This is a genomic window from Caulobacter sp. GW821-FHT05F04 (genome assembly GCF_059419665.1).
Map to the genome: position 1 here is coordinate 169,637 of NZ_JBWKSF010000008.1, position 52,652 is coordinate 222,288.

Consider the following 52,652-nt stretch of genomic DNA (forward strand, 5'->3'; position numbering starts at 1 on the left):
CGAGGAGGCCACGACCCTGCCAGCCTCGGGCGACCCGCAGCAGACGATCTACGAGACCGACTTCTTGCTGACGCCCAGCGGCGAGGGCTACGCGGTGATCTGCCTGTTCGGCGTCGAACACACGATCAATCTGGTGACGCCCTCGGTCGAGGGTTACCGGACCTGGATGAAGGACAACGCCGGACGCAGCCCGCTCTATCCCGACGGGAAATACCCCCAGCGGCGGGGATGGACGAACGACGACGAGGCCGACTTCCGTGACGGCGCCGAACGCGACTAGAAGCGGGCATGATCATCGCCGCCGCGCTCACCGCCATCATCGCCTGCAACGCCCCCGACGTTCACGACGGCGACACCCTGCGCTGTGGTTCCGAGCGCGTGCGCCTGTTCGGCGTCGACGCGCCGGAAGTTAGGCGCGGCAAAACTCCGGCCGAGCCGCTGGCCTATGAAGCGCGGGATGAGCTGATCCGCCTGACGCGCGGTCGCGTCGGCTGTCGCTTTGTCGAGCGCGATCGCTATGGCCGGTTCGTCGGCCGGTGTTGGTCGGACGCCACCCCTGACATTAACGCGGCCCTGATCCGGTCGGGACTGGCGACCGAATACCGGCGCTACAGCAAGGGCGCCTATGCGGCGGCGGAAGATGAGGCGCGGCGCGCCAACCGCGGCGCCTGGCACCGCCCGTAGTCATCCACACGCGACCCACAGGTGCGACGCCAGCGCGCGATGAGTCCGATTGACTCTCTCGGCCTCAAGGGGAACATATAAGGAACATCGGAGCTCCCTATGCCATCCCAACCCGCGATTTCGCGTGCGACGCCGCACGCCTGCGCCTCAGTTCACGTTCCCTTCGAGGCCGACATCGAGACCCTGGCCGAGTGCGTCGCGCCCGACCGTCATCTGCGGACGATCTGCGGCTGCGGCGAGATGGCCGAGTTTGACGCGACAGCCTGGCTCGAGCGCCGGCTGGGCGACTTCTCAATCGTCAATTTCACCGATCGGCTGCGCTGTCCCTGCGGTCGACGCCAGGGCCGCTTCGAGGTCTGGCCTGGACCGGCCGGCTGCTCGGGCCTGAAGACCCGTTTCGCCGCCTCGCTCTACGACTGAGCCATGTCGATCCGGCCCCCTTCTCAGTACGTCGCGCCGGCGGTGTCGCGCAGCGACCGCCGCGTGATGAAGCTGACCCGCGTGCGGGTCGACACCACGGACAAGACCTCCAGGACCCTGCACTTCCTGCATCCCGACGGTACGGGCCGCGGCAATTCGCGGGTCGGCTTCGTCTCGCCTGAGCACGTGCCGGAATTCGAAGGCGAGGAAGGCTGGTTCGAGATGGAGCGCGTCAGGGCCAAGCCCTGGTCGTACTGGCGCGCCATCCGGCGTCTTGACCCGCCGCCCCATGCCTGAGCCGAGCGATGCCGATCGCCGCAAGGCCGCGCGGCTCGATCCGGCCTTCGCCGGCGCGCGGTTGATCGACGCGCTGGAGCGTGGCTGGGAGATCGGCTTTCGCTGTCAGTACTGTGGCGCGGGCAAGACCTGGCGCCGGGACACGATGCTGGGTCGGGCGCGGCGTTATCTCAACTGCACCATGGCCGAGATCCAGGCCCGTCTGCCCTGTCCGCGATGCCCCGGCCGCATGCCGATCATGACGATGTCCGGGGTGATCGATCCGGGCGACGCGGAGGCTCGCCGGTGGGCGACCGTGTCCCTCCTGCTCGACGTCGGCCTGAACCCCACCGACTACGGTTACGGCTGGGCTCCGCCTGGCCGGCAAGCTGGTGGATGAACGCCATGGACCTGCAACCCAGTCTCTTCGACCTGCCGCTGGCCCCGCGCCGACCGATGCCCGACGGCTTCCGCTACCAGCCAGACCTGATCACTCCCGAGGAGGAGCGCGCCCTGGTCCGCCAGTTCGCGGGCCTCGACTTCAAGCCCTATGAGCATCTGGGCTACCTGGGCAACCGGCGCATCGCCGCGTTCGGTTGGCGACGCGGCGACGACGGCGCCATGGTCGAGACCGGCGAAGGCGTTCCGGATTTCCTCACGCCGCTGCTCACCAAGGTCGCGGCGTTCACCGGCCTGTCCGTCGAAAGCTTCCGCCACGCCCTGGTCACCGAATACGCGCCCGGAGCCGGCATCGGCTGGCATCGCGACCGGCCGCCGGCCGTGGCCATCGCCGGGGTCTCGCTACTGTCGCCCTGCACGTTCCGCCTGCGCCGCAAGGTCGCCGACATATGGGACCGCGCCTCGATCATCGCCGCGCCGCGCTCGGCCTACCTGATGAGCGGCCCGGCGCGCAGCGACTGGCAGCACAGCATCCCGGAGGTCGACGTCCTGCGCTACTCGGTGACCTTCCGCACAGTTCGAACTTAGAACGCCATCCGCCACCCACCGACCGCATGCTCGTAGGTCAGCTACATCAGGTGGCAGCCGCTTTGAGCGCCCGCCTCACACTTGCCGGGAGGCTAGAGCAGGATTCCGCGCGCTCACGACCCACACATGCAACCACTTCCGGCGCATGATGCGCCGCGACCCGCATCTTAGCGTCTATCAAAGCGCCATACAGGGCATCGCCAAGAACCGCTTCGCCGAGCCCGCCGCGCACGGCGGGCTCAAAAAGGAGATCTACCGTCGAAGCGACTAAAAGACCCGGAAAGCGAACAGCCGCTAGCGAGGTCGCTTTGCGCTCATCGATGAAGGCTGTGGTGCTAACCCGGTGGGCATGGACGAGTGTCGCCGCCTCGCCGTCGTCGAGGGTTTGGGCAGCATCGCCGGCCACCAGGCTCAGGAACAGATCTGCATCCTGAGGATCGAGGTCGACGACATGCATCAGTCCAAGGTGCAGAAGGGTCGCAACTTCGTCTGCGGCTTGCCTCCCCTTGGCCCGCCCCCGCTCCAACTCAGCAAGCGCTGTTTGGGTGATCTCCAGGGGCCCGCCATAGAGTTTAAGAATCTTGTCCGCGCAGCCGGTGGCAGCGAGATTGATCCACACGCTTGCATCCGCGACGGCCATGCGGGCCTCAGATCAGCGGACGAGAGGGCGCGTCATCGACCTCCTCGTCCTCGAAGGCGTCGATCAGCTCGCGGATCTCGACGCGATCGAGCTGCAGCAAACCGGCTAGCTGACCTTCGCTGAGGAGGTTCTGTCTCCAGGCCTCACGCGCCAACATGCCCAGACGCAACGACACCGGCCGGGCAGCATCGGCCTGGCGCGCGTCGGCACCCCAGGCTTCGCCGAGAACCTGGCGCGCCTGATCGTTGGTGATCCCGCCGTTGTGCTCGAACCAGTCCCAAGTCCCGACTTTGGTTAAGCTTAGTTCTTCCAAGCGACGGACCATGGCTTCGCGAGCTACGCCGAACGCGTGGGCCAAGACAATCACGTGGCGTCGGGTCAACTGAGAACTTCCGGCGGTAACGTCCCGGAACATCGCCATGACTGCGCGGGCGGGAGTCAGGAAGGCTCGGGCGAATGCGTTCGCGTATCGCTCCTCGCGACTCGTTTCGGGCGATCCGTCATAGAGAGCATCGGGTGCTCGTCGAGTAGAGACGAGGTGACCCAGTTCGTGAGCCCCGGTCTGCGCTCGGCGTTCGCGTGGATGGGCCCCGTTTAGGAGAACGCAAGGCCCGGCCGCCTCGTCATAGGCATAGAGGCCCGACACTTTGGCGGGAAGGCGTCGGACGAAAACCCTGACGCCAAGCTGAAGTTCCAGCAAGGAGACGATGTCGTAGACCGGCGCTTGGCCGATCCCCAGCCACTGACGCAGCTCTGCTGCGTCATGCTCGGCTTGCAGGACCACATCACCCGGCATCAACGGTCGCTCCGGCGGATCGTTTCGCGGCCGGCGCACGCCCAAAAGATCTTCAAGTTCCAGTTCAGCCTGCACCAAGGTGGTTAGGAGTGCGACCGCACCCTCTACGCCGTCATCCTGCTCCCCCATTCGGCGAAAGCGCGGTTTGAGGTCGACTTGGACAGCCTCCCGCCTCAGCAGGGCGTTCACTGAAATCCCATAGAGCGAGGCCAGGCGTTGTAGCTCATCCAGCTTGGCGCGACGTTGGCCCTGCTCGATCGCGACCACGGTGGTGCGCGCCACTTCCAGCGCGGCCGCAGCGGCAGCCTGGGTGACCTTCGCCGCCTCCCGAGCGATCCGTAAGCGTTCGCCGACCTCTATTGGGGAAAGTGCTTCGGTCATGCCGGGACGACCGACAGGTCCCGCACGAAGGACTCCGGCGCCAGAGAGTCCAAGAACCGGCGCCATTCGGCGGCGTGACGGGTAAGGAGTGAGCGCAAGCGCCCTTCGATCTCGACTGGATCCTGGTTCAGGACCTCGGCTGTCTCGCGAGCAACGCGACGTACGGCGCGCACCGCGCTCGGCGCGATAGCGAGGTCCGCCATGTGATCCATGTGTAGGATGCCTGCAATAGCGTGCTCCCGCATGGAGTCGGTGATCCCGATGAAGCCCTCCACAGCACCCGCCTCAAAGGTCGAGGCCGACAGGTTTTCCCAGATGTAGGCACCGGCCGGCTCTGCCAATCCGGCGGCGAACATGCTCATGCGCCGAAGCATACACGCCGCGCAGATGCCGCACTGACGACGACGTCCATCGATGGACGCGTGGCGCGACTGTTGCCAGCAGGAGCGAGTATCTGACCAGGACGGTGGGTGGGGCAGCGCCGCCGCTTCCGCCAGGGTCTCGCCCTTAGTGGACCATAGCCGCGGATATTCATAGTGGGCGGTCGAGCCAACCAGTGCTTCGAACAGGCGCTCGACCCTGGTGGTGAATAGCGGGTGGACACGGTAGTCGGGATAGATCTGGCCGCTAACGGCCATCATCGGACCGAAGGAGCCCTGCCCACTCTCGGTAACGATGATCCGGTCCACACCGGCGATCTGCGCCGCCACACCGGTCACCACGGCGAACTTGAAGCCACGAGACCGAGCTGACGATTCCTTACGCTGCGGAACCTGGACCTTGTAGGGCACGAGGGTAAACGCCGCACGGCGGCGCTCACGCTGGGGGTCGTCGACCCCCACCGAGCCCAGACGTACACGAACCAGATCGGCGCGGCCGACAGCCTGAGCGGTGATCGCGTGGACAGCCCGAGAATCTAGACCGTCGCTGTATGGCATGATGGCCTTAGCCTCAGCCGGCAGTTCGAGGCTCGCCTGGCGGATGCCCTGAGCGCTCTGCCGGCGCGCCACGAAACTAAAGGTCCAGGTATCGCCAGTGAGGAAGGTCAGCGCGCCTTCCAATGCCGATTTGACTGCTGTTGACGACCACAGCTGTACATCGTGCACAGCAACGCGGACATCGAAGGTCCGGGACCATGATACAGTCGAGCGCGCCTTGGCGGCGTCACAGTATTCCGCCGCCGCTGCGACGACGAGAAGATCAAAGAGCTCGGGACGCCACTTGGAAAAAAAGTAGGTTTCCAGCCCCTCAGTCGACAGGCGGATAGCGTCGCCTAGCGCGGCGAGTTCGGCCTCGTCACGCACCCGGACTCCCTCGTCGACGACGTCGACGAACATGGTCTCGTCGACCAGGCGGATGGCGAGGGCGGTCAAAAGCTTACTCCTTCATCAAGACCGGACCTGTCAGTTGGGACGGTCAAGTCACGGGCGGAAACTCCCGCGGCCAGGGCAGTCGCGAGGCCCTTCAGGTCCGTCGCCTGAACCGACTCGGTTAGGCGCCCGCGGATGTCCGCCGCCTTACCCTGGGAGGCTTCGCGACGGTAGTGTTCCTCGACTTGCCGCAAGCCGCGATCAGCGCGCTCCGCGATAGTCGCGGCAGCCGCCTCCTCGAACGCAGCTGCACCCCGGTAGCCGTCGCGCAAGACGTCCATCGCATTGTCCGCGAGTAGGGCTTCCATCGGATTTGTCGCCTGGACCCGCAAGCGGGCCACCTCGTGCTTTGCGATCTCGGAAATAAGTACGCCGCGATCGTCGTCCCCGAGAGCGGCGCGCATTTGACGTAGGAATGGTTGCCCGATCTCCCGCCAATCGGCCGCCAACGCGGCCGGCATGGCCTCAGCCACCTCTGCTGCACTATGTGCGGCGTTGCCGGCAACCTTCGCTAGCGCTCGCCATTTCGCGCTCATTTTCAAAGTCTTGTAAGGGCCGTCGCTCATGCAGGCATCCTCCAATGTCAGGATGAATGCTCGATTCTTCCGACAATGTCAAATGAACCGCGTTCGACGCCTGACATTGTCAGACCCATCAACCGGCTGATGGCCTGCTGCGCCTAACGATCGAAGACGAGCCAGACCGGCTGTAATTACCTCCAACAGCTCGGACCTCCGCGTCAGCGATCGTCACCCGAACGGGCCGAGACCGCGAAGCGGGCTCGGCGGCGGCCAGCGCGGCATGCCGCGTCTGGTGCCGTAGAGCGCGATCGCGCGCATTGCGCGCGAGACGCCCTACTTCTCGCTACCGGTCCTTCCGGCGAACAAGCTCTGCTTCGGTCACAGCCAAGGCGGCCGCCAACCGCTCAAGGACACGCAGGCTGATGTTGCGCTTCCCGTTCTCTATGCCGGACAAATAGGTCTGATGGATCTCGGCGACATGGGCGAGTTCGTCCTGCGGGACGCCACGCGCCTCCCGCAAGGCGCGAATATTCGCCCCTACGACCACTCGGAGATCCATGCTCCGACGGCGCATCATCCCGCCGCGATGCGGAATAGACTATAAGTAAAGTGACCACAAAAGCGTCTCGGCCCTTCGCGACCGGGCGTCCGTCAGCGCCGAATTACAAGATCGGTTTCAGGAACCCGAAGGGCTGACGCCAAGCGCTCAAGCACCTTCATGCTAAGATTTCTTTTTCCCGTCTCGACGCCTGAGAGATAGGTGGGGTGGATACCGGCCAAGTGTGCGAGTTCGTCCTGCGGAAGGCCTCTCGCCTCCCGCAGGGTGCGAACGTTCGCTCCCACCACGGCCAGAAAATCCATGGTCGGAAGGCGCACGCTCGGCGCTGGACTGTGAATAGACTATGAGTAAAGTGGAGGAATATCGTCGTGCGTTCGCGACGCTCACGCGGGCACGGCTCGATCCGGATTCCGCCCGCATCATTCGGCTTGGAATGCGGTTTATGTCTCCGCTCGATGGTCAAATCACCGCCCCTGACACCCAGCCCTCGGAAGGCGGGACGCCGCCGCTCGCCGACGCCTATCTGCGCCATCGCGACTGGCTGACGGCGCTCCTGGCGCGCCGCTATCCGCAAGACGCCGACGACATCGCCCAGGACACCTGGCTGCGGGTCCACGACTACCGGCCGCCCCGGCCCGTCCGCAGTCCCAAGTCGCTGCTGGCCCGCATCGCCCTGAACCTGGCGGCCAGCCGCTTCCGCCGGAGCGCGCGCGAGGTCCCCACCGATCCCGACCACAAGACCCTGGCCGACCAGACGATCGACGCCAGCCAGGAGCAGGCGATCCTTTTCGAACAGATGTTGCTCGCCTTACCGCCCAAGTTGCGCGATGTTTTCGCCCTGAACCATGTCAGGGGCCTCACCTATCGGGAAATCGCGCAGCTGCGCGGCATCTCGGTCAAGGCGGTGGAAAAGCGAATGACCCAGGCTATCGCCCGATGCGCCGACATGATCCGGAGCTAGGCGGATCACGTCATGATCGATGACAAGACCCAGGCCAGAAGCGCCCAGCCGGGCGGCGGGGAGCCCCGCAGCGCCGACGACAAGCGCGCGCGCGACGAGGCGGCCGCCTGGTACGCCAAGCTCAGCGCCCAACGGGTCAGCAACGCCGACCTGACGACCTTCTTCGCCTGGCGCGAAGACAGCCTCAATGACGCCGCCTACACCCGCATCGAAGCCCTGACGACGGGCGTGCGGGCCCTGGCCGACGATCCGAGACTCCAGGCCATCGCCGAGACGGCCGCGCGCCGGCCGCGCGGGATCGGCGCGCGGCTGCGAGGCCTCGGCCAAGGCCGCGGCGTCCGGACCCTCGGCGTCGGCGCGGCCCTGGCCGCGGCCGCGGTGATCGGAGCGGTGCTGCTTGGCCAGGCCGGCCAGCAGACCTATCGGACCGAGATCGGCGAGCGGCGGGCCATCAGCCTGGCCGATGGCTCGACGGTCGAACTCAACACCAACAGCCAGGTGCGCGTGCGGCTGTCCAAGGCCCAGCGCAGCCTGATCCTCGACAAGGGCCAGGCGATGTTCGTCGTCGCCCATGACGCGGGGCGTCCCTTCGTCGTCACGGCCGGCGACACGGCGGTGCGGGCCATCGGCACGCGGTTCGAGGTCTATCGGGCCGACGGTGCGGTGCGGGTGACCCTGGCCGAGGGCCGCGTCCAGGTCAGCCAGGCCGGCGCGCAAAACACGGCGCGGCCCGCGCCGGTGATCCTGTCGGCGGGACAGCGGGTCGATGTCGTCCGCGCCGCGCCGGTCAAACCGGTCGCCGTCGACGTGGCGGCGGCCACCGGCTGGACCAGCGGCCGCCTGACCTTCAAGGACGTGCCCCTGGCCGAGGCGGTGGCGGAGGTCAATCGCTACAGCCGTCGCCAGGTGGTGCTGGGTCCCGGGGCGCCGGCGGACCAGCGGGTCAATGGCGAGTTCGACGCCGGCGACACCGAGACCTTCGCCCGGGGGATGGCCGCCTTGCTGGACCTCAAGAGCGTCCCGCGCCCGGACGGCGGCGTCGAACTGACCGCCGAACGCTCCGGCCCCGCTTGACGTCATAAATCTTTCGCATCCCGGTAGGGTGTGACGCCCTCCCAGGAGTCTTACCCCCGCCGCGCCCCGGCGAGAGACCGCCATCGTGGCGGCCCCGTGCGCGCGGCGGGGGGATGTGAACGATGCGCGCTTATCGTCAAAGCCTGTTGGGGCTCAGTTGCCTGACGCTGGCCACCGGGTGGGTCGGACAAGCCCTGGCGGCCCCAAACGCCTCGGGAATGGAGGATGTCCAGGCCAACGCGCCCGCCCGGTCGAGCAAGGCCAGTCAGGCCGCCGATCCCGTGGTCGAGGTGCGCCTGGCCAAGGGACCGCTGGGCGCGGCGCTGTTCGCGCTGGGCCGCCAGACGGGAACCCAGATCCTGTTCACCAGCGAGATGGTGGCCGGCCGCAGCGGGCCGGCGGTCAGCGGACGGATGACGGCCGCGCAGGCCCTGGACCGGCTGCTGGTCGGGGTCGATCTCGAGGTCCAGCGGATGACCGGCAAGGTGTTCGTGTTGCGGGCCCGCGCCCAGCTGATCTCGACGGCCGGACCGGCGCGCGCGCAGGACACCGACGCCGACGCGCCGCCCGTCCCGCCGCTGGTCCAGGCCGCGCCGGAGGACCCGACCCTGCTGTCGGAGATCGTGGTCGGGAGCCATATCCGGGGCGCCAAGGACAGCGCCTCGCCGGTGATCATCCTGGATCGCGAGAGCCTGGACCGGGCCGGCCGCACCAGCGTGGCCGACGCGCTTTCGGCCTTGCCCCAGGCGTTCGGGGGCCTGGGCAACGAGGACGCCAGCTCGACCGGCGCCGACCCGACCGGGACCAATTCCAACAAGGCCACCGGGGTGAACCTGCGGGGCCTGGGCACCGACGCCACCCTGGTGCTGGTCAATGGCCGCCGCCTGGCCGGAACAGGCCTGCGCGGCGACTTCGCCGACGTCTCGTCGATCCCGATGGCGGCGGTCGAGCGCATCGAAGTGCTGCTCGACGGGGCCTCGGCTCTCTACGGCTCGGACGCGGTCGGCGGCGTCGTCAACATCGTGCTGCGCAAGCGCTTCGAAGGCGCCGAGACCCGGGCCCTGGTCGGCGGAACGACCCAGGGCGGAGCCAGCCAGTGGTCGTTTGGCCAGACGGTCGGCCACGACTGGGACAGCGGCAATCTGGTGGTCAGCTACGAGCACAGCGCCCGTGACCGGCTCAAGGGGCGCGACCGGGACTATACCGGCCAGGCCGACCTGCGCGCCCTCGGCGGCACGGACCATCGCCGCTATTACGGCATGCCGGGCACCATCCTGCGCGCCAACGCCGCCGGGGTGCTGGTCCCGGCCTATGCGATCCCCGCCGGTCAGAACGGCACGGGGCTGACGCCGGCCAGCTTCCAGGCCGGCACGGTCAATCTGGAAAACCAGCTGGGCGCCTATGACGTGCTGCCGCGCCAACGCCTCGACAGCCTCTATGTCGCCTTGGCTCAGGATTTGACGGCCGGCGTGTCGCTGTCGGCCGACGCGCGGGCCACGCGCCGCCGGTTCACCAACCGCAGCGTCGCCTCCAGCCCCACCCTGACGGTCAACCGCAACAACCCCTATTTCGTGTCGCCGACCGGCCAGACCTCCGAGCGCATCGCCTATTCGTTCCTCAATGAACTGGGCGGCCAGCGGGTCAACGGCGTGGCCGACACCCTGGGCCTCAGCTTCGGCGGCCAGGCCCGTCTGCCGGGGACCTGGCGGCTGGACGCCTACGGCGCCTATGGCCTGGAGCAGGGCCGCTCGCGCACCGACAATCTCGTCAACACCAGCTACCTGTCCGAGGCCCTGGGGACCACCGCCAACAACGCCGCCACCCCGTTCAGCACGGCGGCCAACGGCTTCTTCAACCCGTTCATCGGCCAGGGCTCCAACCCCAGGACGGTCCTCGACTTCATCAGCGGCGGCTATCTGACGCGCAAGACGCGCGGCGAGACGGCGTCAGTCAATCTCAAGCTCGACGGCGAACTCTTCACCCTGCCGGCCGGGGCGGTCGGCCTGGCGGTCGGCGGCCAGATCCGTCGCGAGGCCCTGAAGACCGGCGGCGTCAGCCTGACCTCGGGCTTTGTCCCGACCGAGGTGGCGCGGCGCGACGTCCACCGCACGATCGATGCTGCGTTCGCCGAAGTGCGTGTGCCGATCTTCGGCGGCGGCTTCGTGCGGCCCGGGCTGCAACGGCTGGAGCTGTCGGCGGCCGTGCGGCGCGAGGACTATGGCGAGATCGCCAGCACCGACCCGAAGGTCGGGGTGATCTGGTCGCCGGCCGCGGGCCTGACGGTCAAGGCCAGCTACGGAACCTCCTTCCGGGCCCCGGCCCTGATCGAGCTGAACGAGCCGCAGATCTATGCGCCGACCACCCTGACCCGGAACGGCCAGGACACCATCGTGATGATCCTCTACGGCGGCAATCTGGACCTGCGCCCCGAGACCGCGACGTCCAAGACCCTGACCCTTGAACTGGCGCCGGCGCGCTGGCCCCGGTTCAAGGCGTCGGTCACGGGCTTCGACACCCGCTTCACCGACCGCATCGGCCAGCCCGGCTTGGACAATCTCTCCACGGTGCTGACCGCGCCGGAATTCGCCCCGTTCGTCAGCCTGGTCTCGCCGGGCAGCAACCCCGCCGATCTCGCCCGCATCCAGGCCCTGATCGACGATCCGCGCTCCCTGGCGCAAGGCATCTTCCCGGCCCAGTCCTACGCGGCGATCATCGATGGGCGCTGGGTCAACACCGGCCAGCTGCGGGTGCGCGGCTTCGACATCTCGGCGCGCTACGCCGCCCAGCTCGGCAAGGATCCGCTGGCGCTCACCGCCGACGTCACCTGGCTCGTCGACTACCAGCGCAAGATCACGCCGCAGGCCCGCGCCGTGCAGCAAGCGGGGGTCGCCGGCCAGCCCGCGGACCTGCGCCTGCGGGCCGCCGCCAGCTGGACCCACGGCGCCCTGACCACCACGGCGGCGCTCAGCCATGTCGGTGATCTGCGCACCGAGACCGGCGGCCGGATCAAGCCGTGGACCACCGCCGATCTCAACCTGACCTACGGCTTCAAGACCGGGCCGATGCGAGGCCTCTCGCTGGCCTTGAACGTCCAGAACCTGCTGGACGACGATCCGCCGTTCTACGACTCCAACCTTGGCGTCGGCTACGACCCGGCCAACGCCGATCCCCTCGGCCGCACGGTGACCCTGCAGCTGACCAAGACCTGGTAGCGGCGCGCCCGCGCCCCTGATCCCAACCCCGTCATCCGGAGTTTTCCCATGCGCCGCCTCGCGCCGCGCCTGCTCGCCTGCGCCCTTTTCGGGACCGGCGCGGCGCAGGCCACGCCGTTCACCGTCGACCAGTTGCTGAACCAGCAGCGGCTGGGAACGGTGAGCATCGACCCCTCCCAGCGCTGGCTGGTCGTCCCGACCACCGCCCCGTACCGGTCGGCGACCTCGTGGGCGCTGGAGTTCGACACGCCGATGACCATCACGCGGTTGTCGGTGGTCGACCTGCGGACCGATGGTCCGCCCCGCCCGTTGCTGGGCGAGGCCGACGGAGGCGCGGGCGATCGCCTCGGCGCCTATGGTTATACGCCGGGGCCCTTCGCGCCGTCGGGGGCGCGGATGGCGGTGATCCGGGCGCGCGGCGCCAGCCTCGAAGTCGGGATCGTCACCCTGGCGACGGGGGCGGTCATGTGGACGGGGCTTTTCCCGACTTCCGACGTCTGGGGTCGCTCCATGCAGTGGGCGGGCGAGGACCGGCTCGTCGTCCTGGCCAAGGACCCGGACGCCCCGGCGATGGGCGCGCTCACCGGCGCCCAGACGCAAGACCGCCTGATCGACAAATGGCGGGAAACGCAAAACGGCCGCCCCGGCGTGACCCTGCTCGGGGCCGGCCGCTATCTTGAGCGCACGCCCTCGGCCGCGCCGGGACGGTTGGTGGCGGTCGACGCGACCACCGGCCAGGGCCGCGTTCTGGCGCAAGGGGCGTTCATCGACCTGGAGGTAGCGCCGGGCGGGCGACGGGCGGCCATGCTCGTCGAGGCCGAGACCCTGCATCCGGATCCCTCGCGCCCGGCCTACACCACCGATCCTTACCGGCGCCGGCGGGTCGTGGTGGTCGATCTGACCAGCGGCGCGACCTGGTCGCCGTGCCCGACCTGCGAGGTCGCCACCGATCTCCTGGCCTGGTCGCCGAGCGGCCTGCAACTGCTCGTCTTCGCCAAGCCCGACGCGAGCGACTGGACGGCGGCGCGCTACTGGCGCCTGAACGCCGCGGCCCAGCGCGCGCAGCCCCTGGAGAATCCGGCCGCCCAGACCAGCGCCGCGACCACGCGCTACGGCTCTCGCGTGCCGCGCGCCGACTGGATGGGCGAGGATCCGCTGATCCTGGCGCGGGCGCCGGGCGCGTCGGCGGGACAGACCGACTGGCTGCGCTGGACGGCGGAGGGCCCCCGTCCCCTGACCCTGGGCCTGCCGCCGGGTCCGCGCACGCTGGAAGCGACGTCCTCGAACGCCATCATCGTCTCCCAGGCCGGCAAGCTCTGGCGGATCGACGGTCAGGGCCGGGCCAAGCTGCTGGGAAGCGGCGCCAGCATTCCTGGTCCCGGCGCGACGGGGGGCGAGCGCCTGGCGTTCAACAACCGCCCCGCCGTCGAGGCCCTGGCCTTGGCTTTGCCGGCCCCGGACGGCCAGGACCTCGGCCAAGTGCGCGACCATCGCCTGCGGCGCCTGGGTCTGACCACCGCGCCAGGCGAGAGCGTGCTGGCCGCGGCCGGACAGGCCGGCGCGGTGGCGAGCCTCGGCCGTGACGCGCATGGCGTCGAACGCGTGGTCCTGCGCCGCCGCGATCGTTCGCCCCAGACCGTGGCCACCTTGAACGTCCAGTTGGCGCAGGTGGATTTCGCGCGGCCGCTGGCGATCAGGCACCAGGGTCCGCGCGGCCAGGCCCTGACCAGCTGGCTCTATCTGCCGCCCGATCTGCCGACCGGCCGCAAGGCGCCGCTGGTGACGATCCCGTATCTGGGCCGCGACTATCCCGGCCCGCCGGCCAGCCAGAGCGCCCCGGCCCGGCAGGTGTTCCTCAACGCCCAGATCCTGGCGGGCGCCGGTTACGCGGTTCTGCTGCCCAGCCTGCCGATCGATCCGGATCGTGAGCCGGCCCAGGGCCTGGCCGACCAAATCCTGAACGTCGTCGATGCGGCGGCGGCCCAGGAACCGGCGATCGACGCCGGCCGCCTGGCCCTGATGGGCCACAGCTACGGGGGCTACACCGTGCTGACCGCCGCGACCCAGAGCCCGCGCTTCAAGGCCGTGGTCGCCAGCGCCTTCTCCGCCGACCTGATCGGCCACTACACCCGCAAGAGCTTGTCGGCGACGGTGCTGCCCGAGGCCGGGGTGAGCCTGATGGGCGACGCCGGCTGGGCCGAGCTGGGCCAGGGACGGATGGGCGCGCCGCCCTGGCGCGATCCGCAACGCTACCTGCGCAACAGCCCCGTCCTCTTCGCCGACAAGATCACCGCGCCGGTCATGTTGATCATGGGCGACCTCGACGGCGATCCGGCCCAGGCCCTGACCATGTTCGGGGCGCTCTTCCGGCAGGACAAGGATGCGATGCTGCTGACCTATCATGGCGAAGGCCACGTCGTGCTGACGCCCGGCAACATCGCCGACGAGTATCGCCGCGTGCTCGACTTCCTGAACGAACGGATCGGCGACGGCGCGACCAGTCCGAACGCCGGCGGCGCACCGGCTAGACCGTCGTGATCTTCCGTTCCCACGCCCGGACCCAGGCTTCGACCGTCGCGGCCAGCATCACCTCGCCCACGCAATCGCGCCAGATCATCGGCTCGCGATGCAGCAGGGGTTCGAGCCGGTCGCTGTCGATCAGGCCCTTGGCCGCCAGCCGCCCGTCGAGCAGGAACGGCCGCAGGGCAGGCAGGCTGGCGGCCAGGCTCTTGGAGAAGAACACCGTGACGTCGCCCTTGGAGCGGCGCTTCAGGCTCTCGGGCGGCAGGCGATCGGCGAAGGCCGCTCGGGCGAACGGCCGGTCGACCGCGCCGAGCGCCAGGATCGGCGCGGGGATGGAAAGGCACGCCTCGATGATCGGCTGGGCCATCAGGGGATGGATCAGGTCGGCGGCCCGGCCTCGCAGACTGTCGCCGTAGGCGGTTTGGATGTTGGTCAGGCCGCGGATCTGGATGCGCTTGGCCGGACTGACGCCGCGATGGTCAGCCACCCAGGGATGCGGCGGCGGCAAGGCCACGCCGTCGGCCAGGAAGCTCGGCGGCGGGATCCCCGGGGACAAGCGCGCCAAGGGCTGCATCGCGCGCGCCATCAATGACCACACCGTGGTGCGGGTGCGCCGGGCCAGCATGGCCAGGGACGCCGCGCGACCAGCCGGCGTGGGGCGTCCCTGGAGGATGTCGGCCGCCAGGGCCGGATGTCCCATCTGGTAGAAGACGCCGTCCCCGCCCTGTCCCGTGAACAACGCCTGCGCCCCGACCTTGCGCAACTGCTCGGCCAGGTCACGATCGAGGTCGGGGTCCTGGGCGTTGAGGCCCGGCCGACCGGCGCCGGCGGTCTGATCCAGCACGGCCCCGTCCACCGCCATCAGGCCCCGCAAACTGGTCACCAACGGAAAGCCGAAGCGATCGGCGATGCGCTGGGCCCAGGCCCGCTCGTCGCCTTCGCGCTGCGGCCAGTAGGCGTTGATCGCCGCGACCACCGGCGCGCCGCAGCGGGTGAGGCTGGCGGCGACGATCGCCGAATCCAGGCCGCCGGAGATTTCCAGCAGGATGGAGGAACGATCCTTGGCCAGGGCCGCCACGCAGGCGTCGACCAGATCGGCCAGGCCCTTGGGATCGAGCCAGGTTCGAGATGGCCGCGCGTGATCGGCCGGTCGCCACAGCCGGGTCGCCTGGCTCGCGTCCCAGCCCGCCCGCATCGTGCCGGGGCCGATGGCGACCACGCCCGCCAAGGGGCAGATCTCGCTCCAGAGATTGCCGCGGGCCAGGAGGTCGCCGACCTTGGTCCAGTCGACCGCCAGCCCCTCGGGCGCGCACGGGCCCTGAGCGGGCGGGATCGAGGCGATGAACGTCACCTCGTCGCGAACCCAGGTCAGGCAGTCCAGCGCCCCGGTCGGATCGCGCAACAGCGTGGGCGGCGCATCGCCCGCCTTGAGGATCGCCACGTAGCGCCCCCAGGCATGGCGGATCAGGAGCCGCGCGGCGTCGGCAGGCGCCACGCCGACCATCAGGTGAAGCGGGAAATCCTGCGCGCGGCCCTCGCGGGTCGCGGCGGTGTCGAAGAGGTCGCCGATCACGGCCCCGCCCTGGTTTGGCACGGCCCGGACGACCGGCGGGCGGGCGCCGCGGACGTAGACGGCGATCTCGTGGGCGCGATGGGCCAGGGTCCAGTCCCCCTCGGCCTCGATCGCGGCGCGCTTGGCCTCGGCCGCCTGGCTCGGCACGCCTCGGGGCCAGACCATGGCGAGATACTCGCCCATCAGACCGCCAGGATCGGGGTGTAGGCGATGAGGCGTTCGACATCGTCGTCCAGCGCCACCGGCCCGGACTGCAGCCAGCAGTGAGCCATGAACGGCCAGGTCCGCACGCCAATCACCCAGTCGGCGTCGAGCCCGAGGCGCCGCAGATAGCCCAGGAGCTGATAACTGCGCTTGAGGCAGGCGCCGCCGACCGGCGACCAGGGCCGCAGGACCGCGAAGACGGCGGCGGCGTCCAGCACGGCTTCATGGTGGGCGGCGTCGTGCGACGTCGCGCCGGGCTGGCGGCCGCGCCGCGCGCGCTCCAGGATCCGCGCGAAGTCGAGGCGACGGAAATCGCGCGCCGCCGCGCCGCTGGCGAGCAGGCCGGCGGCGATTTCGCGCGGGCGTGGACGGCGGGCGGCGCCGCGCAGATCGAGGGTGGGTTTGGGCGGGATCGCCCGGACCGCCAGCCTGGGCGTGTGCGTCACCAGGCCCGCCTCGATCAAGGTCTGGGCGGACGTCTCGTCGCGCGGGCTCACCGCGCCGCCGTCGTCCAACGCCACCAGCAAGCTGGCCTGGACGAGGCAGAGGTAGGCGTCGGCGGCGACATCGAGAAAGACGATGTCCTCGTCGATCGCCGCAGCATGAACATCGCGGGCCAACCACAGCGCCATCGCGGCCTCCCAGCCGATTGCCCTGTCGCGCGGCGCGGCGGCCGCGCGGCAGGACCGATCGCTCAGAACCAAGCGAGCTGGGGTTGCATCGGCTCGCGCAGGCCCTCGTCGTCGACCGAGCGGGTCAGATCGAGCGCGCCGCCGAGGCGGATCACCCGAAGGGTCGTGGTGGAGTTGGACATGGTTTTGACTTTCGCTGTGGGGCCGCATCAAAGACGCGGCGGCGTTACGGATCTCGCCGGCAGGAACGCCGACGAGGCGATGGGCGGCGCGACCGGGCGCGTCGCCGCGGCCGGGTCAGACGAAGTAGTACTGGCTGCTGCCGGCTTCCTTGATCGTGCCCTCCTCGATGGACAGGGTCAGGGCCTTGGCGGCGCCCAGGCGCAGCAGGATGAGACGGGGGGTAATGGAGGTCATGGCAGGCTCCTTTTTCGAAACGCCGCCGATCGCGGCCTCTCAAGCCAGCGCCCCGCCTGTTTGATATTCAAACGATATCCGGTCGATATTTTCCGCCCCCAGCCAGGCGGGCGATGGCGTGGGCGGCGCCCATCCGCCGACGGTGGTGTGAGCGCACCGCACTCCTCAGCGCCGCCCCGTTACCGGTCTCGAAAGCCGACACGACGCCCAGGGCCTCGGCCGACAGATCGGCGAACAGTTGGGCCTCGATCGGCTGGAATGGCGCCAGCCGTTCGGCGGTGCGCTGATAGGCCTGGGCGAGCATCAGGTCGTCTGCCCCCAGCACAATTTCGAGGAACAGCGCCTCGAGGATCGCGGCGGGGTCATGGGCGGGCTCGGCGAGATCGGCGGCGAAGCGAAAGGGCGCGCGGGGCGGCCATTGACGATGCTTGGCGCGCCGCTCGGCGTCCGGCGCCAGGGCCGCGGCCAGATAGAGCAGGCGCAGGTGGTAGAGTTCGGCCAAGGCCGGGCCGTCGAGGTGGGGCCGGGTGTAGGCCGGTCCCCGTTTCTCGACGAGATCTTCGCCCGCCAATCGCGATAGCGCCTCGCGCACCGGTGTCGAGGACAGGCGCAGCTCCGCCGCGATCAGGTTGATGGGCAGGGCCGCGCCGGGCGCGTCCACGCCCAGGCGAAGACGACGTCGCAAAGCGCCCAGCGCCAGGCCGAAGGAGTCGCGCGATGGAGGCAAGGTCTTGGTCCGCGATGCCGCCTCGCCAGTTTCAACTCTGACGGCGACGGGTCGACCCTTCGACGCGGGCGAACACGTCGGCGAGCGCATTTCTCGGCGACTTCCAGCGTTTGACGCCGTTTTCCGACGTCGGGCCGCCCTCTGGTTCGCCGCCGAACCGCCAGTCTGCATGAACCGTGCAGGAATCCGGTACGGCCTTCCGGAAAATTCGCACGGACACGGATGAACACGCTTGGTGGTCGGCCAGGCGACATTAAATGTGGCCCAACAGCCCGGAATACGTAGGGTTGTGCTTTGACCATGGGTTCGCGTGAGGACTCATGTCTGTAGCCAGTGTCGAGTACAGCTTTGGTCAAACGCGCATCCGAGGACCTGGAGCGTCAGCGCCAGCTCCTGTCAAAGACCCTGAAACTGATCCGCGGCTTGCGCCACATGAGCGCCCGCGCGGTCGCCGACGCCATGGGCATGCCGCTGCGCAGCTATTACAGCTTCGAAGCTGGCCAGGGTCCGCTGGACATCGCCAAGATCTGGCGGTTCGGCGAGGCCACCGACAGCGATCCGGCCGGCATCATGGACACGCTGATGCTCGGCTCGCCTGACCACGCCCTGCGCAGCATGGACAATAAGATCGTCTCCATTCAATTGGCCTCGTTCCGTCGGTTCAGCGACAAGGTCGGAGACCGGATGACCCACATCGGCCCGGCCATCCTGATCGAGGCGTTCAAGCGCCCGTTCGACAGTCTCGAGGATCATCTGGACAAGCGGGACGAGAACACCGAGCGCTGGTTGGCGGAGAATCTGCCAAGGATGCTGCCACCGGACGAATAGTCCTGGCCCGCCGCTGGCGGGGAACGTCGAGGATTGGTGGGCCGCGCCAGATCGCATCGACGGCGATGTCGACCGCGTCCGGATCGACCGGCGCCCGCAAGCCCCAGTGCCCGGGCAGGGTCTCCATCGCGCCAGCTCGCAGGCGCGCATAGTCCGCGCGGTAGCGAGGATTTCGTCGCAGGAACTCCCAGGCCAGACGCGCCAGGCACAGGGCGACGCCGGCTGGTTCCACGGATTCCGGGACGAGCGGGGGCGGGACGGCGGCGACGAGGGGCTTGGCCATGGCTTTATTGAAGCGCCTGATCCGCTCGCCCCGGAATCACCGGCGCCGCGAGGCTCGGCGGTCGCGCCGGAAAATTGGCGCCGTCGTGCGGTCCGCGCCGAATTCCCGTCCACGCCTACCGGTTTCCTGCACGACGTCTACCAAAGCCGGCACAGGCCGTGCAGATCTCCCGTCAGCGCACACGATGTCCCCAGGAAAGATCCGGACAGCAGCAGCATGACCGCGCTCCCGCCTCTCCAGCCGGCGGAGCGCCAGACCTCGACGGTCTTGGGCGGATCGGTGCGGGCCGGCCGCAGGCCGCAGAGCGCGCGGTAGCCGCCCGCGACGAGATCCTCGGCGGCGCGCAGCAAGCGCTGGACGCGCATGCGCATATAGTCGGATCGGCCGCCCCAATCCTCGTGAACCCGGGCCTCCCCGAACAGCAGCATGGCGATGTCGCGCTGGCTGGCCCCCGCGCGCCGGGCGTCGTGCGCCCGAAGCATTTGAACCCAGCGCGTGGCCTTCGAGCGCGAACCTCGTCCAACCGATGACAGTCGTCCGGTGTCGCGCAACGCGATCAGCGAACGCAGGCCGTCCATCGACGCCACGCCGACGCTATAGGCGGGCAGATGGAACCGGCAACGCACGGGTCCGGCCAGGACGTCGCCGTCGGCCACGGCGAAGCGAAGACGCCGCGCGCCGTCGCTGACCATCACGTGTTGATGGCCATCCTGCGTGCGCACCACGATGACGGCCAAGTCGAGCCCGCGCAGATCGAGGGCGTCTGGATCCTCGACCATCGCCGGTGTCAGGCTCAGCACCGGCACCGAACTGTCGGCTTGCCAGCGCCAAAGCACCGTAGGAACCGGGTCGGCGCCTGGGCCTTCGCCCACGAAACAGAGACCCGGGACGACGCCGGCCAGATCCTGCGCCTCGGCCACGGCCTGTCGTCGCCCAAATTCCCAGGCCCACACCGACGGGTCGGCCGCGAGCAGGGGGCGATAGGCCTCTTGGGACCTCCAGGGCGGCAATGGCGTCCGATCCGCCGACATGGCGACCCGCTCATCATGGCGCAGGACTAAAAGTCTGGCCAAAGGTCCAAGGGCTGTCGAGGGGCGGCCGGCGTCGGCGCCGGTTGCGCCTGGGCGGAAGCCGGGTCATTCATCGCCGGGTTGGACGGCCCCGACACGCTGTGGCGGGACCGTCCAGACGAAGACGAAGACCAGACGGAGGACGCGCATGGCGCCCGTGCTCGATCCTGAGATCGCCGACCTGGCGCCCTGGTCCGAGAGCCTGACGGACTACGACCTACAGCATCTGGTCGTCTACCTGCGCCTGCTCGACGCCCGCCGGGACGAGGCTGACTGGCGCGAAGTCGCGCTCTTGGTGCTGCACCGCGACGCCGCCCAGGATGAGGCCTCGGCCCGCGCCTGCTGGGAGACGCACTTGAAGCGGGCCGAGTGGATGACGACGACCGGCTACAAGGACCTCCTCACGGCCAAGACGGGCCAAGCCTAGTGGAGGCGCTAGGCGCCGCCCTCTGTTCGGAAGCGCGCCTTGGCCGGATAAACGACCCCCACGCCGACGTCGCTGGTTGAGGTCCGGGCGCCGAGCGCGACCCATGTCTGCAGATCCGCGATGCGGTAAACGACCCTGCCGCCGAGCTTCGAATAGGCTGGCCCCGTTCGGTAGGAGCGATGCTTTTCCATGGTCCTTGGCGAGAGGCTGACGAAGCGCGCCGCCTCCTTCGTGTAGAGCAGCCGGGGTGGCGGGAGCAGTTCATAGTGCGTGTGGGACTCGTGACTGGCGAACCGGAAGCGGCTCGTCTTGCAAGACATCTGGCGACGGCCGTTACCCTACCGGCCGCCCGCCACGATCTGACTCCGCCCGCCCTCGTATCGCCAACTCCGCTTTTCGTACGCGCTGGGCGCTATCGACATCGCCTGGTCCCGGTCTTGCCCCGGGCCGGGTTGCTTGAACGCCCCGCCGCGCCAAGGTGAAGGCCCATGAGCCCACGTGAATGGACGGCCCCGATCCGGTGGGCGCCGGCGCGGGCGCCGGGAGCCGACCTCATGGCCGACGAGAAGTTCCTGACCACCGAGGAGGTCGCCGAGCGCTATCGCGGCGAGGTCTCGATCGGCACCCTCGAAAATTGGCGCGCCCAACGCATCGGCCCTCCCTTTGTCAAAATCGGCAAGGCCGTGCTCTATCCGATCGAGGAATTGGACGCCTGGGACCGGCGGAATCTCGTCAGCTGCGACGACGCCAAGGTCGTGGGACGCCGCCGCCTGCGATCCGATGGCGAACCCCTCCCATTTCGCTAGCATCGGGACCACCGGCCTTGAGGCGGGCCGTTCGACGAGGCTGACGGGCGGCGGCGGACGTGGTCAACGACGGCGCGTCCGCGCGCGCGGTTGATGTGGATCATTGTCTTTGCGGCGGACGGCGCTGAAGATGGTGTTTCAGATGCAGCGCTCTGGGCTTCCTGGAGCTGACACCGATCGGTCCAGAGATGCAGAACCGCGGGACGTCACTTGATCATCCGACTTCGCGCCGCGGTCTGCGAGGCTGCGCGGTCGCCTTGATCGGCCTGTGTGGGGCCTATCAGGTCTGGCTCGGGACCTATTTCAAAGGCCGCCGGTCCTTGCGGAGGACCTGCGCTTCTTCGGCGTCGGACACGACGCGCTCAGGGCCGCCCAGCCCCGCCTCGAACCATGGTTGCACCTGGTGTTCACGGTGCTCGGCGGACAGATGGCGGCCGTCGGCGTGCTCGTGATCGGCGCGAGCGTTCGGCTCGGCCACCGGAAAGCCAGCCGCAGCGAGCTTGCCCTGTTGGCCGTGGCCGGCACCCTGTCGGTCGGAACGATGGCCGCGGTGAATTTCGCCTTGGGATCGGACTTTCGCTGGCTGCTGATCTTGCCGGCCGGACTGTGGCTTCTTAGTCTTGTGCTGGCGCTGGGCGGCCCGCCAGGGCCTGCATGGGCGGAGGACCGTCATGCCCGATGACAGCGGCGCCAGAGGCGATCTTGACGCGGTGCTGAACAGGGATTGCTTTTGCATCACATTGGATGGCGCCGGCCTGCGGGCGGCGATCGAGGCGCAAACGCGCGACGCGGACCTTCTCGCCGCGCTGCTGTCGGCCAGGCCCCACCTTTTCTCCCAAGGCCCGGTGTTCCTCTCCAGCCGCGACCTGTCGGCCATGGCCGATGTTGTCGCCGCCATCGAGGCGGCCGCGCAGAGCCCGGCCTATCAGGCGACGGTTCTGGAGTGGGCTCCCGACATCGCCCGTGCGGATTTGGGTCCGCGCGGCGTCTTCATGGGCTACGACTTTCACCTGGGCCCAGATGGCCCCAGGCTCATCGAGGTCAACACCAACGCCGGCGGCGCCTTCCTCAACGCCTTCCTCGCGCGGGCGCAGACCGCCTGCTGCCGTGAAGCCGAGGCGGCGTTGGGCGCGCCCCTGCTCGCCCAATTCGAGCCCGCGGTCTGGCGCATGTTCCTCACCGAATGGCGCCTGCAAGGGCGGCTAAGCCCGCCGCGGACCATCGCCCTGGTCGATGATGGCCCCCAGGACCAGTACCTCTACCCCGAGTTTCTCATCGCCCAGCGTTTCTTTGAACGGCAAGGCTTGAAGGCCTGGATCCTCGACCCGGCCCAACTGCGCTTCGCCGAGGGCGGGTTGCGGCACGAAGGGGAGACGATCGACATCGTTTATAATCGCCTGGTCGATTTCTCGCTCGAGGCCGCCGAGCATAGGGCCCTGCGGGAGGCTTATCTGGCCGGGGCGGTCGTGGTCACGCCCAATCCGCGCAACCACGCCCTGTTCGCCGACAAGCGCAACCTGGCCCTGTTGTCCGATCCGTCAGCCGCCGCGCGTTGGGGACTATCGCCGGATCAACAGAACAGCCTTACGGCCGTTCCGCCGACCACCCTGGTCACCGCCCAGAACGCCGAAGGGCTGTGGACCAGGCGCAAGGGGCTGTTCTTCAAGCCCGCCGGCGGTCATGGCGGCAAGGCGGTCTATCGCGGCGACAAGCTGACCCAGCGCGTCTGGTCGCAGATCCAGCAGGGCGGCTACATCGCCCAGGGGCTGGCCCCGCCCAGCGAGCGCCGGATCCGGATCGACGGCGAGATTCAGAGCCTGAAGCTCGACGTGCGCCTCTACACCTATCGCGGCGCGCCGCTGCTGCTCGCCGCCCGCGTCTATCAGGGCCAGACGACCAATTTTCGGACCCCCGGCGGGGGCTTCGCGCCGGTCTTCGTCCTCGATGCCTTGGACTAGCGCATCTTGGGACGCGCCGCCGCGACACTCGCCGGGCGGTCGGCTGGCGCCGAAAAGTGCTCGGCGGCGTCGCGCGCCATCCGGCCCACGCACCAGCGCGCATAGGCGGGGGCCGTCAGGAGCCCAAGCAGGCGGCCGGCTTGGCCCTTGGGAAGCGCGTAGCGGATCCAGACTCGCAGCTTCGAACCGTTGGGCGTGGGCGAGCGATCAAGGCCCATCTTGTCGGCTTAAAGGATGAGCAGGCGGGTGGCGCCGGTGGTTCGCCAGGCCTTGGGACGGTGCGGATCGCGTTTGGTCACGACCTCGTCGACCGCCAGAGAAAGGCCGATCTTAGCAATTCATGAAATCGCAAAATCCAACTATTATTCTCTATACGGGATACCAATAGCTAATTCTCAGAAAAATATCGCAACATCAATAATGCTCAGTATTGAATAACAATCTGACGGACTTTATAAGATATTTGTTGGCTTTCATGCAAAATACGAACCTGGCTAGCGCAATCACTTTCCGCCACGCTTGCCTTTAAAGTATTTCACAGCGTCAGCCGTCGTGCCGCCAAGGCACCAACGCCCGTAGAACCTCCCCAATAGCAAGCCGAGCCATCGGCGCGGCCCGGTTGGAAGATCGTAGTCGATCCAAACCGTGAGGCGAGAGCCCAAGGCTGTGGGCGTTATGTCGAACCCCATGCGATAGCCCGATAGAATGACGAGCTGTGAAGCGCCCGCCGTTTCCCACTGTTTTGAATGGGGTCGGTCCCGGGCCGTGACCACCTCGTCGACAAACAAGCGCAATCCCAAAGCCGAGCCGTCCATTCGAATATGGGAGCCCACGACCTGGCCGCGCCCTTCGTCGAAGTCGTACGACATCCGGCCGCCGGCCATCATCATGGACGACTTGGTCATATGGGCGGCCAGACGGGTCTGATCGTCGAGGTGGTCAAACACCTCGTCGGGCGTGGCGGTCAGGTCCACCGTCTGGCTTAATTGGCTGCCCATACGACCCAAGCCTTCTGCGTCCTACTTCTTCTCGCCCGCCATCTTCGCGGCGCAGGTCTTATGCATCTGCTCCATTTCGGCCTTGGTCAGGGCCTTGCCGTTTGGCCAGGTCGGAGCGCCGGTCTTGTCGCGCCCATGATCATGCGGCGCCGTGCGGTCCATGGCCTTGCCCATGACCGACTTGCACATTTCGTGCGTCGGCGCGTCGGCGGCAGCTGGACGGGTCGCGGTCTGTTGCTGCTGGGCAAAAGCCGTTCCCGAGACGGTCAGGACGAGTATCGAGGCGATAGCGAGCGCGCGCATGGCGTTCCTCCGTTGCAAGTGTGTTCCATGATGCGCGCCGCCCCGACCATCGCCTTGATCCGGATCAATGCCCAAATCCCCGCCTTGCCTAGTCTGGACGGAAAATCGGTGGAGCACGGCCGATGCCGTTGAACCTTACAAACCGCGCCCTCGCCTTGGCCGCGCTGTCGTCCGGCCTTGTTCTGTCCTTCTTCGTCCTGCGCGAACACTGGGCTCACGCCCTGGGCCTGGCGCCCTATCTGCTCCTGCTGGCCTGTCCCCTGATGCACCTGTTCCATCACGGTCATGGCGGTCATCGCCACGGCCGCGACGGACCTGCCCAGGCGCCGCCCCCAAAGCCGACGCCTGAGGGCCGCGTGGCATTGGGCGATGAACGGCTTGAGGCGTTTTGAGGGATCGGGCCGCGTCCCGCGTAGACACGTAGGACAAAGTCGCCCTTCAACAGGACCCGCCCCATGACCTATCGCGCTTTCCTCGCCACCGCCGTTCTGTCGGCCTCGATCCTGGCCGGCGGCCAGGCCAGCGCCCACGCCAAGCTGGTGGCCTCCGATCCGGCGGCAAACGCCACGGTCGCCGCGCCCAAGACCATCCGCCTGACCTTCAATGAAAAGCTCGCCCCGGCCTTCTCGAGCTTCGAGCTGGCCATGGCCGACGGCATGAAGGCGCCGGTCAAGACCAGCGTCTCGGCCGATCGCAAGACCATCACCGGCGCGCCCAAGGGCCGGCTGATGGCGGGCGCCTACAAGCTCACCTGGCACGCGGCTGCGGCCGACGACGGCCACCGCATGGACGGGACCTTGACCTTCACGGTGAAATAGACGGTGGAGACCGCGGTCGTCCTTGTTCGCTGGGTGCAATATGTGACGAGCTTCGCCCTGGCGGGCGGCGCGCTCTTCGCGCTCTACGCTCTGCCGGCCGCCGGCCCGTCCAGCGCCGCGGCGCTAGGTTGGCCGCGCCGGCTCCTGGCGGGCTGCGCCGCCCTGCTGGTCCTGGCCAGCCTTCTGGGTCTCGTGCTGCAAACCGCCGTGGTCGCCGGGTCGCTTACCGCGGCGCTGGATCCCTCGACCTTGGCCTCGGTGGTCAGCGAGATGGCGATGGGCGCGGCCTCGCTCGCGCGGGCCATGGCCGCGGTCGTGGCGCTGGCTGTGCTTATGCTCGCGCGGCCCGGCCGGGCCGCCTGGATCGCCGCGTCAGCGCTCGGCGCCGTCGCAGCGGCGAGCATGGCCTGGATGGGCCATGGCGCGGCCACCGAGGGTCCGGGCGGGGGCCTGCACCTGGCGGCCGACATCGCCCACCTGGCGGCGGCCGCCGTGTGGGTCGGCGCCCTGGTGTTCTTTCTGGGGCTGGCCGGGGTCAGTCGGCGTGACGCGCGACAGGCGCCGACCTTCCATGCCGCCCTGGCGGGTTTCTCGGGCATCGGCTCGGGCGTCGTCGCCGTGCTGGTCGCCAGCGGCCTGATCAACAGCTGGTTCCTCGTCGGGCCCATGGGCGTTGCGGCCCTGGTCCGCACGCCCTACGGGCTTCTTCTGCTTCTCAAGCTCGTTCTCTTCGGCGCCATGGTCGTGCTGGCCGCCGCCAACCGGTTTCGCCTGACCCCGGCCCTGCGCGAAGCCCTGGTCGAGCCGGCGCCGCCCAGCACGGCGGTCAAGGCGCTGCGCCGCAGTCTCGTGCTGGAACTGAGCGCGGCGATGGCGCTCGTCGCCGTGGTCGCCTGGCTAGGGCGTCTCGCGCCGATCAGCGCGCAATAGCCGCAACGTTCAGAGCACCGGTTCGTGCGCCGGCTCGGGCGTGGGGCGCCGCGCGAAGGGATCGCGCGCCCGCAACCAGTTACGCGCAGGCCGTTCGACAAGATGGTAGGCGACCATCGCGGCCAGCTGACAGGCCACGAACGCTCCTGCCCAGGCCAAGGCGATCCCGGCGCCGGACAGGTCTGGCGCCAGCCTTTCCAGAGCGTGGAAATAGACGATGTCGGCCGGAAGGTGGACCATGTAGAGGCTGTAGGAGACCTCGCCGAGATAGACGAGCGCCGGCGCCGACATCGCGCCTGGCTTCGCGGCCTTGGACGTCTCGGCCAGGCAGAAGATCAGCATAGCCAGACCCGGCCAGATATAGAGATCGCTCAGTCGCAGGTTGGCGGCGATCGCCACCCAGACCGTCGCGGCGAGCGCGCCGAATCCGGCCATGCCGGCCGGCAGGCTCAGGCTCGATCCCAAGCGATGCAGGGCCGCGCCCATCAGGAAGGCCGGGATGATCCGCAAGGCGCCGATCTGGGCGCTCATGTCGGTGAACAGCACCCCGCGCCCCTGGGCCGTCAGGAACATGGCGACGAACAGGGCGAGCACGGCGAGGACGAAGAGGCGTGGCCAACGCCTCAGCGACACCGAGGCGATGGCCGCGACCGGAAAGCCGAGGTAGGCGAACCACTCAGCCGAGATCGACCAGGAGGGGAAGTTCCATTGCACGGTGGGCGTCGTGCCCCAGGCATGCACTAGCAACAGGTGCTGGGGGAGCATGCGCGGGTCGAACGCCTGGGGATCGAAGCGGACGCCCAGCTTCAAGGCCGCGAGCCAGATGGCGATCGTCGCGGCCAGGGTGACCAGATGGACGGGATAGACCCGCGCCAGGCGCGCCCAAAGGAAGGAGCCGTAGTTGAACCGTCGCTCGGCCCAGGCCCGCGTATAGACGTGGCTGAGGATGAAACCCGACAGGATGAAGAAGAGGTCGACGCCGAGGTAGCCCTTGGCGGCCAGGCCAAAGCGCTCGAGACCAAGGTCCAGGTGGTTGCGGAAATGATAGACGAGCACCCACAGCGCCGCGCAGATGCGCAACGACGTGAGCGGACGGATGTCCGACGGATACATGGCCCCTCCCCCGAGGCAATGGTTGGAGCCGGCGAGCGCCGGCCCGATGGGCGCTAGAGCGCGGTCAGGCCGACGATGGTCTGGCCCCGCAGCTTGAAGCGCACCTTGGTCCCGACGCTCAGGCCCTTCAGGAGGGTCGGATCAGCGACCTTGAAGGCCATGGTCATCGGCGGCCACTTCAGCGCCGGGATCGCTTCATGGGCCAGAGTGATCTTGGCGGCCTTGGCGTCGATGGCGCGCACGACGCCGACCGCCTCGACCGGCGCGCTCGCCTCAACCGCATGCGCCGCAGGGTCCATAGCGCTCATCTGGGCGGCCGCCGGCTGGGCCAGCAGGGTCAGGGCGCTCGCAAGAGCGATGGACAGCATCTTCATGGAAGCCTCGCTAGGATCGATGGTCAAAACCAGGCCCTCAGGCCGAGCACGAAACTGGTCTCGGTGACCTCGTCGCCGCGCAGCCGGGCGAAGTCCGCGGCGCGCCCGAACCGCTTGGATAGGGCGACGCCGACATATGGCGCGAATTGGCGCCGAACCTCATAGCGAAGGCGCAATCCGAGCTCGCCGCTCGAGAGCCCCGAACCGATCGCCGCTTCGGGGATGTCTTGGGCGGCGAAGTTGAGTTCGGTGCGCGGCTGCAGGATCAGGCGCTGGGTGAGGCGCCAGTCGATCGCCCCTTCGGCGCGCGCGAGGACATCGCCCTTGCTGGAAACGAACACCGCTCCGCCCGCCTCGATCCAGTAGGGCAACAGGGTTTCGAACCCGACGGCGGCATAGGTGCGCGACTTGGGCTCGACATCCTGGCGCAAGCCCACCTGCAAGTCGGTATAGAGCGCCACGGGCCTGGAATAGAGCGCCTGCACCTCGCTGGCCTGAACGCCGTGACGGCCGCCCTCGCCCTCGGATTTGATCACCAGGCGATTGAGGTCGCCGCCGAACCAAGCCTCGCCGTCCCAGTGATAGCCGTTGCCCCCGGCCTGGGCGCGGTATTCCAGGAGGTTGGCCATCACCTGCGAGACCTGGGCGCCGCCATGCTCCTGCCGGAGCACGGCGCGAGCCCGGTCCATGGCGGCCGGATCGAAGACCCTGTCGGCCAGATGGTCGGTGGGCGGCGCCGGCGGAGCTGTTTCGTGATCGGGCAAGGGCGGCGGTCCCATCGCTTCGGCCGGGCGTTCCGATTGACCGGAGACAGCCAGGCCGGGCATGGCGCCCATGTCGTGGCCGGCGTGGGGGTCGGTCGCCGGCGCGACCTGCGTCTGAGGCATGGCCATGGCCGGCATGGCGCCCATGTCGTGTCCGGCATGGGGGTCGGCGGCTGGAGGCGGGGCCGCCGGCGCAGGCTTGGAACTGGGCGCGGCTGGCGCGCCGGCGTGGCCGGCGTGCTGGGCCAGGGCCGGCGCGGCCCACAGGACCGGCAAGAGGGCGATCAGCGAGGCCTTCATCGCGCGCCCTCCGCGGGGGTGTCGCGCACGCTGAAGACCTGAAACATCCCCGCGTGCATGTGATAGAGCATGTGGCAGTGGAAGGCCCAGTCGCCGGTCTCGGCGGTGAAGTCGAAGCTGACGCGGCCGCCGGGCAGGACGATGACGGTGTGCTTGCGCGGCATGTGGCCCGCCGGTCCGAAGGCCAGTTCGAAGAAGTGGCCGTGCAGGTGGATGGGGTGGGCCATCATGGTGTCGTTGACCAGGGTGACCCGGACCCGCTCGCCGTGGCGGAAGGCGTAGGGCGGCGGCCTATCGCTGAACTTGCGCCCGTCAAACCCCCACATGAACCGCTCCATGTTGCCGGTCAGGTGAATCTCGAGGGATCGCTCCGGGGCGCGCGGGTCGGGATTCGGCTCGAGGGCCACCAGGTCGCGATAGACCAAGACCCGGTGGCCGACGCTTTCGAGGCCCTGGCCAGGCTCGCCGGTGCGATCCATCGGCATCGGCGCGATCGACTGCACGCCCGGACCGAGCCTGACCTGAGGCGCGTTGTCCGGATTGCGCATGGACATGTCCATGCCGCCCTTGTCCATCTTGCCCATCACGTCGCTTCCGCGCTGGCGCGGCGGCGCCATGCCGGGCGCGGGGGTCGCGGCCTTGGCGCCCATGGCCGCGTGATCCATGCCGGACATGTCCGTGGAGCCATGGTCCATGCCCCCCATGTCCATTCCCTCCATATCCATGCCCATGTCGCGCATGGTGGTCAGCGGCCGCTCGCGCGGCGGCGGGACCTCGGCGCTCATGCCCAGCCGCGGCGCCAGGGTGGCGCGGCCCAACCCAGAGCGGTCGACCGACTCCGACACGATCGTGAAGGCCTTGTCTTCGGCGGGCTGGACGATCACGTCATAGGTCTCGGCGTTGCCGATCTGGAACTCGTCGACCTCGACGGGCCGCACGTGCTGGCCGTCGGCGGCGACCACGGTCATGCGCAGCCCCGGGATGCGGACGTTGAAGACCGACTGGGCCGCGGCGTTGATGAACCGCAGGCGCACGCGCTCGCCGGGCGCGAACAGCGCCGTCCAGTTGTCCGCGGGGCCATGGCCATTGACCAGGAAGGTGTAGGCCGCGCCGGTGACGTCGGAGATGTCGGTCGGGTCCATCAGCATCTTGGCCCAGTCCAGGCGCTCGGCCAGGGTCTGGTCCTTGCCGGCCAGAAGCCCAGCGAGGGTCTGGCGCTGGTAGTTGAATGCGCCGCTCTGCTGCTTGAGCTTCTTGAAGATCTGGTGCGGGTGCAGGCGGCTGAAGTCCGACAGCACCACGACGTGCTCGCGGTCGAAGGCCACCGGATCAGGACCGACCGGATCGATGATAATGGGCCCATAGTGGCCCATCTGCTCCTGCAGGCCCGAATGGCTGTGGTACCAATAGGTGCCCGCCTGGCGGACCTGGAATTCGTAGGTGAAGGTCTCGCCGGGCTTGACGCCCGGGAAGCTGACGCCGGGCACGCCGTCCATCTGGAAGGGCACGAGCAGGCCGTGCCAGTGGATCGAGGTGTCCTCGTCGAGCGTGTTGGTCACCGACAGGCGGACATGCTGGCCTTCCTTCAGCCGGATCAGCGGGCCAGGAACCGTGCCGTTGATCGTCACGGCGTGGCCGGCCTTGCCGTCGACCGTGATCGGCGTGTGGCCGATGGTCAGCTTGATGTCCTCGCCCGAAAGGGCGGCCGGCGCGCGGCCGGGATCGCCCGCCGCGCGCGCCCAGGACGGCAGCAGGCTCGCCAGGGTGGCGCCGCCGCCGAGGACGGCGAGCGATTGGAGAAAACGACGGCGATCGAAAGCCGCGCTGGATCGAAGCATGACAGCCCTTTGACGATGACGCGCCGGCGGCAGGCCGTGAGGGACGGCCGCGACGCGATCTCTAGGTGGCTACGCGCCAAACCGTCGCCCCCCTCGCCGGCGGGCGAAAAAAGTCAGGGATCGACCAGCCAGTCGGCCAGCCGCTTGCGGGCGCGATAGGCGCGCATCTCGATGGTCTTGACGCTGACGCCCAGGACCGCCGCGGCGTCCTGTTGTGAATAGCCTTCCAGATAGGTGAGGATCAGCGGCTCCTTGAGCTGGTCGGGCAGGCGCGCGATCGCCGCCTCCAGGCGCGACAGTTGTTCGGCGCGCAGACTCGCCGCCTCGGGGCCCGGCGCGGGGTCGGCGGGATCGGGCGCGCCTGGCGCGTCGATCGACCGCTCGCCCAGGATCAGCCGCCGAACCAGCAGGCGACGCCCCCGGTCGCGGCACTTGTTCAGGACGATGGCCCGCATCCAGGCGCCGAACGGCCGGGTCGGATCATAGCGATCCAGCGCCTTCCAGGCGGCCACGAAGCTTTCCTGCACCACCTCGTGGGCGGCTTCGGAGTCGCCGACATGGCGCCGGGCGAAGGCGTGCAAGGCGCCCTTGTGACGCCGCATCAGCGTGCTGAAGGCGCGCTCGTCGCCGCGCGCCGCGCGCCTGGCCAGCGCGCCGTCCTCGTCCTCGCCAAGGCCGGCGGTCACGGCGTCTCGTTCGTGAGCGCCTCGCTGACGCGGCGGTCGAATTTGGCCGCCTGCTCGGGGGTCAGCACCTTACGCATCGCCAGGACGTGCTGGACCGTCTCCAGCTGCAGCGCCCCCATGGCGACATGGAAACGCTCGACCGCGGCCTCGACCTCGGGCCCGTATTCGTGGCGCGCCTGGATGGCGGCGGCCAGTTGGGCGTTGGCCGCGCGCAGCTCGGCCTCCCGGGCGCGGCGACGCACGGCGAAATCCTGTTCGAGCGCCTCGAGCCGGCGATCCTGATCCGGGCTGAGCTTCAGCTCGTGGTGAACCATCTCGTGCAGCGACTGGGCGTGATGCATCGGCAAGAACCGGCCCGAGCCGAGCCAGCCGCCGGCGATCCCGGCCAGCAGCGCCAGGACGACGGTCAGGGCCGCCCCGCGCGAGATCCGGCGCATGTCAGCGCCCGCCGAGCAGGGTCGACGGCGCCAGGTGCGCGTCGACCGAAAACGCCGAGATCTCGGAGGGGGCGCGCGCGGCGGCGTTGGCCGCGAGACTGCCGCCGACCATGCCCAGGCCCAGGGCCGCCACCACCGAGGCCGCGCGCAGCGGCACGAGCGCGTTCGCCGCGCGCCGGCCGTCGCGCCAGCTGTCGATCCTGGCCCACACCTGGCCTTCCAGGCCGGGCAGCTGGGCGTGCGGCTGGCGCCGCAACGCCTCGAAAAGTTCGTCGAGCTGGTCGCTCATCGTCGATCCCCTGACTCTGCACGCCTACATACGCGGCCCGCGGTCCAATCCCTCACCTCAGGCGCGACGCGCCCCCGGGCCGGCCGTGCGTCCGGCGCACGACGCGGAGAAAAACCATATGCTGAAAACGTCCGCACGGATCCACAGGTGTTGGGCCGCTGGCGACGCTCGGGTGCGGGTGAAAGCCACGCACGCCCCGGCCCCGCATGGCGATCGCCCCCCGGGGGGACGCGCCCGCGCCCAGGACGGCCGAGGTTCGGAGCGGCGCGATCGCCGCCGCGGCCTGGCGCCCCGTCGCGCGAGACGAGGGCCAAAACCTGCGCTTCGGAATCTACGTATTCCGACCCGGGACGTAGGACCCTAGTCCTGGACTCGAAGAACAACTTCTTCCCGTCGAAGATCAAACGGCGGCGCATCTACTCATCTCCAAACCTATTCATCTAAGGAGTCAAAGATGATCAAGACGTCCGTCATCGCCGGCTTGGCCGGCATCGCGATGCTCGTTGCAACGCCGGTTCTGGCGCAAGGGATCGGCCACACCTTCTTCATGAAGGGCTCGATCGTCGCGAACGACAGCAACGGCACCGTGATCTGCATCGGCAAGGCGGACGGCGCCGAGGTCGGCCAGACCCTGGAAGTCTACCGCGTCAAGCAGCTGCCGGGGCCCAACAAGGCCCCGCCGTCCTATCGGCGCGACCTCGTCGGGCACGTGAAGATCGACCACGTCTTCGACGACCACTTCGCCCATGTCACGGTCGCCGACGGTACGCCGGCCAAGCACGACATCGTCGAGCTGCGCAAGAACTGAGCGGGCGATCGGTTCGCCAGCGGCGGGATGGCCCACGCCGTCTCGCCGGAGCGACCGGCGGGCGCGCCCCTCCGCTGACCTTGGGCTTTCGTCCAACGAGCGAGGCGACGAGTATCATGACGACCTTCAAGATCGGCGCGTTCGCCGCAGCCGCCGGCGTGCGGCGCGATACGATCCGGTACTACGAGCGCACCGGCCTGCTGCGCGATCCGGGCAGGACCGGCGCCGGCTACCGTGTCTATGAGGACGCCGACCTCCTGCGGCTCCATTTCATCCGGGCCGCGCAGGAGCTCGGCTTCACGCTCGCCGAAACCGCCGACCTGCTCGCGCTTCAAGCCTCCGACACCGCCAAGGCGTCGGCGGTGCTGGAGATCACCCGCGAGAAGATCCGCGACGCCGAACGCCGCATTCAGCGGCTGTCGGATATCCGTGACGTGCTCAGCGCGCTGGCCGACGATTGCCCGATGGACGTGGCGGCCTCGGACTGTCCGATCCTGGCCTTCCTCGCCGAAAGACGGGTCCGGCGGTCGGACGCCCGCGGCGACGCACCGCGGGAGGCGCTCTGACCCGCCCGGGCGCGCGGCGACACGTCAATCCTTGGCCGGCGACCTCGCCGGCTCCACCGCTCGCCCCTGGCGCGCCCGTCCGCGGCGAAGGCCATCGGTGTCGAGCCCATGATCTCCAGGGAGGAACTTGCCATGATCGACATCCGCCACACACTTCGCGCGCCCATCCAGGCGCTTGTGATCGGCGCCGCGGCGCTCGCCCTCACCGCCTGCGGCGACAAGGGCGCTGAGCCCCCGCCGCCCGCGGCCTCGGTCCAGGCCCCGGCCCCGTCGCCCGCCGCGGCCCCGGTCCCCAGCGCCGCCGATCCGGATCCCGGCGTCGGCGGCTCGACGGCGCCTTCGAACAACGCCGCCGGGCAACATGACGCCGATCACGACGCGGCGACGATGGAGCGCCATCATCGTCAGGAGATGGATCACCACGCCATGCGCCAGGGCGGCGCGGCCACGGGGACGACGCCCCAACCCGACGCCGCGCCGATGAGCCCATCGGCTCCGATGAAGGACATGTGAAGACGAGGGCAAGCCCGATGCGCGGCACGACCAGCCGACAGGGATGGAGCTTGGGTCTGGCCGCCGCCTGCCTTCTGCTTTCGACGGCGGCCATCGCCCAGGAAGGCGACGAGCACGCGGCCCACCATCCGGGCGCGCAAGGCGGCGCGATGGCGGACGCCGGCGTCATGGGCGCCGCGCCGAGCCCCGCGGCAGCCGGCATGAGCGGAATGATGGACGAGATGATGGAGGGCGAAGGCGAGCATGGCGCCCGGCGCACGCCCTTCGTCTCACAACTGCTCGCCGCCCCGTCGCTCAGCGCCGAGGGGCGCAACCGGTTGATGGGCGAGGCCCAAGCGCGCGTGGAGCGCGGATTGGCCATGGCCGCCGAGGCCTCCGCCGCCGCGCGGTCCGAAGATCCGGCCGCCCGGGCGAGCGCGGCGCGGCGCCTGCGTGAAGCAAGCGACCTCTTCGCGAGCGGATCGGCCGCGCTCGCCGCCCTCGACCGCGGCGCGTCCCCGCAGCCGGCGGCGATCACCTGGTTTCGGGATCAGATGAGCCTGGGCGCGCCGCCGCACGCGGCGCCGATCCGGTGGCTCGGCGTCTCGCCGCCCCATTTCATGCTGATGTTCGTCCTGGCGATGGTCAGCGCGATGCTGCTGGGCCTGCAGGTCGCGCGCCTGCGGCGGGTCCGCAAGATCGTCGACGCCGGCGGGTCGACGGCCCCCGCGCCCGCCCCGGCGACCGCGACGGCCTCGCCACGCCAGGCGGCGGCCGTTGAGCCGGGCGCTGAAACGCTCACGCCGAGCAACGCCGCGCCGCCCGCCGGGGCGTCGCTGCGCAAGCCCAGGAGCTGGTCTGGCCCGTTGCGGGTGGTCCAGATCGTGCGGGAGACGCCGACGGTTCAGACCTTCCGGCTGGCCGACCCGGCCGCCGATCGGCTGCCCTTCGATTTTCTGCCCGGCCAGTTTCTCCAGGTCGAGGTGGAGCCGGTGGATGGCAAGCCCTCGCGGCGATCCTACACCATCGCCTCCTCGCCGACGCAGCGCGCCTATGTCGAGCTAACGGTCAAGCGCGAGGAGCAGGGCGTCGTGTCGTGCTTTCTGCACGACAAGGTCGCCGTCGGCGACCTGCTGAAGACGACGGGCCCCTTCGGCGCGTTCACCTTCACCGGAACCGACGCCGACAGCATCGTGCTGATCGCCGGCGGGGTCGGCATCACCCCCATGATGTCGGTCCTGCGCTACCTGACCGACACGGCTTGGTCGGGCGAGATCTTCTTCCTGTACGGCGCCCGTTCGACCGACGAATTCGTCTTCCGCGAGGAGCTCGAGCGGCTCGAGCGGCGGTTCTCCAATCTGCACGTGATGGCGGCCATGCGACGCTCGGCCGGCACGGTCTGGCTGGGGCCGCAAGGCCCGCTCACCCGCCAGATGCTGCTCGACGCGGTCCCAGACATCGCCCGCCGCCGCATTCACATGTGCGGGCCGCCGGGCATGATGGCCGCGATGCGCCGGGAGCTGGCCGCTCTGGGCGTCCCGGACGCTCAACTTCACACCGAAGCCTTCGGGCCCGCGTCGCTGCCCGCCGACGCGGCCGAGCTCGAGGTCAAGGCGCCGCCCCCCGCGCCGTCATCCCCGAGCGTCGTCGCGCCCCCCACGCCGGCGGTCGCCGCGGCCACCATCACCTTTTCCGTGGCGGGCGTGTCGGCCCCGCTCCCCGCCGGCCAGACCGTCCTGGAAGCCGCGGAGGGCGCGGGGGTGGAAATCCCCTATGCCTGCCGCTCGGGTGAATGCGGCGTCTGCGTCACCCGGCTGATTTCGGGCGAGGTCACCATGGCGGTGGAGACCGGCCTGGATCCCGCCGACAAGGCCAAGGGCTACATCCTGGCCTGCCAGGCCAAGAGCACGGGCCAGCCGCTCGTGGTGGAGGCCTGATGCGCGAGCGCGGCGACATGGCCGTCGGCCTGCTTGTGGCCTTCCTGCTGCTCTTTCCGCTGGGCTACGTCCTGCACGTCGCGCCGCGCTTTCCCGGCAGCCTGGTCGGCGGCGTCATCGGCGTCGTCGCCGCCGTCCTCATGCTGCTGACCCTGCCCTATGTGGTGGTCAAGCACGTCAAGGCGGCGGAACGGTGGACAGGCCGGTTCGTCAGCAAGCCGACGCTGCTGGCCCTGCATGTGTATGCGGGCGTGCTGGCTCCGATCCTGGGGTTGGTTCATGCCGCCCACAAGTTCGGCAGCCCCGTCGGCCTAACGCTGACCGGCCTTGTGCTGCTGACGGTCCTCAGCGGCTTCGTCGGCCGCTACCTGCTGGCGCAGACGGCGCGGGCCCTGCGCGGCCGCCGCTCCGAGCTGGCGTCCCTGCAAGCGGCGTATCTCCACCTGCCGGCGCCCCCGGCGCCGACGGCGGCGGCCGTTGCGCTTTCCCGCTGGAAGCGGCTGTTCTTCGTCGCCGGCGAACCGCCGGCGCCGCCGCCCGATGGGGCCGAGGCCCTGGCCGCGGCCTTGGCCGACACCGAGTTCGCCATCCGCGCGGAGGGTGCGACCAACCGGCTGTTGTCGCGTTGGCGGTGGCTGCACGCTGTCCTGGGGGCGCTGGTCTACCTGGTGCTGCTTTTGCACATCGCCGCGGCCATCTATTTCGGGCTGCGCTGGCTATGATGCGGGACCGCCTCCTCTACTGGATCTTTGTCGCCGCCGGCCTGGCGCTGCTGGGCGTCGCGGCGATGATGCAGACAAGCGCGCCGCCCGGCGCCGGACCGGTGGCTCAGCTTGTCGCGCCAGGCCCCCTGTCGCCGGCCCACCAAGCCTTCGGCGCGCAGTGCGCCAGTTGCCACACGCCTCTCAAGGGCGTGGAGAGCAAGACCTGCGTCGCCTGCCACGCGAGCACCGATTTCGGAAACAAACAGTCGACCCAGTTCCATGCCCAGGCCAAGGAGTGCACGGCTTGCCACGTCGAGCACGAAGGCGCGCGCGCCATCGTGAAGATGGACCATCAGGCGTTGCTCGATCCGGCGGTGTGGCGAGGGCCGGCTGTTTCGCCACCCAATCCGCACGCCTTGCCGCCCGAAGCCGCGCTCAATTGCGCAAGCTGCCATTCCGTCCGCGATCCGCATCTGGGACTCTTCGGCCAGGACTGCGCCAGCTGCCACGCGACCAGCAGTTGGAAGGTTCCCAACTTCCGGCATCCGTCGGTCAGCTCGACGCAATGCTCGGAGTGCCACACCGCGCCGCCCAGTCATTTCATGGAGCACTTCAGCATGGTCTCCCAGCGCGCCGCCGGCTCCAAGGCGCGCGTCGAACAATGCTACGCCTGTCACACCACCGACAGCTTCAACAACATCCGCCGCCGAGGCTGGTATGATCACCATTGAGTCCGGCTGGCTCAGCGCCTTCTTCAGGCTCGCGGTGATCATCCTCGAGCTGGCGGGCACGCTGACCATCCTCAGCGGCGCGGCGCTGGCGACGATCCTGTTCGCCCTGCGGGCCCGATCGGGCGACCGGGCCAAGGCCTATGGCGCGTTCCGGTCCGCCCTCGGCCGAAGCATCCTTCTTGGCCTCGAATTCCTGGTCGCCGGCGACATCGTCAAGTCGCTCGTCATCAACCCGACCTTGGACGATCTCATCGTCCTGGCCGGTCTGGTCTTCGTGCGCACCTTCCTTAGCATCTCGCTCGGCGTCGAGATCAACGGCCACTGGCCCTGGGAGGACACGCGCATGGCCAGGGCCACGGGCCGCGAACCTTCCTCACCGCGGGTCTGACCAGACCCGCCCACCCGCCGGGAGATTGACATGCTGGGCCTCACCTCAAGGTTTGTGCGCTAAACCTCGGCTAAAAGTACGAACCAAGAACACCTGTTATGCGGCGTAATGTCTGTCGCCCATTGGGTCGTTCAACGGCCTCATGCCGCGGTGCTTCGCCGCATCCGCCCAGAGGTAGTCACCGGTCAGCCCGATATGGGCCCAACTCATCGGCGAAAGATGGGCAAGAAGGTCGTCGGGCGCAACCTGCCCCCTCTCCCGCAGATGCTCGACGGCACGCTGCATATATAATGTGTTCCAAAGCGCGATTGCCGCGATCACCAAGTTCAGTCCAGAGGCGCGATGCTCCTGGTTCTGCAGTGTGCGGTCGGCGATGCGGCCCTGCTTATGGACAAACACCGCCTGGGCCAGAGCGTGGCGGGCCTCGCTTTTGTTGAGCCCTGCCTGACAACGCCGGCGCAGCTCCGGACTTTCCAGCCAGTCGAGGGTGAACAGTGTGCGCTCGATCCGGCCAACCTCGGCCAGGCCCATGTCGAGGCGGTTTTGCCGTTTGAACGCCGACAGCTTCTTGAGCATCACCGAGGGTGCGACGGAACCGGCCTTCAGAGACGCCGCCAGGTGGACGATGTCCTCCCAGTTTTCTTCGATGACATCGACGCGGATCGGCCGTCCGAGCAGGGGTTCGAGGATGCTATGGCGCGGCTTGGCGCCGATGATAGCTACCCTGCGGTCCTGGAGATCGCGCAAGCGAGGCACAAACCGGTAGCCCAGCAGATGGCAGAGCGCGAACACGTGGTCGGTGGCGCCGCCGGTGTCGGTGTAGTGCTCGCCGCCACCGCGGCCGATCAGACCGTCGAGCACATAGGGCGCCTCCGAGGAAGTGGCCGACAGCACCCGGGTATGGAACGAGCCGTGCATGTCCGACAGGTGGGTGTAGATCCGCAAGCCCGGCTCTGGACCGTACTTAGCGTTGACCTCGGCGGCGCCGCCGCGACGCCGGCCGGACCTGAAGAACTGGCCGTCGGATGAAGAGGCCTCGCCATCGCCCCAATGGCGGGCGAACGCCTGAGCGTGGTGGACCTCGATGATCCTGGCCAAGGCGGCCTTATAGTTCTCCTCGCTCAAGTACCAGCTCTGCGTCCAGGCGAGCTGGGCGTAGCTGACTCCCTGGCTGGCGTTGGCCATCCTTTCCAGGCCAAGATTGGTGGCGTCGGCTAGGACCGCGGCCAGGATGCAACTGGGATTGTCGTGGACCTTACCTGAGCGCAGTTCGCGGAACATCGACGAGAAGCCGGTCAGCGCGTCGATCTCCCTGAGCAGCTCCGTGATCCGAACCCGCGGGAGCAGAGCATCGATCGCTCGATCGAGGGTTCTGGCTTCGTCAGGGGTGCTGGCTTTCACCGGCGTGACCGATAGCTCCTCGCCCTTCAACACGACACCGACCAAGTCGCCCTTCGACAGGCGGCGCGCGAAGCTCGCCAGGCGCTGATCTAAAAGACCGGCCCGTTCGGCCAGGTAGGCCCCCATCTCCACGTCGACCGGCAAGGCTTCAGCCTCTGCCGCGACTTCGTCCTTGGGTAGCAGATAGTCGGCAAAGCGCTTGTAGGATCTCGAGCCCTCGATCCAGACATCGCCCGATCTGAGCCGATCGCGCAACGTCGCCATCACGGCCGTCTCGTACAGGCGTCTGTTGATCGAAGGCCCTGACGGTTTGACGAGGGCCTTCCAATGCTTGGAGGCAAACGGCATCGGCGCGTCGTCGGGGATCTCGCGACGGGCTGTCCGGTTGAGCTCTCGCAGAAGTTCGACAGCCTTCAGCAGAGAGGCCCCGCCCGTGCCGGCGCGCAAGCGTATGTGCTCTAGAAAGGTCGGGGCGAACCGGCGCAGCGCGCCGTAGCGATCGGCGGCGCTGACCAACGGATCCTCGACCGCGAGCGCCGCCAGGGCCTCGATCTTCGGCCGGGCCTGGATCACCTTCCACCATCCAACCTGGGCATCGAGCGCGTCGAGCACGTCGCCGCCGTCGGCGCGGGCATGTTCCACCGCGCCGATCACGCCACTAAACAGGCGCATGAGCTGACTGACTTCGCGACTGCTGGCCTGGTATTTGCGCTCGCGGCCGCGACGTCCCTTGGCGAACAGCGATCCCACCATCTTGTCGAACATGTCGACGGCGGCGTCACTCAGGCGGCTTTCGAGAAAGATCAACTGGGCGACGACGGTAGCCCGTCGGCGGCTGACGCTGTAGCCGCTCAGCAAGAAGGCTGGCGCGACCGCCCCTTCACGAACGTACTGCTCGAAGCGCCGCTCATGGATGGTTTCGGTGATTGACGGATTGATGCCGATGGCTCGGACATAGGCCAAGCGCTCAGTTATCCCTGACATCGAGGCGGCGCTAGGTGACTCTGGAACGTCGCGTAACCAGGCCAAGGTCGACTTCCTCAGGTGTGGGCTGTTGACCAGCATTTGGTCAACGACCTCCAACTGTGAGATCGATAGCGGAGCCAACAGGTCCTCGGCCGCCTTGCGCCTAGCCTGCGAGCGACCGGCCAAGCCAACGCGCTCCAAAGTATCGGGGGCCGGCAGGATGATCCGACGCTGGCGCAGTTCGCTTATCAGGGCTTCAACTATCGGTCCGCCCTTGTCAGTCTCGGCGGCCGCGGCGGCGGCGACTGACACCATCTGGCGAATATCGCCCCGTACAAATGCGCGAAGGCCCAGTCGCTCGTAAAGCTGACCGGTGTGATCAAGGCGGGTCTGGGGGCGCTTGGAATAGTCGTCCAAAGCCGAGACCGGCACATGGAGCTGGTCGGCCAAAAACGACGGAGCACGAGCGGGGCCGCCTCTCCAACTCGCCACCCGAAACCAGGGTGACGGAGCAGAGCCATCTGCATCGCGACGCCCAACTTGTTGGCGGCTCCTTTGCGGGCGTCGATCCATCGAAGGTCTTCAAGTGACAACGTGTAGAAGCGCGCTACCTCGCGGTCGGTGACCGGAGGCTCGAACAGCCTTCGCCGTTCATCAGCCGTGAGCAAGCTTCGCCGCGCCATGGGATCGTCCCCGCCGCTTTCGCGCTGGCTCATAATTCACGAAATACGAGACGCTGGCCAGCCTCAACGATTTCAGACGCTTGCGCGTCTCGAATTATAGTCTCAAAATTGAGTGATGATTTACGGCTATGCACGGGTCTCCACCGACGGTCAGAGCGTCGCCGCACAGGTGGCGGAACTGACAGCGGCTGGATGCGAGAAGGTGTTCAGCGAAACCGCGTCCGGAGCGAAGACCGACCGCACCCAGCTCAAGCGCGCCATCGCCTCATTGGCCGCCGGCGACGTCCTGATGGTCACTCGGCTCGATCGCCTGGCCCGATCGACGCGCGATCTTCTCAACGTGCTCGCCGCGTTGACTGAACAGGGCGCACAGTTCCGATCCATCCGCGACACCTGGGCCGACACCACCACGCCACACGGGCGGTTGATGCTTACCGTCCTGGGCGGCCTGGCCGAGTTCGAGCGTGAACTGATCCGGTCACGCACCAGCGAGGGCCGTGAGCGAGCCAAGGCACGCGGGGTCAAGCTTGGGCGCCGCCACAGTCTGACCGCTGCCCAGCGGACCTTCGTCGCCCAGCAGCGCGCCAACGGAGAAAGCGTGCGCCACCTAGCCCGCGTCCTGGGCGTCAGCAAGGCGACGATCGGCCGGATACCAGCAGCCGAAATTGATGCCGCAAAGCTATAGGCTATTTGCTCAGCTTGCGGCTAACGCGGGCATGGTGAGCCTCAAACCGCTCGATCAGAGCATCGAGGAAGGCCTCGGCATCGGCGCCGACAAGTGCGTTGCCGGCGCGACATTCGCGTTGCTGCTGCTCCAGGAGCAGGCCGAGCGCCTGTTGCGCAGCAGTGAGTGGTTTGGTCGTGAGAGGATCGCGGTGCTGCGGCATAGCTTCTCCTGTCGCCGGTCCTCTCGACACCCTAGCCGTTAACACCGAAGGAGGCGCAAGGTGATCGGCTCCGTGTTGACTCCACTATTTCACTAGAAATATAGTTATGTGAATGTCGCTACTCTCTGAAGACGCCGTTGCCGGCGGCCTGGCCGCCTTGGGGAGCCCCGTGCGGCTTCGACTGTTCCGCGTGCTGGTGCGAGCCGGCGCGGCGGGGGCCAACGTCACCGATCTGGTTCGGCTTATGGAAGCCCCGGCCTCGACCCTGTCGCACCACTTGACCGCGTTGTCGCGGGCCGGCCTGGTCCGGCAAGAGCGTCGCGGCCGCGAGGTGATCTGCACCGCCAACTATGAGCTCGTGGGGGCCCTGGCGGCCTATCTGACCGAGAGCTGCTGCGCTGGCCTCGAGCTGGACTGCGCCGCGCCGAGCGCCGCCTGACCCTTTTTTGAATCAAAACCACGACTCCACTAGGAGTCTCGTTGCTTGGAGCCGCCGTGTCTGATTTCCCTGCCTTGGCCGCAGAGTTCGCCGATCACCCGACCCTTGAAAAGCTCGAGCCGCCCAAGATCTCGACCCATCCGCCGCGGATCCTGCTGCTCTACGGCTCGCTGCGGGAGCGGTCGTTCAGTCGCCTGCTGACCTATGAGGCCCAGAGGATCCTCGACCGTATGGGCGCCGAAACCCGCGTCTTCGATCCGGCCGGCCTGCCGTTGCCCGACGCCACGACGGCCGACCACCCCAAGGTCCAGGAGCTGCGCGAGCTTTCGCTGTGGTCGGAGGGCCAGGTATGGTGCAGTCCTGAGCGCCATGGCGCGATCACCGGCATCATGAAGGCGCAGATCGACTGGATCCCACTGGAGATCGGCAGTGTGCGGCCAACTCAAGGACGCACCCTGGCGGTCATGCAGGTCAGCGGCGGCTCGCAGTCGTTCAACGCCGTCAACACTATGCGCCTACTCGGCCGGTGGATGCGGATGATCACCATCCCCAACCAGTCGTCAGTCGCCATGGCTTACAAGGAGTTCGACGAGCACGATCGAATGAAGCCGTCGGGCTACTACGACCGCGTCGTCGACGTGATGGAAGAGCTCTACAAGTTCACCCTTCTGACGCGCGATCGCGCCGACTACCTGGTCGACCGCTACAGCGAGCGCAAAGCCTCTGGTCGGATCCCCGAACATGTCGTCCTGGGCGAGGCGGCAATGGCGCACGAGCGCGCGCCGCAAACGGCCTGATCTCATCGAAGCCCGCGGCCCGCTGGTCGCGGGTTTTCTTGTCTTCAGTTCGTCTTATTTTTCGAGTAAGGTCGAAATATGGAATCGAAAGTTGCCGCTGCAGCCTTGAGCGCCCTTGGACATGAGGGCCGTCTGGGTATCTTTCGCCTGTTGGTGCAGATGGGCGCCGAGGGAATGCCCGCCGGCGAGATCGCCAAGGCCACCGGGATCTTGCCTAACACCCTGTCAGCGAACCTCAACATCCTCAGCCACGCCGACCTGATCACCTCGCGCCGCGAGGGGCGATCGATCATCTACTCGGCCAACTACGCGGCCATGAGCACGCTGCTGGGCTTCCTCATGGAGGACTGTTGCGGCGGCAATCCCCAGATCTGCGCACCGTTGAGCGAGATCGTCGCCAAGGCCGCCGAGTGCGATGGAACCTGCCTTACCGAACTGGAGACGGCATGATCGACACGGCTTTCCGACCGCTGAACGTTCTCTTTCTCTGCACGCACAACTCGGCCCGCTCGGTCATCGCCGAGTCGATCATGAACCGGGTCGGCGCTGGCCGCTTCAAGGCCTATTCGGCCGGGTCCATGCCCAGCGGCAGGATCAACCCGCACGCCATCAATCTGCTTCAGCATCTCAACTATAAGACCGACGAGCTGCGTTCGAAGGCCTGGGACGAGTTCGCGATCCTGAACAACCCTGACGCCCCGGATCTCGATTTCGTCTTCACCGTCTGCGACAACGCCGCCGGCGAGGCCTGCCCGATCTGGCCGGGTCAGCCGATGACCGCCCATTGGGGCATTCCCGATCCGTCGCTGGCCACAGGGACGGAGGCCGAAATCGCTCTGGCCTTCGCCGAAGCCTATCGCCAGCTCAATAGCCGCATCACGCTCTTCTGCGCCTTGCCGATGGCCTCGCTCGACCGGCTGTCGTTGCAGCGCCGACTGGACGACATCGGCAAGTCCAAGGCGCCCGACGAGTCCGCCGCCTGATCCTGCTTCGACCCTTCATTTGCTTCCTGGTGACCCATGGCTGACGCCGACTTTCCGATCGTGATCTTCCACAACCCCAACTGCGGCACCTCGCGCAACACCGTGGCGATAGTGCGGGCGGCCGGCTACGAGCCCAAGGTCGTGGAGTATCTCGTCGCGGGCTGGACCCATGACCAGTTGCGCGAGCTAGCCGCCGAAGCAGGCCTGACCTTCCGCCAGCTGATGCGCGAGAAGGGCACGCCTGCCGCCGAGCTGGGCCTCCTGGATGACGGCGTCGGGGAGAACCAAATTCTCGACGCCATGGTCGAGCAACCCATCCTTGTAAACCGGCCTATTGTCGTCACGCCGAAGGGCGTGAAGCTCTGCCGGCCGTCTGAAGTTGTCCTGGATCTGCTTGATCGCAAGCCGGCCAGCTTCACCAAAGAAGACGGTGAAGTCGTTTCCCTGACCTAACCACCCGACCGCTCAGGAACAGCAAGATGAAAAAGCTCCTCGGCGTCGCTGCGGCGACGGCTTTGCTGACGTGCGCCTCGGCCGCGCACGCCGCCCGCGACTACGTCTGGGCCGCCGGCTCGTCCACCGTCTTCCCGTTCACCACCCGCGTGGCCGAGAACTTCGCCAAGAAGACCGGCAAGAAGTCGCCCAAGGTCGAGAGCCTGGGCACCGGCGGCGGTTTCAAGATGTTCTGCGGCGGCCTGGGCGAGGGCTTCCCCGACGTCGCCAACGCCTCGCGTCCGATGAAGAAGTCCGAGTTCGAGGCCTGCAAGGCCAAGGGCGTCAAGGACATCGTCGAGATCAAGATCGGGTTCGACGGCATCGTCATCGCCATGGACAAGAAGGCGCCCGACTACAATTTCAAGCTCGAGCACCTCTATCTGGGCTTGGCGCAGAACGCCTTGCGGGGCGGCCAGTTCGTCGCCAACCCCTACAAGAACTGGAAAGAGGTCGGCTCAAACCTCCCCAGCAACCGCATCCTGGTCTACGGCCCGCCGCCGACCTCGGGCACCCGCGACGCCTGGATAGAGCTGGGCGTCGAGGCCGGCGCCAAGAAGTTCCCGACCATCAAGGCTCTGCACGACAAGGACGACAAGGCCTTCAAAGCCAAGGTCGATCCTATGCGCACGGACGGCGGCTGGATCGACGCCGGCGAAAACGACAACGCCATCGTCGGCACCATCACCAAGACCCCCGGGGCGCTGGGCGTCTTCGGCTACTCCTTCCTCGAGGAGAACGGCAACCGCATCAAGGCCGCCGCCGTCAACGGCGTCAAACCGACCGCCCAGACGATCGCCAGCGGCCAGTACCCCGTGTCGCGCTCGCTCTACATCTACGTCAAGAAGGCCAACGTCGGCGTAACGCCCGGCCTGAAGGACTTCCTGGCCGAGTTCGTCTCCGACGCGGCCACGGGGCGCGGCGGCTACTTGCAAGGCCGCGGCCTCATCCTTCTGCCTCCGGCCCAGCACCAAGCGGCCAAAGCTGCTGCCTCCCAGCTGACGCAGATGGCGCCTCCCAAGAGCTGAACCGCAGGGCGCTAACGCGCCCGCAAGTTGGTGCGGCGGACAGTCAATCCTGTCCGCCGTCTTTTCGTCTCCAGTCCAGAGCCTGTCCGTGATCCTTGCCCTGCTGATCTTCATCGCCACCATCACCCTGGTCATCTGGCAGCCCAAGGGTCTCAGCATCGGCTGGAGCGCCAGCATCGGCGCGGCGCTGGCGCTGGTCACCGGCGTCGTGCACCTGGCCGACATACTGACCGTCTGGCACATCGTCTGGAACGCCACCGGCGCGTTCATCGCGGTCATCATCATCAGCCTGCTTCTCGATGAAGCGGGCTTCTTCGAATGGGCCGCGCTGCACGTAGCGCGCTGGGGCGGCGGCAAGGGGCGGCTCCTGTTCGCCTCGATCGTGCTCCTGGGGGCCGCAGTCTCGTCGGTGTTCGCCAATGACGGGGCGGCGCTGATCCTCACCCCCATCGTCATCGCCATGCTCATGGCCCTTGGTTTCAAGGACAAGGCGACCCTGGCCTTCGTTATGGCGGCGGGCTTCATCGCCGATATGGCCAGCCTGCCGCTGGTGGTCTCCAATCTCGTCAACATCGTCTCGGCAGACTTCTTCAAGATCGGCTTTGGGCGCTACGCCCTGGTCATGATCCCCGTAAACTTGGCGGCGATCGCCGCGACCCTGGGGGCGCTGCTGATCTACTTCCGTCGCGACATTCCCAAGACTTACGACGTCGCCCAGCTGAAAACGCCGGCGGCCGCCATCAAGGATCCCGCGACCTTCAAGGCCGGCTGGGTAGTCCTGGCGCTGCTCCTGATCGGGTTCTTCGCTCTCGAGCCGCTAGGCGTGCCTGTCAGCGCCACGGCTGCGGTCGGAGCCCTGGTCTTGTTGGTGATCGCGGGCCGGGGCCACATCATCAGCACGCGCAAGGTCCTGAAGGGCGCTCCCTGGCAGGTCGTCATCTTCTCGCTGGGCATGTACCTGGTGGTCTACGGGCTGCGCAACGCGGGCCTCACCGACCAGCTAGCGGGCCTGCTCAATCACTTCGCCAAAGGCGGTGTCTGGGGCGCGGCCTTCGGCACGGGCGTTCTGACGGCGCTCCTGTCCTCGGTCATGAACAACATGCCCACCGTCCTGGTCGGCGCGCTCTCCATCGAGGCCAGCGGCGCGACCGGCGCGGTCAAGGAGGCGATGATCTACGCCAACGTGATCGGCAGCGACCTGGGCCCCAAGATCACCCCGATCGGCTCGCTGGCCACGTTGTTGTGGCTGCACGTGCTCAGCGCCAAGGGGATCAAGATCTCCTGGGGCTACTATTTCAAAGTCGGGATCATCCTGACCACGCCGATCCTCCTCATCACCCTCGCGGCCCTGGCGCTCAGGCTGACGATCGCCGGGTAAGAGGGGAGCGAGCGCCCCCCGGCGACAGTCGTCGGGGCCGTTCAAAGATGGAGAGGCTGGCGTCGGAGCTTAGGAGCTGAGGCGATGGGCAGAGCGAAGCTTTCGCGTTTGGAGCGAGAGAGTCTCTCGTGGGTCAACCGCCTGCATTCCGGCGCCTTTTCAGTGGAGGACGCCGACGCATTCCGGCGCTGGCGCTCATCGGATCCTGCCAATGAGGCGGCGTTCGTGGAGGCGATACGATTTCGCCGCAGGGTGGGCGAAATGTTGAGAAGTGCGCGGCAGGACTGACCGAAGTTCCAGAATGTCCGGGTCTGCCGGCAGGCCAGCGACCCGCTCCAGGCGCCCCTCTGAAAGCGGAAGATGATTTACACCTGCATATGTGCACATATATACACATGATGCCAACTCAGAGCGTTCATGCCCACAGACGTTAAACTCGAGCGACCCAGGACCTTCGACGCAGGCTTCTTTCGTGCCTTGTGCGAGCCGGTCCGGCTGCAGTTGCTGACCAAGCTGGTGCAGTTGGGGCGAGCGGACGTGGCGACGATCTCCGAGGGCTTCGGACAGGATCGCTCGGTGATCTCCCGCCATCTCCAGATTCTACGTGACACCGGCGTGGTAACGGCCAGCCGGGAGGGGCGGCACGTGTTCTATGAACTCGACGGGCGCGCCCTGGCCGACAAACTGCAGAGCATGTCGGAAGAGGTCAGAGCCCTGTCGCCGCTTTGTTGCCCTGGCCGAGGCTAGAGCCGCAATCCGCTTTGAGAAACATATGCATATGGACGCAAACATGCATATAATGAAGAGTAGTTGTCGGTCCGCCGCGATCCTGATGCCGGCCGCATGGGCGGGCCCGCTGGGGCGCCATCTGCTGCGGCTCAGGTTGACCGCGCCGAATTTCAAGGACGACGACAAGGCGTTGCACCAAGGGGCTTCGAACACGTCTGAACCGGTCGCGAGCTGATCGATGCAGAAGTATGATGTCCTCGTGGTGGGTGGTGGACAAAGCGGCCTTGCCGCCGGCTGGGCGCTGCTCAAGACTGGCTTGAAGTTCGCAATCCTGGAAGGCGGAGCGGCGGTGGCTGGCTCCTGGCCGCGTTACTACGACTCTCTGCGACTCTTCTCACCTGCCGCCTATTCGGCTTTACCTGATCGAGCGTTTCCCGGCGATCCGAAGCGCTACCCGCGCCGGGATGAGGTGTCGGCCTATTTGGCAAACTATGCTGATGCGCTCTCCCTGCCGGTGCTGACTGGCCAGCGGGTGACCTCCGTCGAGCGAACTCCTGAAGGCTTTTGGCTACGGACAACGGCTGGCCGGGAGTACGTCGCGCGATCGGTCGTGATTGCCACAGGCGTTTTTGAGGCCCCGCACATGCCGCGATTGCCGGGACACGAGCGCTTCGGCGGAATGGCGTTGCATGTTGCCGGCTATCGCAATCCAGAGCCGTATCGTGGGCGGCGCGTGGTGGTGGTCGGAGCCGCTAACTCTGCTGTCCAAGTTGCGGTCGAGCTCGCTGCTGAGGCTGACGTGACGCTGGCGGTGAGGAGTCGCGTGCGTTTCATCCCGCAGACCTTGTTGGGACGCGATATCCATTTCTGGTTCAACTTGGCTGGCGTGGATCGTTCGCGGCGCCTGTCGGATCAAGGAACGCCAGTGCTCGACGACGGTCACTACAGCGCCGCACTGAAGCGGGGCGCGCCATTGGCGAAGCCGATGTTCACCAGCTTTACCGAGACAGGTGTGGTTTGGGCTGATGGCGTTGAGGAGCGAATCGATGCGGTGATCTTCGCGACCGGCTACCGACCGAACGTCGGTTTTACGAAGCTTCCCGGCCTTGTGGATGGCGCAGGCACGCTACTTCAGCGTGACGGTAGGGCGATTGGGCAGCCCGGAATTTATTTCGTCGGACAACCAGGTCTGCGCAGCTTCAGTTCAGGCGTGCTGCGTGGGGTAGGGCGCGACGCCGCTGCTGTTGCAGCACAGATCCGGAGAGTGATGACCTAGAGCACCGGCATGAGACTGTTCGCGCCTAGGTTCTGGCTTCGTACTGCTAAGCGTACATTGGCGCACAAACCTCGAGGTAAGCCCTACATCAGGCGGCTTACCACCTAGTTCTGGGTTTGTGCTTTCAAGCGAGGTTTAGCGAACAAACCTTGAGGTGCCCCCTGCTGCAACGACGAGACCTGCTCACGGGAGCCGCCCTGTTGGCGGCCGGCGCCGCCCAGCCCGCCGCGGCGGCCGCCCAGGCCCACGACATGAAGGGCATGGACGCCATGCCCGGCATGGCGATGTCGATGAGCGACTGCATCGATCACTGCCTGGCTTCCCATCGCCGGTGCCTTGAGACCGCCGCCTACGCCCTCGGTCAAGGCGGCGCGCTCGCCGCCCCCGACCTGATCGCCATGCTCACCGACTGCGCCGAGCTGTGCCAGGCGACCGCCAACTCCATGCTCCGCGGCTCGGCCCTGCACCCGGTGCTCTGCCGCGCCTGCGCCGAAGCCTGCGACCTGTGCGCGGCGGCCTGTTCGAAACCCCGCGCCGACGCCCCGATGGCCCAGTGCGCCGAGACGTGCAGGGTGTGCGCCGCGGGCTGCCGACAGATGTCGCGCTGACCGCGCCTTCGGACCTTACGTATACGCGCGGCCGCCAATTGCGGGCATTGCAAGCGTCACGCCGTTCGAGATGCAGACGACGCCATCGGACGCGAACGTCATAAGTTGGAGATCAGAAATGATGCGCAAGATCGCAGTCGTGGCCGGCGCTGTCGGCCTTCTGGCCATGGGGACCGCCGCATTCGCCGACGGCCCCGCGCCCAAGGCCCAGACCCAGCCCGCGCCGGCCGCCTCCGCCCAGACCCCGCCGGACCACGCCCACATGCAGGGCATGGACCATGGCGGCCAGCAGATGCACGACCAGATGATGAAGGACCATCAACAGGGGATGGCGAACATGCCGGCCACGCCGCCCAAGGATCCCGCCGCCAAGAAGCCCATGAAGGGCTGCTGCATGGACAAGCCGATGGCCCCGAAAGGCAAACCCATGGCTCCCAAGGACGCCAAGGATCCCGCCATGCCCATGAAGGACATGTAACGCCCGCTCAAGCCGCGACGCGCCGAAGAACCTGCCGGGCGAGCACGCCCGGCAGGTTCTTTCACGTCCGGGCGCCGCCAGGCGATGTGACATCTACGGATATCCTCGGCCGCGCCCGCCACTAGGCTCGTCGTCACCAGCAGGGAGCCAAGCGATGTTCCACAAGGCCATCGAGACGATGCGCGCCGCGCCCTTGTTCAAGGCGCGCTACGACAACTTCATCGGCGGCGCCTGGTCGGCCCCGACCACGGGCGAGTACTTCGCCGACCACAGCCCGATCAATGGCGACCGGATCGCCGAGTTCGCCCTGTCGGGTCCGGCCGACGTGGAACTGGCGCTCGACGCCGCCCATCGCGCCAAGGCCGGCTGGGCGCGGTTGTCGCCGGCCGAGCGGTCCCGGCTGCTGAGCCGGGTCGCCGATCGCCTGGAGCAGAACCTCGACCTGCTGGCGCTCGCCGAGACGCTCGACAACGGCAAGCCGATCCGCGAGACGCGCGGCGCCGACGTGCCGCTCGCGGTCGATCACTTCCGCTATTTCGCTGGATGCATCCGGGCCGAGGAAGGCGCGATCTCGACGATCGACGCCGACACCATCGCCTACCATTTCCGCGAGCCGCTTGGCGTGGTCGGCCAGATCATTCCCTGGAACTTCCCCCTGCTGATGGCGGCCTGGAAGATCGCGCCCGCGCTGGCCGCCGGCAACTGCACGGTCATCAAGCCAGCGTCCCAGACGCCCCTGACGCTGATGATGCTCGCCGAACTCACCGCCGACATCCTGCCGCCGGGCGTGCTCAACGTCGTGACCGGGCCCGGCCGAACCGTCGGCCAGGCGATCGCCGCCAACCCGCGGATCGCCAAGGTCTCGTTCACCGGCGAGACGGTCACGGGCAAGGCGATCATGCACGCCGCGGCCGATCACCTGATCCCGCAGACGATGGAGCTCGGGGGCAAGTCGCCCAACATCTTCATGGCCGACGTCCTTGATGAGGAGGACGCCTTCTTCGACAAGGCGCTGGAAGGGTTCACGCTCTTCGCCTTCAACAAGGGCGAGGTCTGCACCTGTCCCTCGCGCGCCCTGATCCATGAATCGATCTTCGACCGGTTCATGGAGCGGGCCGTGGCCCGCGTGGCGGCGATCCGTCAGGGCGACCCGCTCGACCCCGCGACCCAGCTGGGCGCCCAGGCGTCCGAAGACCAGCTGCGCAAGATCCTCGGCTATATCGAGATCGGCAAGAACGAGGGCGCGCAATGCCTGATCGGCGGCGCGCGGGCGCTGCCCGGAGGCGAACTCGACGGGGGCTATTTCGTGCAGCCGACCGTCTTCGTCGGCGACAACAGCATGCGGATCTTCCAGGAGGAGATCTTCGGCCCAGTGTTGTCGGTGACGACCTTCAAGACCCTCGACGAGGCGATCGCGATCGCCAACGACACCCCCTATGGTCTGGGCGCCGGCGTCTGGAGCCGCAGCGGCAACACCGCCTATCGCCTCGGCCGCGCCATCGAGGCCGGACGGGTCTGGACCAACTGCTATCACCAGTATCCGGCCCACGCCGCCTTCGGCGGCTACAAGGCCTCGGGGTTCGGACGCGAGACCCACAAGGCGATGCTCGATCACTACCAGCAGACCAAGAACCTGCTCGTCTCCTACGACGAGCACGGCCTTGGTCTCTTCTGATCCCTCGCAAAGGAGCACAGCCATGGCCAAGACCATGAAGGCGGCTGTCGTCCGCCAATTCGGCGCGCCGCTGGTGATCGAGGAAGCGCCGATCCCCACGGTCGGTCCCGGACAGATCCTGGTGAAGATCGCCGCCACCGGCGTCTGTCACACCGACCTGCACGCCGCCGAGGGCGATTGGCCGGTGAAGCCGAACCCGCCCTTCATTCCTGGCCATGAAGGCGTCGGTCACGTCGCCGCTGTCGGGTCGGGCGTCACCCACGTCAAGGAGGGCGACCGGGTCGGCGTGCCGTGGCTCTACACCGCCTGCGGCCATTGCGTGCATTGCCTGGGGGGATGGGAGACCCTGTGCGAGAGCCAGCAGAACACCGGCTATTCGGTCAACGGCAGCTTCGCCGAATACGTCCTCGCCGACCCCAACTATGTCGGCCACCTGCCGGACAATGTCGGCTTTATCGACATCGCGCCGATCCTGTGCGCGGGCGTTACCGTCTACAAGGGACTGAAGGCGACCGAGGCCAAGCCGGGCGAGTGGGTCGTGGTCTCCGGCATCGGCGGCCTGGGTCACATGGCCGTGCAGTACGCCAAGGCGATGGGGCTCAACGTGGCGGCGGTCGACATCGACGACCGCAAGCTCGATCTGGCGACACGCCTTGGCGCGGCCGTGACCGTCAACGCCCGAGAGCAGGATCCCGCCGCCGCGATCAAGGCGGCGATCGGCGGCGCGCAGGGCGTCCTCGTCACCGCCGTCTCGCCCAAGGCCTTCCAGCAGGCGCTCGGCATGGTCCGGCGCGGCGGCACGGTGGCCCTCAATGGCCTGCCGCCCGGCGATTTTCCGCTGTCGATCTTCGACACCGTGCTCAACGGCGTCACCGTCCGCGGCTCGATCGTCGGCACCCGGCTCGACCTGATGGAGGCGCTGGCCTTCGCCGGCGAGGGCAAGGTTCACGCGACTGTCCACACCGAACCGCTCGAGAAGATCAACGACGTCTTCGCGCGCATGCACCACGGCGACATCGAGGGCCGC

General features: G+C 67.9%; 64 protein-coding genes and 2 pseudogenes (2 of these 66 running past the window's edge). 40 read left to right on the forward strand and 26 right to left on the reverse strand.

Annotation, left to right across the window (positions count from 1 at the left end; genetic code table 11):
- The 6 genes from AC07R7_RS20155 to AC07R7_RS20180 all read left to right on the forward strand — a co-directional run.
- A protein-coding gene (locus AC07R7_RS20155; protein WP_099538420.1) for an HNH endonuclease crosses the window boundary here: on the forward strand, positions 1 to 280 show its 3' end. Its footprint begins 575 nt before the window's first position; the window shows 280 of its 855 coding nt (coding positions 576-855); the start codon falls outside the window, past its left edge; it ends in the stop codon at positions 278 to 280.
- Between the two features lie 8 nt (positions 281 to 288).
- The gene (locus AC07R7_RS20160; RefSeq protein WP_099538419.1) at positions 289 to 684 is read left to right on the forward strand and encodes a thermonuclease family protein; all 396 of its coding nucleotides are present in this window, start codon (positions 289 to 291) and stop codon (positions 682 to 684) included.
- Positions 685 to 783: 99 nt separating this feature from the next.
- Positions 784 to 1,104 carry a hypothetical protein gene (locus tag AC07R7_RS20165; protein ID WP_099538418.1) on the forward strand — a complete coding sequence of 107 codons (321 nt, stop codon included), beginning with the start codon at positions 784 to 786 and terminating at the stop codon, positions 1,102 to 1,104.
- Positions 1,105 to 1,107: 3 nt separating this feature from the next.
- Complete coding sequence (locus AC07R7_RS20170) at positions 1,108 to 1,401, forward strand: hypothetical protein (RefSeq protein WP_099538417.1); 294 nt, start codon at positions 1,108 to 1,110, stop codon at positions 1,399 to 1,401.
- Entirely contained in the window at positions 1,394 to 1,780 is a 387-nt protein-coding gene (locus tag AC07R7_RS20175) for a hypothetical protein (protein ID WP_099538416.1), read from the forward strand. Before AC07R7_RS20170 ends, AC07R7_RS20175 begins: the two co-directional genes overlap by 8 nt.
- A 5-nt stretch (positions 1,781 to 1,785) precedes the next feature.
- On the forward strand, positions 1,786 to 2,367 hold the full coding sequence (locus AC07R7_RS20180) for an alpha-ketoglutarate-dependent dioxygenase AlkB (protein WP_171012841.1): 582 nt from the start codon (positions 1,786 to 1,788) through the stop codon (positions 2,365 to 2,367).
- Between the two features lie 46 nt (positions 2,368 to 2,413).
- Here the strand turns inward: AC07R7_RS20180 and AC07R7_RS20185 are convergent, their stop codons facing one another.
- The 6 genes from AC07R7_RS20185 to AC07R7_RS20210 form a co-directional block, all read right to left on the reverse strand.
- Positions 2,414 to 3,007: a PIN domain-containing protein gene (locus AC07R7_RS20185; RefSeq protein ID WP_099538415.1), complete on the reverse strand. Its 594-nt coding sequence runs from the start codon at positions 3,005 to 3,007 to the stop codon at positions 2,414 to 2,416.
- A gap of 7 nt (positions 3,008 to 3,014) precedes the next feature.
- A complete protein-coding gene (locus AC07R7_RS20190) occupies positions 3,015 to 4,184 on the reverse strand; it encodes an XRE family transcriptional regulator (RefSeq protein WP_066686011.1) in 1,170 nt (389 codons plus the stop codon).
- Positions 4,181 to 5,557 carry an adenine nucleotide alpha hydrolase family protein gene (locus tag AC07R7_RS20195; protein WP_066686007.1) on the reverse strand — a complete coding sequence of 459 codons (1,377 nt, stop codon included), beginning with the start codon at positions 5,555 to 5,557 and terminating at the stop codon, positions 4,181 to 4,183. Before AC07R7_RS20195 ends, AC07R7_RS20190 begins: the two co-directional genes overlap by 4 nt.
- Positions 5,554 to 6,120, reverse strand: coding sequence for a hypothetical protein (locus AC07R7_RS20200; RefSeq protein ID WP_066686005.1), 567 nt, complete (start codon positions 6,118 to 6,120; stop codon positions 5,554 to 5,556). The genes AC07R7_RS20195 and AC07R7_RS20200 overlap by 4 nt, the downstream gene beginning before the upstream one ends.
- A gap of 298 nt (positions 6,121 to 6,418) precedes the next feature.
- The gene (locus tag AC07R7_RS20205) at positions 6,419 to 6,649 is read right to left on the reverse strand and encodes a helix-turn-helix domain-containing protein (protein WP_066686015.1); all 231 of its coding nucleotides are present in this window, start codon (positions 6,647 to 6,649) and stop codon (positions 6,419 to 6,421) included.
- Between the two features lie 77 nt (positions 6,650 to 6,726).
- On the reverse strand, positions 6,727 to 6,936 hold the full coding sequence (locus AC07R7_RS20210; RefSeq protein WP_082769634.1) for a helix-turn-helix domain-containing protein: 210 nt from the start codon (positions 6,934 to 6,936) through the stop codon (positions 6,727 to 6,729).
- Positions 6,937 to 7,067: 131 nt separating this feature from the next.
- Here AC07R7_RS20210 and AC07R7_RS20215 point away from each other — a divergent pair, with 131 nt between their 5' ends.
- The 4 genes from AC07R7_RS20215 (at position 7,068) to AC07R7_RS20230 (ending at position 14,419) form a co-directional block, all read left to right on the forward strand.
- Entirely contained in the window at positions 7,068 to 7,595 is a 528-nt protein-coding gene (locus AC07R7_RS20215; RefSeq protein WP_082769633.1) for an RNA polymerase sigma factor, read from the forward strand.
- A 12-nt stretch (positions 7,596 to 7,607) separates the two neighbouring features.
- Positions 7,608 to 8,669 carry a FecR family protein gene (locus tag AC07R7_RS20220; RefSeq protein ID WP_066686001.1) on the forward strand — a complete coding sequence of 354 codons (1,062 nt, stop codon included), beginning with the start codon at positions 7,608 to 7,610 and terminating at the stop codon, positions 8,667 to 8,669.
- A 122-nt stretch (positions 8,670 to 8,791) separates the two neighbouring features.
- Positions 8,792 to 11,881 (forward strand): TonB-dependent receptor, encoded by a 3,090-nt coding sequence (locus tag AC07R7_RS20225; protein ID WP_299009002.1) that lies wholly within the window; start codon positions 8,792 to 8,794, stop codon positions 11,879 to 11,881.
- A 48-nt stretch (positions 11,882 to 11,929) separates the two neighbouring features.
- A complete protein-coding gene (locus tag AC07R7_RS20230; protein WP_099538413.1) occupies positions 11,930 to 14,419 on the forward strand; it encodes a prolyl oligopeptidase family serine peptidase in 2,490 nt (829 codons plus the stop codon).
- Here the strand turns inward: AC07R7_RS20230 and AC07R7_RS20235 are convergent.
- The 5 genes from AC07R7_RS20235 to AC07R7_RS20255 all read right to left on the reverse strand — a co-directional run bounded on the left by AC07R7_RS20235 (position 14,406) and on the right by AC07R7_RS20255 (position 17,957).
- Positions 14,406 to 16,163: a lasso peptide isopeptide bond-forming cyclase gene (locus AC07R7_RS20235; RefSeq protein ID WP_066685995.1), complete on the reverse strand. Its 1,758-nt coding sequence runs from the start codon at positions 16,161 to 16,163 to the stop codon at positions 14,406 to 14,408. The genes AC07R7_RS20230 and AC07R7_RS20235 overlap by 14 nt on opposite strands.
- Positions 16,160 to 16,813, reverse strand: coding sequence for a lasso peptide biosynthesis B2 protein (locus tag AC07R7_RS20240; protein ID WP_171012842.1), 654 nt, complete (start codon positions 16,811 to 16,813; stop codon positions 16,160 to 16,162). Before AC07R7_RS20240 ends, AC07R7_RS20235 begins: the two co-directional genes overlap by 4 nt.
- A 62-nt stretch (positions 16,814 to 16,875) precedes the next feature.
- A complete protein-coding gene (locus AC07R7_RS20245) occupies positions 16,876 to 16,995 on the reverse strand; it encodes a hypothetical protein (RefSeq protein WP_137803582.1) in 120 nt (39 codons plus the stop codon).
- A gap of 115 nt (positions 16,996 to 17,110) precedes the next feature.
- Complete coding sequence (locus AC07R7_RS20250; protein WP_082769428.1) at positions 17,111 to 17,230, reverse strand: hypothetical protein; 120 nt, start codon at positions 17,228 to 17,230, stop codon at positions 17,111 to 17,113.
- A 67-nt stretch (positions 17,231 to 17,297) separates the two neighbouring features.
- Complete coding sequence (locus tag AC07R7_RS20255) at positions 17,298 to 17,957, reverse strand: GntR family transcriptional regulator (RefSeq protein WP_249357744.1); 660 nt, start codon at positions 17,955 to 17,957, stop codon at positions 17,298 to 17,300.
- Positions 17,958 to 18,305: 348 nt separating this feature from the next.
- On the opposite strand from AC07R7_RS20255, the gene AC07R7_RS20260 reads away from it, so the two are divergent.
- The gene (locus tag AC07R7_RS20260) at positions 18,306 to 18,785 is read left to right on the forward strand and encodes a helix-turn-helix domain-containing protein (RefSeq protein WP_066685886.1); all 480 of its coding nucleotides are present in this window, start codon (positions 18,306 to 18,308) and stop codon (positions 18,783 to 18,785) included.
- On the opposite strand, the gene AC07R7_RS20265 is transcribed toward AC07R7_RS20260, so the two are convergent.
- Both AC07R7_RS20265 and AC07R7_RS20270 read right to left on the reverse strand, forming a co-directional pair.
- Positions 18,679 to 19,068 (reverse strand): transcriptional regulator domain-containing protein, encoded by a 390-nt coding sequence (locus AC07R7_RS20265; RefSeq protein WP_365874468.1) that lies wholly within the window; start codon positions 19,066 to 19,068, stop codon positions 18,679 to 18,681. The genes AC07R7_RS20260 and AC07R7_RS20265 overlap by 107 nt on opposite strands.
- A gap of 137 nt (positions 19,069 to 19,205) precedes the next feature.
- Positions 19,206 to 20,212 (reverse strand): annotated as a pseudogene (locus AC07R7_RS20270) (DUF2285 domain-containing protein).
- 74 nt (positions 20,213 to 20,286) lie between these two features.
- On the opposite strand from AC07R7_RS20270, the gene AC07R7_RS20275 reads away from it, so the two are divergent.
- Positions 20,287 to 20,565: a DNA -binding domain-containing protein gene (locus AC07R7_RS20275; protein ID WP_066685885.1), complete on the forward strand. Its 279-nt coding sequence runs from the start codon at positions 20,287 to 20,289 to the stop codon at positions 20,563 to 20,565.
- Between the two features lie 8 nt (positions 20,566 to 20,573).
- Here the strand turns inward: AC07R7_RS20275 and AC07R7_RS20280 are convergent, their stop codons facing one another.
- Positions 20,574 to 20,885: a helix-turn-helix transcriptional regulator gene (locus tag AC07R7_RS20280; protein ID WP_231732078.1), complete on the reverse strand. Its 312-nt coding sequence runs from the start codon at positions 20,883 to 20,885 to the stop codon at positions 20,574 to 20,576.
- Positions 20,886 to 21,119: 234 nt separating this feature from the next.
- Here AC07R7_RS20280 and AC07R7_RS20285 point away from each other — a divergent pair, with 234 nt between their 5' ends.
- From AC07R7_RS20285 to AC07R7_RS20295, 3 genes are all read left to right on the forward strand, one after another.
- A complete protein-coding gene (locus tag AC07R7_RS20285) occupies positions 21,120 to 21,371 on the forward strand; it encodes a helix-turn-helix transcriptional regulator (RefSeq protein WP_066685884.1) in 252 nt (83 codons plus the stop codon).
- A 394-nt stretch (positions 21,372 to 21,765) separates the two neighbouring features.
- Positions 21,766 to 22,053 (forward strand): hypothetical protein, encoded by a 288-nt coding sequence (locus AC07R7_RS20290; RefSeq protein WP_156449519.1) that lies wholly within the window; start codon positions 21,766 to 21,768, stop codon positions 22,051 to 22,053.
- Positions 22,043 to 23,329, forward strand: coding sequence for an ATP-grasp domain-containing protein (locus tag AC07R7_RS20295; protein ID WP_066685881.1), 1,287 nt, complete (start codon positions 22,043 to 22,045; stop codon positions 23,327 to 23,329). The genes AC07R7_RS20290 and AC07R7_RS20295 overlap by 11 nt, the downstream gene beginning before the upstream one ends.
- Here the strand turns inward: AC07R7_RS20295 and AC07R7_RS20300 are convergent.
- From AC07R7_RS20300 to AC07R7_RS20310, 3 genes are all read right to left on the reverse strand, one after another.
- Positions 23,326 to 23,547, reverse strand: a complete 222-nt coding sequence (locus tag AC07R7_RS20300) for a hypothetical protein (protein WP_062098090.1) — start codon at positions 23,545 to 23,547, stop codon at positions 23,326 to 23,328. The two genes, AC07R7_RS20295 and AC07R7_RS20300, sit on opposite strands and share 4 nt — an antisense overlap.
- 285 nt (positions 23,548 to 23,832) lie before the next feature.
- Positions 23,833 to 24,303: an SRPBCC family protein gene (locus tag AC07R7_RS20305; RefSeq protein WP_231732076.1), complete on the reverse strand. Its 471-nt coding sequence runs from the start codon at positions 24,301 to 24,303 to the stop codon at positions 23,833 to 23,835.
- A 45-nt stretch (positions 24,304 to 24,348) separates the two neighbouring features.
- Positions 24,349 to 24,630, reverse strand: coding sequence for a hypothetical protein (locus AC07R7_RS20310; protein ID WP_062098094.1), 282 nt, complete (start codon positions 24,628 to 24,630; stop codon positions 24,349 to 24,351).
- Positions 24,631 to 24,752: 122 nt separating this feature from the next.
- On the opposite strand from AC07R7_RS20310, the gene AC07R7_RS20315 reads away from it, so the two are divergent.
- The 3 genes from AC07R7_RS20315 (at position 24,753) to copD (ending at position 26,378) form a co-directional block, all read left to right on the forward strand.
- Complete coding sequence (locus tag AC07R7_RS20315) at positions 24,753 to 25,022, forward strand: DUF2933 domain-containing protein (protein WP_062098096.1); 270 nt, start codon at positions 24,753 to 24,755, stop codon at positions 25,020 to 25,022.
- A gap of 63 nt (positions 25,023 to 25,085) precedes the next feature.
- Positions 25,086 to 25,448: a copper homeostasis periplasmic binding protein CopC gene (gene copC / locus AC07R7_RS20320; RefSeq protein ID WP_062098099.1), complete on the forward strand. Its 363-nt coding sequence runs from the start codon at positions 25,086 to 25,088 to the stop codon at positions 25,446 to 25,448.
- A 3-nt stretch (positions 25,449 to 25,451) separates the two neighbouring features.
- Complete coding sequence (copD, locus tag AC07R7_RS20325) at positions 25,452 to 26,378, forward strand: copper homeostasis membrane protein CopD (RefSeq protein WP_062098101.1); 927 nt, start codon at positions 25,452 to 25,454, stop codon at positions 26,376 to 26,378.
- Positions 26,379 to 26,387: 9 nt separating this feature from the next.
- Here copD and AC07R7_RS20330 read toward each other — a convergent pair whose 3' ends face one another.
- From AC07R7_RS20330 to AC07R7_RS20360, 7 genes are all read right to left on the reverse strand, one after another.
- Positions 26,388 to 27,491, reverse strand: a complete 1,104-nt coding sequence (locus AC07R7_RS20330) for an acyltransferase family protein (RefSeq protein WP_066685874.1) — start codon at positions 27,489 to 27,491, stop codon at positions 26,388 to 26,390.
- Between the two features lie 53 nt (positions 27,492 to 27,544).
- Positions 27,545 to 27,865 (reverse strand): copper-binding protein, encoded by a 321-nt coding sequence (locus AC07R7_RS20335; RefSeq protein WP_492841912.1) that lies wholly within the window; start codon positions 27,863 to 27,865, stop codon positions 27,545 to 27,547.
- 23 nt (positions 27,866 to 27,888) lie between these two features.
- Positions 27,889 to 28,929: a copper resistance protein B gene (locus AC07R7_RS20340; protein ID WP_062098110.1), complete on the reverse strand. Its 1,041-nt coding sequence runs from the start codon at positions 28,927 to 28,929 to the stop codon at positions 27,889 to 27,891.
- Entirely contained in the window at positions 28,926 to 30,767 is a 1,842-nt protein-coding gene (locus AC07R7_RS20345) for a copper resistance system multicopper oxidase (RefSeq protein WP_062098112.1), read from the reverse strand. The genes AC07R7_RS20340 and AC07R7_RS20345 overlap by 4 nt, the downstream gene beginning before the upstream one ends.
- A gap of 113 nt (positions 30,768 to 30,880) precedes the next feature.
- Complete coding sequence (locus AC07R7_RS20350; protein ID WP_066685867.1) at positions 30,881 to 31,453, reverse strand: RNA polymerase sigma factor; 573 nt, start codon at positions 31,451 to 31,453, stop codon at positions 30,881 to 30,883.
- Positions 31,450 to 31,890, reverse strand: a complete 441-nt coding sequence (locus AC07R7_RS20355) for a periplasmic heavy metal sensor (protein ID WP_062098114.1) — start codon at positions 31,888 to 31,890, stop codon at positions 31,450 to 31,452. The genes AC07R7_RS20350 and AC07R7_RS20355 overlap by 4 nt, the downstream gene beginning before the upstream one ends.
- A 1-nt stretch (position 31,891) precedes the next feature.
- Positions 31,892 to 32,179 (reverse strand): hypothetical protein, encoded by a 288-nt coding sequence (locus AC07R7_RS20360; RefSeq protein ID WP_066685866.1) that lies wholly within the window; start codon positions 32,177 to 32,179, stop codon positions 31,892 to 31,894.
- A gap of 454 nt (positions 32,180 to 32,633) precedes the next feature.
- Between AC07R7_RS20360 and AC07R7_RS20365 the strand changes: the two genes are divergently transcribed.
- The 7 genes from AC07R7_RS20365 to AC07R7_RS20395 all read left to right on the forward strand — a co-directional run bounded on the left by AC07R7_RS20365 (position 32,634) and on the right by AC07R7_RS20395 (position 37,805).
- A complete protein-coding gene (locus AC07R7_RS20365; protein WP_172274915.1) occupies positions 32,634 to 32,987 on the forward strand; it encodes a hypothetical protein in 354 nt (117 codons plus the stop codon).
- Positions 32,988 to 33,103: 116 nt separating this feature from the next.
- Positions 33,104 to 33,553: a heavy metal-responsive transcriptional regulator gene (locus tag AC07R7_RS20370; protein WP_062098120.1), complete on the forward strand. Its 450-nt coding sequence runs from the start codon at positions 33,104 to 33,106 to the stop codon at positions 33,551 to 33,553.
- Positions 33,554 to 33,685: 132 nt separating this feature from the next.
- Entirely contained in the window at positions 33,686 to 34,066 is a 381-nt protein-coding gene (locus tag AC07R7_RS20375) for a hypothetical protein (protein WP_066730188.1), read from the forward strand.
- Between the two features lie 17 nt (positions 34,067 to 34,083).
- On the forward strand, positions 34,084 to 35,982 hold the full coding sequence (locus tag AC07R7_RS20380; RefSeq protein WP_494636424.1) for a 2Fe-2S iron-sulfur cluster-binding protein: 1,899 nt from the start codon (positions 34,084 to 34,086) through the stop codon (positions 35,980 to 35,982).
- Positions 35,982 to 36,704 carry a hypothetical protein gene (locus tag AC07R7_RS20385; protein ID WP_062100026.1) on the forward strand — a complete coding sequence of 241 codons (723 nt, stop codon included), beginning with the start codon at positions 35,982 to 35,984 and terminating at the stop codon, positions 36,702 to 36,704. The genes AC07R7_RS20380 and AC07R7_RS20385 overlap by 1 nt, the downstream gene beginning before the upstream one ends.
- Complete coding sequence (locus AC07R7_RS20390; RefSeq protein ID WP_231732075.1) at positions 36,704 to 37,417, forward strand: cytochrome C; 714 nt, start codon at positions 36,704 to 36,706, stop codon at positions 37,415 to 37,417. Before AC07R7_RS20385 ends, AC07R7_RS20390 begins: the two co-directional genes overlap by 1 nt.
- A complete protein-coding gene (locus AC07R7_RS20395) occupies positions 37,404 to 37,805 on the forward strand; it encodes a DUF1622 domain-containing protein (protein ID WP_062100024.1) in 402 nt (133 codons plus the stop codon). Before AC07R7_RS20390 ends, AC07R7_RS20395 begins: the two co-directional genes overlap by 14 nt.
- A gap of 96 nt (positions 37,806 to 37,901) precedes the next feature.
- On the opposite strand, the pseudogene AC07R7_RS20400 reads toward AC07R7_RS20395, so the two are convergent.
- A pseudogene (locus AC07R7_RS20400) lies at positions 37,902 to 40,855 on the reverse strand (Tn3 family transposase).
- Between the two features lie 115 nt (positions 40,856 to 40,970).
- Between AC07R7_RS20400 and AC07R7_RS20405 the strand changes: the two are divergent.
- Positions 40,971 to 41,540, forward strand: coding sequence for a recombinase family protein (locus AC07R7_RS20405; RefSeq protein ID WP_101714484.1), 570 nt, complete (start codon positions 40,971 to 40,973; stop codon positions 41,538 to 41,540).
- 1 nt (position 41,541) lies between these two features.
- Here AC07R7_RS20405 and AC07R7_RS20410 read toward each other — a convergent pair whose 3' ends face one another.
- Complete coding sequence (locus AC07R7_RS20410; protein ID WP_066683137.1) at positions 41,542 to 41,742, reverse strand: hypothetical protein; 201 nt, start codon at positions 41,740 to 41,742, stop codon at positions 41,542 to 41,544.
- A 112-nt stretch (positions 41,743 to 41,854) separates the two neighbouring features.
- On the opposite strand from AC07R7_RS20410, the gene AC07R7_RS20415 reads away from it, so the two are divergent.
- From AC07R7_RS20415 to adhP, 14 genes are all read left to right on the forward strand, one after another.
- Positions 41,855 to 42,181, forward strand: coding sequence for an ArsR/SmtB family transcription factor (locus tag AC07R7_RS20415; RefSeq protein ID WP_066683138.1), 327 nt, complete (start codon positions 41,855 to 41,857; stop codon positions 42,179 to 42,181).
- A 56-nt stretch (positions 42,182 to 42,237) separates the two neighbouring features.
- Positions 42,238 to 42,978, forward strand: coding sequence for an arsenical resistance protein ArsH (arsH, locus tag AC07R7_RS20420; protein WP_066683139.1), 741 nt, complete (start codon positions 42,238 to 42,240; stop codon positions 42,976 to 42,978).
- Positions 42,979 to 43,056: 78 nt separating this feature from the next.
- Positions 43,057 to 43,428: an ArsR/SmtB family transcription factor gene (locus AC07R7_RS20425; protein WP_066683140.1), complete on the forward strand. Its 372-nt coding sequence runs from the start codon at positions 43,057 to 43,059 to the stop codon at positions 43,426 to 43,428.
- Entirely contained in the window at positions 43,425 to 43,961 is a 537-nt protein-coding gene (locus AC07R7_RS20430) for an arsenate reductase ArsC (protein WP_066683141.1), read from the forward strand. Before AC07R7_RS20425 ends, AC07R7_RS20430 begins: the two co-directional genes overlap by 4 nt.
- A 36-nt stretch (positions 43,962 to 43,997) precedes the next feature.
- Entirely contained in the window at positions 43,998 to 44,414 is a 417-nt protein-coding gene (gene arsC, locus AC07R7_RS20435) for an arsenate reductase (glutaredoxin) (RefSeq protein WP_066683142.1), read from the forward strand.
- Positions 44,415 to 44,440: 26 nt separating this feature from the next.
- Positions 44,441 to 45,481, forward strand: coding sequence for a substrate-binding domain-containing protein (locus tag AC07R7_RS20440; protein ID WP_066683143.1), 1,041 nt, complete (start codon positions 44,441 to 44,443; stop codon positions 45,479 to 45,481).
- A gap of 88 nt (positions 45,482 to 45,569) precedes the next feature.
- Positions 45,570 to 46,859 carry an arsenic transporter gene (locus tag AC07R7_RS20445; RefSeq protein ID WP_066683144.1) on the forward strand — a complete coding sequence of 430 codons (1,290 nt, stop codon included), beginning with the start codon at positions 45,570 to 45,572 and terminating at the stop codon, positions 46,857 to 46,859.
- Positions 46,860 to 46,943: 84 nt separating this feature from the next.
- Positions 46,944 to 47,147, forward strand: a complete 204-nt coding sequence (locus tag AC07R7_RS20450; RefSeq protein ID WP_494636425.1) for a FecR/PupR family sigma factor regulator — start codon at positions 46,944 to 46,946, stop codon at positions 47,145 to 47,147.
- A gap of 129 nt (positions 47,148 to 47,276) precedes the next feature.
- Positions 47,277 to 47,606, forward strand: coding sequence for an ArsR/SmtB family transcription factor (locus tag AC07R7_RS20455; RefSeq protein WP_494636426.1), 330 nt, complete (start codon positions 47,277 to 47,279; stop codon positions 47,604 to 47,606).
- A 220-nt stretch (positions 47,607 to 47,826) separates the two neighbouring features.
- Positions 47,827 to 48,864, forward strand: coding sequence for a flavin-containing monooxygenase (locus AC07R7_RS20460; protein ID WP_295105846.1), 1,038 nt, complete (start codon positions 47,827 to 47,829; stop codon positions 48,862 to 48,864).
- A 200-nt stretch (positions 48,865 to 49,064) separates the two neighbouring features.
- A complete protein-coding gene (locus AC07R7_RS20465; protein WP_494636427.1) occupies positions 49,065 to 49,472 on the forward strand; it encodes a four-helix bundle copper-binding protein in 408 nt (135 codons plus the stop codon).
- Between the two features lie 121 nt (positions 49,473 to 49,593).
- Entirely contained in the window at positions 49,594 to 49,950 is a 357-nt protein-coding gene (locus tag AC07R7_RS20470) for a DcrB/PsbP domain-containing protein (protein ID WP_197425325.1), read from the forward strand.
- A 154-nt stretch (positions 49,951 to 50,104) separates the two neighbouring features.
- Complete coding sequence (locus tag AC07R7_RS20475) at positions 50,105 to 51,625, forward strand: aldehyde dehydrogenase family protein (RefSeq protein WP_062100021.1); 1,521 nt, start codon at positions 50,105 to 50,107, stop codon at positions 51,623 to 51,625.
- A gap of 22 nt (positions 51,626 to 51,647) precedes the next feature.
- Positions 51,648 to 52,652, forward strand: partial view of an alcohol dehydrogenase AdhP gene (gene adhP / locus AC07R7_RS20480; protein WP_062100020.1) — the 5' portion only. The gene runs 21 nt beyond the window's last position; only the first 1,005 of its 1,026 coding nucleotides appear in the window; its start codon is at positions 51,648 to 51,650; its stop codon lies beyond the right edge, outside the window.

What these genes read in the sequence shown, in the direction of transcription:
- AC07R7_RS20455 (WP_494636426.1), top strand. Translation starts at nt 47,277, where the DNA reads ATGCCCACAGACGTTAAACTCGAGCGACCCAGGACCTTCGACGCAGGC.
- AC07R7_RS20410 (WP_066683137.1), bottom strand. Translation starts at nt 41,742, where the DNA reads ATGCCGCAGCACCGCGATCCTCTCACGACCAAACCACTCACTGCTGCG.
- AC07R7_RS20390 (WP_231732075.1), top strand. Translation starts at nt 36,704, where the DNA reads ATGCGGGACCGCCTCCTCTACTGGATCTTTGTCGCCGCCGGCCTGGCG.
- AC07R7_RS20335 (WP_492841912.1), bottom strand. Translation starts at nt 27,865, where the DNA reads ATGAAGATGCTGTCCATCGCTCTTGCGAGCGCCCTGACCCTGCTGGCC.
- AC07R7_RS20440 (WP_066683143.1), top strand. Translation starts at nt 44,441, where the DNA reads ATGAAAAAGCTCCTCGGCGTCGCTGCGGCGACGGCTTTGCTGACGTGC.
- AC07R7_RS20275 (WP_066685885.1), top strand. Translation starts at nt 20,287, where the DNA reads ATGGCGCCCGTGCTCGATCCTGAGATCGCCGACCTGGCGCCCTGGTCC.
- AC07R7_RS20190 (WP_066686011.1), bottom strand. Translation starts at nt 4,184, where the DNA reads ATGACCGAAGCACTTTCCCCAATAGAGGTCGGCGAACGCTTACGGATC.
- copC (WP_062098099.1), top strand. Translation starts at nt 25,086, where the DNA reads ATGACCTATCGCGCTTTCCTCGCCACCGCCGTTCTGTCGGCCTCGATC.
- AC07R7_RS20425 (WP_066683140.1), top strand. Translation starts at nt 43,057, where the DNA reads ATGGAATCGAAAGTTGCCGCTGCAGCCTTGAGCGCCCTTGGACATGAG.
- AC07R7_RS20170 (WP_099538417.1), top strand. Translation starts at nt 1,108, where the DNA reads ATGTCGATCCGGCCCCCTTCTCAGTACGTCGCGCCGGCGGTGTCGCGC.
- AC07R7_RS20395 (WP_062100024.1), top strand. Translation starts at nt 37,404, where the DNA reads ATGATCACCATTGAGTCCGGCTGGCTCAGCGCCTTCTTCAGGCTCGCG.
- AC07R7_RS20245 (WP_137803582.1), bottom strand. Translation starts at nt 16,995, where the DNA reads ATGTCCAACTCCACCACGACCCTTCGGGTGATCCGCCTCGGCGGCGCG.
- AC07R7_RS20250 (WP_082769428.1), bottom strand. Translation starts at nt 17,230, where the DNA reads ATGACCTCCATTACCCCCCGTCTCATCCTGCTGCGCCTGGGCGCCGCC.
- AC07R7_RS20360 (WP_066685866.1), bottom strand. Translation starts at nt 32,179, where the DNA reads ATGAGCGACCAGCTCGACGAACTTTTCGAGGCGTTGCGGCGCCAGCCG.
- AC07R7_RS20365 (WP_172274915.1), top strand. Translation starts at nt 32,634, where the DNA reads ATGATCAAGACGTCCGTCATCGCCGGCTTGGCCGGCATCGCGATGCTC.
- AC07R7_RS20200 (WP_066686005.1), bottom strand. Translation starts at nt 6,120, where the DNA reads ATGAGCGACGGCCCTTACAAGACTTTGAAAATGAGCGCGAAATGGCGA.
- AC07R7_RS20370 (WP_062098120.1), top strand. Translation starts at nt 33,104, where the DNA reads ATGACGACCTTCAAGATCGGCGCGTTCGCCGCAGCCGCCGGCGTGCGG.
- AC07R7_RS20240 (WP_171012842.1), bottom strand. Translation starts at nt 16,813, where the DNA reads ATGGCGCTGTGGTTGGCCCGCGATGTTCATGCTGCGGCGATCGACGAG.
- AC07R7_RS20345 (WP_062098112.1), bottom strand. Translation starts at nt 30,767, where the DNA reads ATGCTTCGATCCAGCGCGGCTTTCGATCGCCGTCGTTTTCTCCAATCG.
- AC07R7_RS20185 (WP_099538415.1), bottom strand. Translation starts at nt 3,007, where the DNA reads ATGGCCGTCGCGGATGCAAGCGTGTGGATCAATCTCGCTGCCACCGGC.
- AC07R7_RS20415 (WP_066683138.1), top strand. Translation starts at nt 41,855, where the DNA reads ATGTCGCTACTCTCTGAAGACGCCGTTGCCGGCGGCCTGGCCGCCTTG.
- AC07R7_RS20175 (WP_099538416.1), top strand. Translation starts at nt 1,394, where the DNA reads ATGCCTGAGCCGAGCGATGCCGATCGCCGCAAGGCCGCGCGGCTCGAT.
- AC07R7_RS20165 (WP_099538418.1), top strand. Translation starts at nt 784, where the DNA reads ATGCCATCCCAACCCGCGATTTCGCGTGCGACGCCGCACGCCTGCGCC.
- AC07R7_RS20220 (WP_066686001.1), top strand. Translation starts at nt 7,608, where the DNA reads ATGATCGATGACAAGACCCAGGCCAGAAGCGCCCAGCCGGGCGGCGGG.
- AC07R7_RS20205 (WP_066686015.1), bottom strand. Translation starts at nt 6,649, where the DNA reads ATGCGCCGTCGGAGCATGGATCTCCGAGTGGTCGTAGGGGCGAATATT.
- AC07R7_RS20380 (WP_494636424.1), top strand. Translation starts at nt 34,084, where the DNA reads ATGCGCGGCACGACCAGCCGACAGGGATGGAGCTTGGGTCTGGCCGCC.
- AC07R7_RS20230 (WP_099538413.1), top strand. Translation starts at nt 11,930, where the DNA reads ATGCGCCGCCTCGCGCCGCGCCTGCTCGCCTGCGCCCTTTTCGGGACC.
- AC07R7_RS20340 (WP_062098110.1), bottom strand. Translation starts at nt 28,929, where the DNA reads ATGAAGGCCTCGCTGATCGCCCTCTTGCCGGTCCTGTGGGCCGCGCCG.
- AC07R7_RS20300 (WP_062098090.1), bottom strand. Translation starts at nt 23,547, where the DNA reads ATGGGCCTTGATCGCTCGCCCACGCCCAACGGTTCGAAGCTGCGAGTC.
- AC07R7_RS20265 (WP_365874468.1), bottom strand. Translation starts at nt 19,068, where the DNA reads ATGGCCAAGCCCCTCGTCGCCGCCGTCCCGCCCCCGCTCGTCCCGGAA.
- AC07R7_RS20225 (WP_299009002.1), top strand. Translation starts at nt 8,792, where the DNA reads ATGCGCGCTTATCGTCAAAGCCTGTTGGGGCTCAGTTGCCTGACGCTG.
- AC07R7_RS20285 (WP_066685884.1), top strand. Translation starts at nt 21,120, where the DNA reads ATGGCCGACGAGAAGTTCCTGACCACCGAGGAGGTCGCCGAGCGCTAT.
- AC07R7_RS20475 (WP_062100021.1), top strand. Translation starts at nt 50,105, where the DNA reads ATGTTCCACAAGGCCATCGAGACGATGCGCGCCGCGCCCTTGTTCAAG.
- AC07R7_RS20385 (WP_062100026.1), top strand. Translation starts at nt 35,982, where the DNA reads ATGCGCGAGCGCGGCGACATGGCCGTCGGCCTGCTTGTGGCCTTCCTG.
- AC07R7_RS20460 (WP_295105846.1), top strand. Translation starts at nt 47,827, where the DNA reads ATGCAGAAGTATGATGTCCTCGTGGTGGGTGGTGGACAAAGCGGCCTT.
- arsC (WP_066683142.1), top strand. Translation starts at nt 43,998, where the DNA reads ATGGCTGACGCCGACTTTCCGATCGTGATCTTCCACAACCCCAACTGC.
- AC07R7_RS20295 (WP_066685881.1), top strand. Translation starts at nt 22,043, where the DNA reads ATGCCCGATGACAGCGGCGCCAGAGGCGATCTTGACGCGGTGCTGAAC.
- AC07R7_RS20330 (WP_066685874.1), bottom strand. Translation starts at nt 27,491, where the DNA reads ATGTATCCGTCGGACATCCGTCCGCTCACGTCGTTGCGCATCTGCGCG.
- AC07R7_RS20450 (WP_494636425.1), top strand. Translation starts at nt 46,944, where the DNA reads ATGGGCAGAGCGAAGCTTTCGCGTTTGGAGCGAGAGAGTCTCTCGTGG.
- AC07R7_RS20215 (WP_082769633.1), top strand. Translation starts at nt 7,068, where the DNA reads ATGCGGTTTATGTCTCCGCTCGATGGTCAAATCACCGCCCCTGACACC.
- AC07R7_RS20310 (WP_062098094.1), bottom strand. Translation starts at nt 24,630, where the DNA reads ATGCGCGCGCTCGCTATCGCCTCGATACTCGTCCTGACCGTCTCGGGA.
- AC07R7_RS20405 (WP_101714484.1), top strand. Translation starts at nt 40,971, where the DNA reads ATGATTTACGGCTATGCACGGGTCTCCACCGACGGTCAGAGCGTCGCC.
- AC07R7_RS20355 (WP_062098114.1), bottom strand. Translation starts at nt 31,890, where the DNA reads ATGCGCCGGATCTCGCGCGGGGCGGCCCTGACCGTCGTCCTGGCGCTG.
- AC07R7_RS20315 (WP_062098096.1), top strand. Translation starts at nt 24,753, where the DNA reads ATGCCGTTGAACCTTACAAACCGCGCCCTCGCCTTGGCCGCGCTGTCG.
- AC07R7_RS20430 (WP_066683141.1), top strand. Translation starts at nt 43,425, where the DNA reads ATGATCGACACGGCTTTCCGACCGCTGAACGTTCTCTTTCTCTGCACG.
- AC07R7_RS20210 (WP_082769634.1), bottom strand. Translation starts at nt 6,936, where the DNA reads ATGGATTTTCTGGCCGTGGTGGGAGCGAACGTTCGCACCCTGCGGGAG.
- AC07R7_RS20180 (WP_171012841.1), top strand. Translation starts at nt 1,786, where the DNA reads ATGGACCTGCAACCCAGTCTCTTCGACCTGCCGCTGGCCCCGCGCCGA.
- AC07R7_RS20375 (WP_066730188.1), top strand. Translation starts at nt 33,686, where the DNA reads ATGATCGACATCCGCCACACACTTCGCGCGCCCATCCAGGCGCTTGTG.
- AC07R7_RS20280 (WP_231732078.1), bottom strand. Translation starts at nt 20,885, where the DNA reads ATGTCTTGCAAGACGAGCCGCTTCCGGTTCGCCAGTCACGAGTCCCAC.
- AC07R7_RS20160 (WP_099538419.1), top strand. Translation starts at nt 289, where the DNA reads ATGATCATCGCCGCCGCGCTCACCGCCATCATCGCCTGCAACGCCCCC.
- AC07R7_RS20470 (WP_197425325.1), top strand. Translation starts at nt 49,594, where the DNA reads ATGCGCAAGATCGCAGTCGTGGCCGGCGCTGTCGGCCTTCTGGCCATG.